The sequence below is a fragment of the Alkalihalobacillus trypoxylicola genome (assembly GCF_001590785.1).
Taxonomy (GTDB): Bacteria; Bacillota; Bacilli; order Bacillales; family Bacillaceae_D; genus Alkalihalobacillus; species Alkalihalobacillus trypoxylicola.
This window is the reverse complement of record NZ_LTAO01000013.1, coordinates 1-54,251: the sequence shown is the minus strand read 5'-3', so window position 1 is coordinate 54,251 and position 54,251 is coordinate 1. Positions and strand designations below refer to the sequence as shown.

The following is a 54,251-nucleotide window of genomic DNA, read 5'->3' as shown; positions in this document are numbered from 1 at the left end:
ATTCAGGGAATCAGAGGGATAACAGGAGCACGAGGTCCGACGGGAATTCAGGGAATCAGAGGGATAACAGGAGCACGAGGCCCGACGGGAATTCARGGAATACGAGGGATAACAGGAGCACGAGGTCCGACAGGAGCCAGGGGTCCAACTGGTCCTAATGTTGCATTAACGGGATTTTCTGCACAAAGAGGAGTTACGACAACAATTGCTAACACACAATTAGGTGGGTGGACGGTTACAAGTCCATTTTATACAGGTACAGGTTTTGATGCTACAACGGGTAGCTATACGATTCCGATTACAGGAAGGTATTCTATAAAAGCGGTCATTAGTTATACTACTACAGCAGCTATTTCTGTTCAGTTGGGTGCTGGAATTAATCCATCATTTGTAATACAAAGAACCTCGCCAACGGTTACTAATATAGTTAGTGGTTTATTTCCGGTATTGAATGTGAGTATCCTTTTATTGCTCACCTTAAGAACAATATTAGGAAGTGGGACTGTTACTTTAACAGCGGATGTGCAATTAAATGCGGGAGATGTTATCGGTATTTTTTATGTGTCTAATGGATTGAATGTTAATTTAAATTTAGGTGGAGCAGATCCGTCTGCAACAGTATGGTCTGTTCATCGTCTAACCTAAATAGAATGGCACCGCTCTATGAACGGTGCCATTTTTTTCATTCATTTGTTCGATAATTTTGAATGACTTCAATCACATAATCGAAAGGTACATCGTCATGACAGGGGAGGGTAATGGTGTGATTTTGTAAAAAGAGAGAGCTGGGCTGAGGGGATTGATATTTTTTTAGATAATATGAAGTTTGGCTTAATGAATACGTTCCGATGGTCGTTTCAATTTGATGGTCGTATAGATATTGGATAAGTGTGTTTCTATTAATGTTATTTGGAGTAGTAAATACAATAGATTGAACATTATGTTTAACAGGCTCTTTAACGGTTTGCAATGTGAAGCCTAAAGGTTCTAAGGCGCTTTGATATTTTTTTTTCAGCTCAAGACGTCTTTCAATAATTTGATCGAGTATTTTTAGTTGGTGTATTCCTAATACACAAGCTAAATCCGGTAATCGATAATTAAAGCCAGATGAGTTGAACTCTACCTGCTGATTACATACTGTAGCACCGTGATTCAATAAAATGTTTAATGCTTCATTCCATTTAGTTGAATTCGTTAAAATAGCTCCCCCCTCACCAGTTGTTAACAACTTTCTTGGGTGAAAGCTAAAGCATGTTAAATCAGCAATATTGCCAATTTTTTTATGGTTAATGGAGCTTCCAATCGAACATGCAGCATCCTCAATAAGTATAATATTGTGCTCTTCACATATTTTTTTAACCTCTAAAAGGTTAGATGGGTTTCCTAATGCATCGACAAAAATAACGGCTTTTGTTTGACGGTTTATTAGTGATTTTAGATGAGTAGGATCCATATTATAGGTGTCTATTTCTACATCTGCAAAAATGGGTTTCGCCCCAATATTTTCTACGACATTGGCAGTTGCTGGGAAGGAGAAATCTGAAATAATCACTTCATCGCCTTTTTTGATGTTTATTAGTTCTAAGCATGTGCTTAGAGCGGTTGTTGCAGAGCTCGTTAAGTGTACATATTTTGCTTGAGTATAGTCTGAAAGTGCTTCGGTAAATTTAGTTACAAATGGACCTTTGGTCAACTGTTTAGTTTTGAAAATCTCCTTGATGTCAGCTTCTACATCTTCATATTTAATATATGGCTTAATAATTCTAATCATGATCTTTAGCCTTATTTAGCCGTTTTTTAATGACTTTGCAAGGAATACCTACTGCTACACTATTGGATGGAATCGACCGATTCACTAAAGCGTGAGCTCCTATTTTAGAATTAGCTCCAATGGTTACTTCACCTATAATGGACGCCGAAAGACCAATGTTGCAATTCGTTTCTATCGTAATGGATGGGAATGTAAGTGGAGAAAATAAGATGAGCTCATTTGGATTTTCATTTTCTTGATGGGAAGAAGCTAAAATGGATACTGAGGGGCCAATGCCAACATATTCATGAATCGTTACTCCTCCGGCACCATGAATAAAGCATTTTTGACCAATCCAGCAATTCGATTCGATGATTAATTGATCTTTATAATATCCTTTTAAAATAGTATCGTGTCCAATATATACATTGTCACCTATATAAATGTTCTCTGGGTGGAAAATGCGAACACCATCTTCAATAATGACATTATCTCCACAGAAGCCTAATAAACTTTTATCTACTGTACCACTGCCTTCACTTTTCCATTTTTTCATGATGTTCCTCCTTAACAATTAAGGTTTTCAGCGGTTAATTGTATCCCTTGCTCTAATCCAAACTTGGCTTCAAAAGATAAAAGCCTTTTAGCTTTTTCGATATCAGGAATTCTTAATTGAATATCTGCTGTTGTTTGAGCCTTATGCTGAATGTTTGAGTTTGAATGTAATACGCGAATGATAGTATGAGCTAATTCATTTATCGTAGTTATTGCTTTTTCATTGCCAATATTAAAAGATTCACCGTTCGCCTTTTCGTTCGTTAAACTACAAACAACCGCTTCTACCATATCATCTACATAGCACCATGCTCTAATTTGTGTACCATTACCATAGATAGTAATCGGCTGGTCATTTAAAGCTTTTTCGATCATTAATTTAATGGCTCCTTCGCCAATTTGACCAGGTCCATAAATATTAAAAGGTCTTAAAATAACTGTTGGTAATTGCAATTGCTTATAATATGAATAAGCTAGGTGTTCACTGGCTAGTTTGCTTACTGCATATGTCCATCTTGCTTCACCAACTGCTCCTAAAATTGCTTCACTTTCCTCAGAAGAACGAAAGGCTCTTTGACCAAAAACTTCACTAGTACTAAAACAAATCACTTTTTTACAATTTTCAAGCTCACTAGCTGTTTTAAGAATATTTGCGGTGCCAAGCATATTGACTTCCATCGTTTTGATAGGGTTATGTGTAACGGTATCGATGCCGGCAATTCCAGCTGCGTGAACAATATAGGTCGAATCTGTTATTGCTTTTCTTAGTTCTTTTAGGTTAAGAATGTCACCATTAATAATGGTTAAGTTTGGATGAGTATAATAATCCTTATCTTTTAATGAATTTCGAAACATATTATCAAAAACCGTAACGCTATTATCTTGAATGAATCGCCCTACAAGTTTGGAACCGATAAAACCCGCACCACCAGTAATAAATATTTTTTCGTTTTTTAAAGGGGTTGACATGTTAGCTACCTTCCTTTTTACTAAAGATTATTTTTCAGATAAAACTTTCTGATAAATGTTTAATAATTTAAGACCGTTTTTAATATGGTCATGATACTTAATGGCATATTGTCTTGATTTTTTTGATATTTCCTTCCATTCATCTTGATTTTGAAGGAGCTTCTTTAATTTCATGTAAATCGTATCAGGGTTTGCTGAAATAATGGGTAAATCCTCTGGATAGTGCTCCAACATATAATCACTAATATGGCAAACGACAGGCTTTCCTAAAGCCATGCATTCAACAGCGAAAAGTCCATAACATCCTACATGTATTTGATCAACGATAATATCAGCCTGTTGATAAAGGCTTTTAGCTTCTTCATGAGACATTCCTGTAATTAACTTGAAATTAAAGTCAAATTCACTTTGTAATTTAGAAATGGCATTAATGATGGTTTGTGATCCTTTAATTTCGTAATTAGTTGGTGCATGCACAATTAGTGGTTTATGATTTTCATGCTCTAATACTTTATACATGTTTAAATCAACACTAGTAGGAATCATATAGACATTTTCATAATAATCTTTAACGTATCTTCGTAATTCATGATCGGCGACAATACAATGACGAATATTTTTTGAAAGATTTTTTAATGTTTCTTCAACGTAAGAGGGATCCGTTACTTTTGCTTTCGCGTGAGGGTTTATTTCCAATGCTTTTGATAAATCGCGTACATCACTTCCCCAATGATGCATAAATATAGGCTTATTAGTCTGATTAATTAATTCTAAATCTGAATGGTTCGGTAATAAACTTGTAGAAAAGTGAAAATGAAAAATATCAAAATGAGGAATTAACTCATTCTGAATATACGTTTTTAATACATCTAAATTTGAAAAGTCTTTCCATTTTCCGACTAATTCGTACTGTGATGAATAATTAAGATAAGTAGGATAGTAGTTGACGGTTGAAGGCTGAACATGTGTTTCTTGAAAACCTTTAGAAATGGTGTACATTTGATTTGCAATTTCTATCGTCCCTTGTAAAAGTTGAATAGGATTGTTTGAAGTTGTCTGTGTCAAATTTTGTGTATGAGTAATTGAATGGTTTTTCATATTTTTCCCACTTTCTATTTTTACACTAACAATTCTTCATATAAACTCTCGTGTCATTATATGTTAGGAAGTCAAAGAATGTTTATGTTTGTTGAGAGTCTTGTTACATGGTGTTCATAAGTAGCATATAAATAAGAATAATTTTTCGTAAAAAAATAAGAGGTGAGTGAAATGATTTCGTTAGTACATGTAGATAGACAATTTCAAAGCATGAAAAAAGAGATTTTAGAATGTGTAGAGAAGGTTCTGGACAGTGGTCAATATATTTTAGGTGAGCAAGGAGAGCTATTCGAAAAAGAAGCTAGTGACTATTTAAATAATTCGTTCACTGTAAACGTGGCTAATGGAACAGATGCTTTAGTATTAGCTTTGAGAGCTCTTGATATTGGGGTTGGAGATGAAATCATTACGACTCCATTTACTTTTTTTGCGACAGCCGAGGCGATTTCAAGGGTAAGGGCTACACCTGTTTTTGTAGACATTGATCCTATTACGTTTAATATCAATGAAAATGAAATTGAAAAGAAAGTAACCAATCGTACAAAAGCCATTATACCTGTACATCTTTTTGGTCAAGCATGCAACATGGATCAAATAAAGAAAATAGCAGATAATCATAACCTTTATATAGTGGAAGATGCCTGTCAGGCTTTTGGTGGTGAGTGGAAAGGAGCTAAATTGGGAACGATTGGTGATATTGGGTGCTTCTCCTTTTTTCCAACTAAGAATTTATCTACAATTGGAGATGGAGGACTGGTTGTAACTAAACACCATGATATAGCCGAAAGAATCAAGAAATTACGTCATCATGGAAGTCGAGTTAAATATATGCATGATGAGGTAGGCTACAATAGCCGATTAGATGAGTTACATGCTTCAATCCTAAGAGTATGTTTAACTAAAATAGATCGCTGGAATGAGGAAAGGTACCAAAAAGCGCTTATTTACAAAAAGCATTTAAGTGATTTATCTGCTTTTATTCTTCCACCCACTCCATCAAATAAAGAGCATGTTTATCATTTGTATTGTGTAGAACACCATGATAGAGACAAAATTGTACAATATTTATCGAATAAAAATATTGCCTCGGGTATTTATTATCCTGAACCACTGCATTTACAGAATGTTTATCAGCACTTAGGCTATTCTGTTGGAGATTTTCCAACTTCAGAAGAAAAATCTAAGTCTTTATTCGCTCTTCCTATGCACCCATTTCTTACTGAAGAAGAACAAATGAGGGTTATTGATGCATTAAAAGAATATGAACAAAGAAACATAGAATGATATAAGCCCAATTCGTTTGATTCGCATAGCGAAAATGCAAGACTTTTCATACATATAAACATATCGTGAGTTTATGTGTTTGGAAAGGGGCCTTATGTACGTATGAAAGGAAAAATAGCAGTAGTTGGCTTGGGCTATGTTGGGTTACCACTAGCTATCTTATGTCATAGCAAAAAATTTGACGTGGTTGGAATTGATATTGATCCAAGTAAAATTGATTCATTAAAAAGAGGAAAATCTTATCTGACCGATTTAGAGGATTCAGAAATTGAACAGTTATCTAAATCTAAGCATTTCGCTTATTCATCAAATTTTTCTACAGTTAAAGAGGTTGATACCATTGTTATTTGTGTGCCTACTCCATTAAACAATAAGGCAGAGCCTAACTTGGATTTTGTAAAGAAAGCTTTTGAAAACATGCTTCCTTATTTAAAGCCTCACCAATTAATTGTAGTGGAAAGCTCAACATATCCTGGTACAACGGAAGAGGTACTTAAACCAATGCTCGAAATTGAAGGATGGGAAATTGGTCAAAATTTATATTTAGGCTACTCACCGGAAAGAATTGACCCAGGTAATCAATTATTCTCACTAGCAAATATTCCTAAAATTATTAGTGGGTCTAGCCTTCAATGTTTACATGTATTACAAGACGTTTATAAGGAAATATTCAATGAATTAGTGCCTGTAAAGTCAACTAAAATCGCGGAAATGACGAAAATCGTTGAAAATACACAACGTTTTATTAATATTTCTTTTATGAATGAACTAAGTAAATTGAGTGAGAATTTAGACATTGATATATGGGAAGTGATTGAGGCTGCGAGTACAAAGCCTTATGGGTTTATGCCTTATTATCCAGGCCCAGGCATTGGCGGACATTGTATACCTGTTGATCCCTTATACTTAAAGTGGAAAGCTCAGGAGCTTGGCTTAAAAACAGATTTTATAGATTTAGCCAAAAAGATTAATGATGAGCAGCCTGCTTATATTATAGAGCGGATAAACCGTTTAGTAGAAACAGGGGGTAAATTGCTAGTTATAGGGTTAACGTACAAAAAAGACATTAATGATTTGAGAGAATCCTCATCTCTACCAATATTGGAGGGTTTAATTGATCAAGGTTATGAAGTCCAGTACCACGATCCATTTATCGCTCAGTTTACTTATCATGAAGTCGTCTATTATCATCAGGATATATCTTCTGAATCTCTTGCAGATTATGATTGTGTCATTTTGCTTACTGATCATAGTCAAATTAACTTTACTCTAATTGAACAAAAGTCAAAGAAGGTTTTTGACACAAGAAATTGTTTAGATACGACTCTTCCCCATGTTTATAAACTATAAAATAAACCCTCACCTCAGAAAATGACTCTAGGTGGGGGTTTATGATTGTTAAAAAATGATCAGAGCTATTTGCCTTGCCATTCTTGAAAAAATTGAGCTAGAAATGTTTCCATGTATTGATGTCTAATTTCTGCTTCTTTTTTTGCATGTTCCGTATTCATTAAATCTTTTAGCTTTAAAAGCTTCTCATAAAAATGATGGACAGCAGAAGATTGTCCATTTCTGTATTCTTCTAGCGTCATATTCTCTCTAATTTCAAGATTCGGGTCATACATCGCTTGTCCTTTATGACCTGAATAGGTGAATGTTCGGGCAATTCCTATTGCACCCATAGCATCTAATCTATCTGCATCTTGGACAATTTTAGCTTCAAGTGTTCGAAGCGGTGAGCCATTTCCACCTTTAAAAGAAATCGATTGAATAATATCAAAAATATGAGATTGTTCCTCTTGATTAATCTCTAGAGAATCTAACCAATCTTTAATAGAATCTAAGGCTTTTTGTTCATTTTCAATGAGTTTATCGTCAGCTATATCATGAAGAAGTGCTGCCATTGTAACGATGAAATAATCTGCATTCTCGAGTTTCGCTAGTTTACTAGCTTGATTGCTCACTCTTTTTACATGATACCAATCGTGACCACTTCTTTCATCTATTAACTGGTTCTTAACCCATGCTTCTGTTTTTCTTATTATTTCTTCTGCGTTCATTGTTACTTCTCTCCTAAAATGATTTGTCTATCTCGAGTTTTTGGATTGAAAAGCTTACGCTGAGCATCTTTTAAAAATCTTGATTTTTGTGTAGAAGCTTCTCTTCTATTCATGGGAACAGAAATAGTGAGGGATTCAATCGCTCTAGTCATCGCCACATACATTAATCGTCTTTCCTCTTCAATAGGTCCGTCATCGCCTTCTCTCCAGGCATCTAAAGCATAATCGTGTGGAATATTGCCTTCTACAGAGCCGAGAATATAAACATGTAAAAACTCCAAACCCTTCGCACGGTGAATCGTTGATAATTGAACAGCTTCTTTTATTATAGGTTGCTTTCTTTGTTCCTCATATTTAGCAATAATATGATCAACGTGTTCAATAAAATCAGAAGTACTTTGAAAGGATTTAGCTGCAATCTTCAAGTCTTTTACATCGTCTGAACCGCGTTCCATTTTATTTCCTTCATTTCCTTGCTTCTTTATGTAATCTTTTATTCCCATTTCCTTTTCAATAAACTGAATCGCTTGAACCGGAGCTAACGTTTTTAATGTTTTAAATTGGGCAGGTAAAGATTGTAACCTTTTCTTTTGGAAAGGCATTACGCTATCTAACCGTGAAAATGCCTCGATAATCGTACAATTTTCTGTAATACTCAAAGCTTTTATTTGTTGAATCAAATCTTGCTTTATAAAAAGAGCAGAGGCTAAATCAGAAGCTGATAGCATATCATCCTCATTAATGGCTAGCCTTAAAAAGGCCAATATTTTACGAACCATTTTCTTTTGATAAAAACTTTCATGACTTTGGTCTAATGAGAAAGGGATGTTTGAGTACAAAAATCGTTCAAATAATGCCCTTGCATGAGTATTCGTTCTATATAATACGGAAAAATCAGATGGTTTTCCACCATTTTGAATTTTATTTTTGATATCCTGGACAATCATCGTTGCTTCCTCTTCTTCATCGTAAGGAAAAAAGAGAAGGGGATAAGAATCTGAATTTCTTTGAGCGATAAGTTCCTTAGAAAATCTTTTTCGATTTTTGGCGATCACTTTGTTGGCTGTTGCAACAATCGGATGATGAGAGCGATAATTTTGATTTAAAATGACTTTATTTGCTGTAGGAAAGGTATGCTCAAATTCAAGGATGTAGTTTGGGTTACTTCCTCTAAAGCTGTAGATAGATTGGTCATCATCTCCAACTACACATAAATTTCCAGATTTTTGTGTCAGCATTGTCATTATATCTGCTTGAACTTTATTAATATCCTGATATTCATCTATAGAAACATAATGAAATCTTTGTTGATACCGTTTCAGTAGAGCCTCGTTATTTTTAAAGAGCTCATAACAGCCTAAGAGCATATCATCAAAGTCAAAAGCGTCTAATGACTTTCTTTTTTCCTCATAGCGTTCATATAAAAATTGAGTTTGTTCCTCCCATTGATCCTTCGGTTTAATTTGATGAGGAGACAAAAGGTGATTTTTCCACCAACTTATTTGGGTTAATGCCTGATCAAAGGCAAAATCCTTTTCATCTATATTCATTTCTCTACTAGCTTCTTTAATCATCTGCTCTCTTTGCCAATTTGCTTTTAATAGCTTACTTGAGTGCCACTTTTCAGGAGAGTGATGAGCTAAAATCTTATAAAATATACTGTGGAAAGTTCCAACCATTAATTGCTGTAACGAATGAGGGGATAACCCTGGATAAATCGTCATTCTTTCTTTCATTTCTTTTGCTGCTTTTGCCGTGAATGTAACAAGAATGATTTCCTTAGGGTCAATTCCTTTTTCAGCAATCATATAGGCCGTTCTTGCCGTTAGAACACGCGTTTTCCCACTGCCAGCACCTGCTAAAATAAGTTGATGTCCTTCGATATTTTTGACTGCAGACCACTGATTTTCATCAAACATAATTCCTTTTTGTTCTAAAGCAAAGCGATACCCCATATTAGATTGATTTTGCTCTTTTTCTATCTTTTGATAAGCATGAAGCTGATCAAGGATTTCTGGTTCCTTCCACAAACTTGATTCGGAATGATTTGTTTTGATTTCTTTTTTGGATGGGAGTCGGAAGCCCTGAATTGTTTTTTTCACTTCTAATGTTTTTGGTTGTTTTTGTTTTTGTAACATGTTTTTTTCATAAGCCTCTACTTCACTTTGGCATGGATCTAAAGTATTTGGGTGAATAAATTCAGGAAGCTTATAAATAGGTATTTCTAGCCTTAAAGGTATTCCACAATGTATACAGGTTATATGACCATGAAGACTTGCTTTATATAAAGATTGCCAAGTAGACCGGTCAATAAAAGGAAGGTGTATAATCTTTTGATGGAAATAGGCTGTTTGCATTTATAATCACTCCTACAAACTAGCAAAATATAATGGGTTAACAATAAAAAATAAAGAGAAGCTTCACTAATAAGCGAAGCTTCTCTTAATAACTGGGCTAGCTGGATTCGAACCAACGCATGACGGAATCAAAATCCGTTGCCTTACCGCTTGGCCATAGCCCACCGATAAAAGTTATTATAACCTACTATAATCTTTTTATGCAAGAAAAAAAGGAATCATATTGCCGCTGTCGAATTATTCAAAATACTTATTAAAGGAGGTGACGTTTTGTATGAAATTGAACGATTAAGCTTTTCGTTATTAAAAGATGCTATTGTTAATAATGCATCTGATATTCACCTTATTCCTAGTCCAAATGATTATTATATTCAATATCGTATCCATGGGAAAATTTTCAAGAAAAAGAATTTAAGCTCTAAATATGCCGAAAGATTAATTAGTCATTTGAAATATCAATCCGGTATGGATATTGGTGAAAGAAGAAAAGCTCAAAGCACCATGATGACCATAACAATCCAGAATCAACATTTCGACTTAAGATTATCAACTCTTCCCGCTATGTCTCAAGAGAGTCTGGCTATCCGTATTTCAAAAGCCTCATTTAATACTTCCCCTAAAAATCTACCTTTAATCCCTTCTAAAAGTCTATTCCTAGAAAAAATTCTTCTTTATTCTCATGGACTCGTCATTATTGCTGGTCCAACGGGATCAGGTAAAACGACAACCTTGTATAGTCTAATTCAAGAGCTTATTTTACAAAGAAATAAAATGGTGATCACAGTGGAGGATCCGATCGAAAGAACAATCGACCAAGCGATCCAAGTACAAGTGAATGAAAAGGCAGGAATATTCTTTGAGCAGGGGCTAAGGTCTATTTTAAGACATGACCCTGATATTATTATAATAGGCGAAATTAGAGACCGAAAAACAGCTAAAGTAGCGCTAGAAGCTGCCTTAACAGGGCATTTAGTGATTAGCACCTTGCACACTCATAATTGTTACTCTGCCATTTTAAGACTACTTGATTTTGGCTTATCGAGGGTAGAGCTAGCAGAAGCGGCTCGAATGTTTATTGCACAAAGGCTAGTAATGACTATTTGTCCTATTTGTCAATTTCAAAACATTCAGTGTCCTCATTTTTCTAACCGAACTAGAAAAGCTATCTATGAAAAAGTGGAAGGAGAGTTGTTAAGTTCACAAATTTTACAATTAAATCAAGTCTGCTATCGTTCTTTAAAAAGAGAGGTTGCTTTAGCCTGGGCACTTGGATATGTCGACCAAATAGAAGTAGAAAGGCTGATTGAAGAATGATTGAAAAAAAGCTTAAGAAATTGAAAGTGAATCATATGAAGCTATCGTTACAATTAACAAGGATTTCTCAGCTTATGGAACAAGGTTATCCGTTATCAATTGCGCTGTCCTTTATGAAACTCTATGCAGAACCATCACTTCAAGTTTTATATGAAAAGGTTGAAAAAGAGCTTATGAAAGGAATTCCGGTATATGAAGCATTTGAAACATTTGATTTGCCAAAGGATGTATTAGCATTTCTCTATTTTTATGATAAACAGGGGAATTTAGCTAAAGGATTTGAACAAGCTAGTATCATCTATCAAAAAAAAGAAAAAGTTAAAAAAGAGTTAAGTAAAGTTATGAAATATCCTATGTTATTAATTTGGTTATCGATTATTGTTTTAATTTTAATACAGCAATTCATTGTTCCACACCTCACTCAGCTTTTCTATACTATACAAAATTCACCTCCATTAATAACTTCATTTTTTTTCATGTTCATCGAACACATTCCTTTAATTTTTGTGGTTTTTGCTTCATGTCTCATTTTATTATTCTTATTTTATGTATTTAAAATAAGAAATTGGTCTTCGAAAAAAAAGATAACATGTCTTTTAGCAGTACCAGGTATGAAAAGGAAAGTGAAGCAAGTCATTACTTATTTTTTTTCATTACAGCTTGGGAGGCTGATTAAGGCAGGGATGAATGTCTCTATGGCTTTACACGTTTTTGAAAATCAAAATTATATCGTATTTTTTTCGGAAGAGGTTAAGGTAATGAAAAGTGAGTTTACTCAAGGCTATTCTTTTACGGAAATCATTATGAAAAAATCTTATTTCACATCAGAACTAGCATTAGTCATGGAAAATGGAGAAAGGACCGGATATTTAGGTGAAAACTTAGAGTCATACGGTCAATTGTTATTTGATGAAGTAGATAGCAGTTTAAATGCCATTATTACCATGGTTCAACCGATATTTTTTATTATGATTGGTTTATTTGTTTTATTTTTATTTTTAGCTGTTTTATTACCAATGTTTAATTTAATAGGCACTATACAGTAATTAGTTTTCAGTTTTTGTTTTTCACTTTAGGTAGAGGACTTCCCAAGGGCTTGTCTTCAGCTAACTCTGACTAGGAAGAGCGTCGTCAGAGTGGATCTTCAAACGGCGCTCTTCCTTTGGGAGTCACTACCTACCGTTTCAATCAATAAGTGATTTCGCAAGTTGATTCATAAGCATTCAGGACTTTTTTATAATAAATGCTCGGTTTCGTTCCCTTATAAAGCAATGATGAAATGAACTCTTAATTTAAAAGATAAAGAAATCTAATTTACTTCCTGAACTCCTTTATTCTTGAATCTTCTTAAGCAAAGTTATATGCTTAACTTCATAGAGAAATCTTTATAAATAGAGCTTGTGAAAAAAAATAAAATTAATAGTTGCATTTTAATTTTGGATCGTGGTATAGTAATAAGCGTCGCAAAAAGTTAATGTGTTGGGGCCTTAGCTCAGCTGGGAGAGCGCCTGCTTTGCACGCAGGAGGTCAGCGGTTCGATCCCGCTAGGCTCCACCAGAAGATATACATATTCGGAGGAATACCCAAGTCCGGCTGAAGGGATCGGTCTTGAAAACCGACAGGCGGGTTAAACCGCGCGGGGGTTCGAATCCCTCTTCCTCCGCCATTATTTCCATATTTAACATTGTAGTCATAAGCAACAGAAGAAAAAGATGTCTCTTCGTAGCAACAACATCTATTACTTTATAACGTCGCGGGGTGGAGCAGTCTGGTAGCTCGTCGGGCTCATAACCCGAAGGTCGGTGGTTCAAATCCGCCCCCCGCAATCTGGTCCGGTAGTTCAGTTGGTTAGAATGCCTGCCTGTCACGCAGGAGGTCGCGGGTTCGAGTCCCGTCCGGACCGCCAGTAATTTAATAAGTAAGAAGCTCCTATTTTGGAGGGGTAGCGAAGTGGCTAAACGCGGCGGACTGTAAATCCGCTCCCTCAGGGTTCGGCGGTTCGAATCCGTCCCCCTCCACCATTTTGTGGCGGCTGTGGTGAAGTGGTTAACACATCGGATTGTGATTCCGACATTGCGTGGGTTCGATTCCCATCAGCCGCCCCATTAAATTATAAATATTGGGCTATCGCCAAGTGGTAAGGCAACGGATTTTGATTCCGTCATTGCGTTGGTTCGAATCCAGCTAGCCCAGTCATATTGCGGAAGTAGTTCAGTGGTAGAACACCACCTTGCCAAGGTGGGGGTCGCGGGTTCGAATCCCGTCTTCCGCTTTAATGCTTCTGCGCCCTTAGCTCAGCTGGATAGAGTGTTTGACTTCGAATCAAAAAGTCGGGAGTTCGAATCTCTCAGGGCGCGCCATTTATCTTTAAGTTTTACTTTTAATGTGCGGTGTAGTTTAGTGGTAAAACCTCAGCCACGAGCGAAGCATCTAAGAAAAAGCACCGAGTTGTCTCGACACAAATATCTGCAAAGCAAGGCTAGCAGAGGAAGAGACATGAAAAATAAGTGAATAGTCATCATATTAATGTGCGGGTGTAGTTTAGTGGTAAAACCTCAGCCTTCCAAGCTGATGTCGTGAGTTCGATTCTCATCACCCGCTTTTTAACAATATGAGCCATTAGCTCAGTCGGTAGAGCATCTGACTTTTAATCAGAGGGTCGAAGGTTCAAGTCCTTCATGGCTCATCCTAAAAAGGGTGGAAAGATAAATCTTTCCACCCTTTTTTTCTGTTATGGAGAATTCTTTTTTTGTTTTTTTTCAGGAACTAAATCAATGCCGCCTTTATGGAATGGATGACATTTGCTAATTCTTTTAATCGTTAGCCAGCCTCCTTTAAAAATCCCAAAACGTTCAATTGCTTGTAAACCATAATGAGAACAGGATGGATAAAATCGACAGGTTGGAGGGGTGAGTGGAGAAATATAATTTTGATAAAATTTTATTAAGCCTAAGAATATCTTTTTCATGATTGAATTCCTTTCAAAATCAAGCAGGAATTTTAAACTCTTTGTCTAATTATATCAGTATCCAAAGAAAGGAGGAAGTCCAGAATACCCCAACCTTTACCTCCCATACACGATCAATTCCTCTAATCACGCCATAAAAAAATCCCAAAATATAAACGATTTTTTGAGGTGGTATCAAAAATGAAGCCTATCAAAGGTGAAGAAGGTTTTACACTAATTGAAATGTTAGTTGTTTTATTAGTGATTTCAGCGTTATTACTCATTTTAGTTCCTAATATGACTAAAAATACTGATTCTGCCCACGCAAAAAGCTGTGAGGCAACGGTGAAAATAGTCCAATCGCAAGTATATGCTTATCAAATTGATTTTAATGAATTGCCAGAGTCCATTGATTCTTTAAGTGAATACCTCAATCTTCCAGAGGGATCAACGGATCTGCAATGCTCAAATGGCTCTCCTCTACAATTAGATTCTAATGGAATTGTTCGAGTTAACCCGTAAAATGAATAAAGGTTTTACACTAGTCGAGACGTTAATGGTTCTCGTTATAATGACCATCCTCTTATTAATCCCTTCTATCTTATTTAAGTCATTTAACCCTACACCCTCTGCAGATGAAGTCGCTTCTCACTTTAAAGAGGTTATTCTCCTAACTCAACATGTGGCTATGACACATGGACATCACAATCATCTTTTTATTGATAATCGAACAAAGAAGTTTATGATTCGTTTTTCTTTTTATGATCTTTATTTAGAAATTCCCTTTCCGAGAGAAGACATGGCTTTTAGTTTTGGTTCGCTAGGAAATCAATCTATTGGATTTACAAGAACAGGAAATCCCAGAAATTCAGGAACGTTACGATTGCTCATCGATAACCAAGTTTATTATTTTACGGTTCATCTAGGTAAAGGAAGAGTTAGCTATGAAAAGTACTAAAGGATTTACATTAATAGAAGTACTTCTTTCCTTTTTTATTTTTACTATGGTGGGAGCCCTCCTAATTCCGATGATTATCCATTTACAGCATGAGCGATTAATGCTCCTTCATAAAGAAGAAGCTCTTTATAAAGCAGAAAAAGTAATCCTTCATCACTCGTTAGACCTTCCTTTTACACCAGTTTTTAGCGATTCAATATTTACTGAAAGATGGATCAATAATCATTACTACCAAACCTATTGTGTTAGCTGGGAGGTTTCTAATCAAAAGGATGAAGTATGCTTGCCAACAAAATAATGAAAAGGGAATGACTTTACTTGAATTATTGTTAGCTTTAACGTTAACAAGTCTTTTACTCCTATTAAGTCCTTTTATATTAAATGTCTTTCAAAATACACTTACTTATGATGTTTATAGTATGAAAATGGAGGAGACGATATTTTTTAATCAAATATCTCAAGAGATGAAAGGGGCGATAATGTTTAGAAACATTAATCAAGGATTCGAATTAAGGAGAGCTGATGGTGATACTGTGTCATTTACCCTGACTAATCTAGGACATATTATCTATAGGAAAAATTACAGTGGGAATGTAAGGATGTTGAGTAATGTTGATACATTTACTTGTAAAGAGGATGATTCATTGATTATTTGTCACATTAATCATGAAGGTCGTGAGTTGGAAAGACATTTTATGCTACAGCCATATCGCTTTAATGAAGTTCCTAGCCCAACATGAAAAACGAGCGTGGAATCGTTTTACCTATCGTTTTGTTATTTGTTACTGCCATGTCTGTTATGGTATTTATTCAAGCGGATTATTACTTAAAAGAAAAGCGTTTTATAGAAGAACAAGAAGATCTAATCGTTTTGAATTCCCTTTTACAATTAGCTCTTCATGATTATTTATTCTTAGCTGAAAAAAATCTTGAGAACACAGTCTTTCAATATGAACAAGGTAGCGTTACACTAAAAAGTGAGATATTAAGCGAAGTGAGCTATCGACTTTCGTTTACAGCAGAGCTAATCAATGGAAAGAAAAGGTTTGCTTTTGCTGTCTATAATGAGGAATGGAATTATTTAGAGGAATATTGGGAGGTAAAGTAGTGAAAGCTCAGATCATCTATTTAACAGGGTTTATGGGGTCAGGAAAAACGACAATTGGAGAGGGCTTAGGGAAAGCTCTTGGTGTGACAGTTGTCGATACGGATAAATGGATTGAAGAGAAAGAAGGGAAGGCGATTCGTGAGCTTTTTTCTGAAAAGGGAGAAGGTTTTTTCCGAGATTTGGAAACGGAAGCTCTTCAAAGTATTTCGCAAACTCCACAAATCATTACAACGGGTGGAGGTATCATCCTTAGAGAAGATAATGTAAGCATTATGAAAGAAAAAGGAATCGTTATTAACTTGAAATGTGAAGTTGAAGAGATTTTTCAAAGGCTAGCAGGGGATCAATCACGTCCTCTGCTTCAAAATAAAAATAAAAAGGAAATCGAGACGATGTATTTAGAAAGAAAAAAGCATTATGAACAGTCTGCTGATATCATTTTTGATACATCAGGAAAATCAATTAGAAAAATTATTCAAGAACTAAAAGAATATTTGCTTAAAAATTAAAGAAAAGGACACCCTAATAAGGAAAGGGGTGAGCTTTATGTCATTTAATGATTATGTAAAATTCATCACAGAACAGGTTGTTTTAAAATTAGATCAGCCAAGGCATAAAGAAGAGAAGAAGGATGAATTACAAAAAGCCCCATTTATGAACAGGGCATTTGGAATGATTCCCTTCGGCATATCAATGTTTGTACAAAAGAAAAAAAACGATAAATAGAGCGTTAATTAATGAAAATGCTGTGAATAATGTTCAATTCTTTTTTATAGAGTGACTGTTAAAGCATTTACAAGTAATTAGACACTCGTATATAATAAAAAAGTATTCGTTTTTATTTATTGATAAAATGGAAATGTTTATTGAATGTAAGGGAGTGACATTATGGATCGCATGTTTCGAGTCCTAGCTTTTTGGACAGGGATTTTTGCAGTCTTATTTTTTGCAGGTAATATGGCTGAGATGGCCTTTTTATTCTTTGCACAAACAGCTGCATTATTGGCATTAAGCTATTTAAAACTGTCTGAACGTGTCTACATCTATATTTTTGGTGCTTACTGTACGATTTTCTTTGTTGGGTTTACTTTTTATACCCATTTCTTGCTTGTTCCAAGCTTTGGACATTAAAAGGTACATAGGCATAAAAAAGCTAAAACCGCTTCCTATAAAAGGGAGCGGTTTTGCTCGTTAAAAGCCAGATAAAAATGGATTAGAGTCCATTTCCATACCGATTGTTGTCATTTGGCCATGACCACATGCAACATATGTTTGTTCAGGTAAATCTAGCAGCTTTGTATGAATGCTCTTAAGGAGTAACTCGTGATTTCCTCCTGGCAAGTCGGTTCGGCCGATGGATTGGGAAAATAAAACATCTCCTGAAAAGAGTACATTTTCTTTTTTGTAATAGTAGCTTAAGCTACCTGGTGAATGACCAGGAGTGTGAAAAATATGAAAAGCAAAGGAACCTACTTTAAAAGATCCTTCTTCTGTAATAAGATGATCAGCAGCGTCTATTACTACCGGATCTCCTAAAAATCGTCCAGAGCCATTTTTAGATGGTTTGGCTAACCAATCTTCTTCGTGTTTAGATACATAGACAGGGATTGAATATTCTTTTCTTATGTCATCAACCGCTCCGATATGGTCGAAATGGGCGTGTGTTAATAGGATAGCAATCGGCTTAAGGTTTTCTTCCTTTAGCCGTCTAATAAGCTTATCGGATTCACTACCTGGGTCGAAAATAATCGCCTCACTTTTTTCATTAGATAAGACATATGCATTTGTTTGTAGAGGACCAAGAGGTAATTGTAAATAAGGCATAGGGCATTCTCCTTTAATCGGTTATTCTATCATTAGTTTACCTTATTTTAATAAGAAAATAAAAAGTGATGATTTTCGTGTGGACTTTATGCAAACTCCACTCTCGACATTCTATTTGAAAAAGAGTAAAATAATAAAGAGTTGTGCATGTTATATAAGTAAGGGAGATTAGTCAATATAATTAGTCATTAATTTGACAGAATTTCTTGTAACTAACAAGACAATCTGTGGTAAAATGTTCTATATATAATGTTAATCTTACTGGAAATCTTTTAGCACTTTTATTTGGAAATATATATATTTCCCAAACTGAGGAATGTAATTGATACATAAGGAGGAAAACAAACGTGTTTTTGGCTATTACGTTATTATTAGTTTCTATTATTTGTTTAATTGCCGTCTTCCGCGAAATTCGACGTAAAAATTTCTTCGCAGTTGGTTTTGCTTTAATTTCATGTGCCGTATTTGGCTGGTTTTCTGTTCGTACCATTTTAGCTATTATTATTACTAATTCTGGTGCGCCTGGAATAGGTTCATAATGAAAAAAGGTGGTCCCTTCTATAAGGAGAGCCACCTTTTTTATTTACGATTGATATTGATTCTGTTTTAAATAAAACATTCCCCCATTAATAATTTCTATATGGATAGAAGGGGAATATAATTCTTTTAACGCTTGCTTTTCAACAAAGTAGCTTTCTGGCTTTTCTTCTAAATCCTCGTAAAAGCTTTCTAATAGAGCGAGCTCCTCCTGCCAACGCGCTTGAGCTTCCTCTGCCCAGCTAGTGTCCTCGTTCTCCACAAAGGTTTCTACAATCTTGTTAAGGCGTTTTATCCCGCTAGATAGTGTGATAATAGGTGTCATCGTAAAACACATATCAGGTAGCTTAGGCGTTAATGTTAGAGTATGAAGCTTTTCCATAAATTGAGGAACAATTTGACCATTAATAAGGTTCAACCCTAGAGATAACAAGATTTCCTTTTTTCTATCACTACAAAAACTTACTTTTATATTTAATCCTAACCACGGCTGGAGTGGATGAAGGTTTTGGCTAGTCACTTGTAGCTGTTCATAAATACGAATATAGCCTCCTAATTCTCTTGTTGTTCGAAACAATTGGTGCAAACGTGGAGCTCCGAAATGAATAATCTCTCCTTTAAAATCCTCGGAAATCTGATTGTGATTAGTAATAAAGGTAATACTCATTGGATTAGGTACACCACCTGTTTTTTCAAGGTAATGCCAGTAAAAAGGCCGATTCATAATAAGCTTATCCATTTCAGGAGTCAATTGTATTGTGACGTGTGCATGGCTTTGCTCCAACACCTGACAATCATTAGCATTAAAATAATTGACAATAAAATTATGAAGAAGAGGCTGCTTCATTATAAGGTTCTCCTCCTTTTTTTTCTTCGATAGCAGAATTCATAATTTCTGCTAAATGTTCAAATTTAATTTGCATCTCTTTTTCAGAATCAGATTCTTTAATGACTTCTTGGATATAATCTTCTATTTTTGGCAGTTCTATTTTAGTTAAAATATCATCTAATTCACCAACGACACTTTCAAATAAATGTATTTTTTCATAAAGAAGCTTTAATATATTTTGTTCTATAGTATCTTCTACTGCAAAATTATAAATATGAACATCTCTTTGCTGTCCTAATCGATGAATACGGCCAATTCTTTGTTCAATTCTCATTGGGTTCCAAGGTAAATCATAATTAATAATATGGTTACAAAATTGTAGATTAATCCCTTCTCCTCCGGCTTCTGTAGCAATTAACACCTGAGCTTTCTGCTGAAATAACTGACGCATCCAGTCTTTTTTTCCTCTTTTGAAACCGCCGCGGAACGGAACGGAAGTAATGCCATTTTGCTGAAGAAACCATTGTAAATATAATTGAGTAGCTCGATATTCAGTAAAAATAATGACCTTGTCATCGATGTCTTTAATAAGTTCAAGTGCCTTTTCAGCTTTCGCATGGTAGTCAATATTTGAAACTTCATGTAATAATTCTTGAAGTAGGGGAGAGGGTATTCCATCTTCCTCTCGTTCTTTGACCATTTTGTTTAACGTCATGTATACGGCTTCTCTGCTTGAACAAAGCTCTCTTTGTAAAGTTAATAAAGAGAAGTGGTTTGCTGTACCCTTTAACTCTGAAATTCGATTGTAAAAATTTCGCTCAGAGTTGCTGAAGGTAATAGGAATGGTTTGGACAATTCTTTTTGTCCATTCTATTCCTGTATCTTCTCGGCGGTTTCTGACCATAACCTTGTTAACCAGTTCTTTCAATTTCTCTTCATTTTTAGGAGAACGATGATTGGAACGATATTCTTTTTCAAAGCTTGTTATATCTCCTAAATGGCCCGGCTTTAATAGTGAAACAAGATTGAAGATTTCCTCTAGCTTATTTTGAACAGGTGTAGCTGTTAGCAATAAGCAAAATTTCTTTTTTAGATGTTTAATAAATTCATAATTTTTAGTATGGGGATTTTTAAGTTTATGGGCTTCATCAATAATAACTAAATCATAGTTTTGATTCATGACAATCTCTCTATGTGGAGCTCGTTTTGCTGTGTCGATGGAAGCGACGACAACATCATATTGCTCCCAAACATACGATTTACGTTGAGCAGCTGCAGGTATATAAAATTTGTTATTTAATTCGATCGTCCATTGAGAGACTAAAGAAGCTGGAACAAGAATTAACGCTTTTTTGACTAAGCCACGAATCATATATTCTTTTAAAATTAAACCTGCTTCAATCGTTTTCCCTAGTCCCACTTCATCAGCTAAAATCGCTTTTCCGTTCATTTTTTCAATGACCGTGTTTACAACTTCAATTTGATGGGGATAGGGTGATAGGTCAGGTAAATACTTAGGAGCTAATAGTCCATGAAACTCAGGTATAATCTGATATTTTTGTGCCTGATAGGCAAGCTGGAATTGTTGAATATTTGACCATGGACCATCTTGCTCAATTTTATTTAAAAATTCATTTTGCCACGTATTTTCATAATGTACTTCAATTTTCATGAAGATTCACTCCTTTTAAAAATAAAACTTGCGTAAATAAAGCGGTATTGATAGGATATATGTATAAAATTTATAAAAAAACAGTTTAAATACGAACATTAAATTCGTTTTCGAACATGATTGTACAGGAAGAACAATTAGATCTGTTACTCATTTAGTATGTACATTTTTCAAATTTTCATCACAAATTATATAAAAATGATTCGTTTTCGTTTTATAGTGTTATTTGATAATTAAATAGTTTAGCGGATGAAGGTAAAGGGAGAGACTGCTTAAATGCAGCGCCGAAGGAGCAAACAGAAATGTGAATCTCTCAGGCAAAGAGACTTTTATTTGACGCAACTCTGGAGAGCGTTCGATATAATCGACCACCCACGAAGACAATTTTTTCAATATTAAATGTTTATTGAGAAAATGAAACTTTCTGGTTCAAGGACAGGGACTTACACTTTTTTATGTGTATTTCTCTGTCTTTTTTTATCTCTCGTGAAGGTACATTATGTCATTCAATTAATAGAACTACGATTAGTAATTGGGTAATAACGAGGATTTTAAAAACGAAAAGGAGGAGTAAAATGACTGATTTATTAAAGACTCCATTATTTGACGAGTATAGCAAGCTAGGTGCAAAAACGATTGATTTTGGAGGGTGGGCATTACCTGTACAATTTTCATCGATTAAAGATGAGCATGAGGCAGTTCGAACAAAGGCTGGTTTATTTGATGTTTCTCACATGGGAGAAGTTTTAGTAAAGGGTCCACAAGCTTTGGCTTTTATTCAATCTATCGTAACAAATGATGTATCGACTTTAGAAGAGGGCCAAGCACAATATAGTGCTATGTGTTATGAAAATGGTGGCACAGTTGATGATTTGCTCGTTTACAAATTAAATGATGTCGAATATATGCTCGTTTTAAACGCATCAAACATTCATAAAGATATTGAATGGATGAATGAACACCTAATTGAAGGTGCGGAAATTTTTAATATATCTAATGAAACCGCCTTATTAGCTATACAAGGCCCACTTGCAGAAGGTATTTTACAAAAAATCGCTGATCAAGATTTAACCCATTTAAAAACCTTTCATTTTTACGAGGAGGTTACTCTAAAATCGGCAAAAGCTCTTGTATCTAGAACAGGCTATACTGGTGAAGATGGATTTGAAATATATTGCGATGAAAGAGTGGCTTCTTCTATTTGGAATACTTTACTTGAAGTCGGTAAATCAGAGGGATTAGTTCCTTGTGGACTTGGTGCCCGAGACACCCTTCGCTTTGAGGCTAGGTTAGCCCTATACGGACAAGAATTAACGAAAGACATTACTCCTTTAGAAGCGGGAATTGGTTTTGCTGTTAAGCTACAAAAGCAAGCTGATTTTATAGGGAAATCAGCATTATTGCAACAAAAAGAAGAGGGTTTGCAAAGAAAGTTAGTAGGGATAGAAATGTTAGAAAAAGGAATTCCAAGAACCGACTATCCTGTTTTTATAGGTGAGAAAGAAATTGGAAAGGTGACAACTGGTACTCAATCACCAACACTGAAAAAAAATATCGGGCTTGCTCTTTTAGATATAGACTTCACCACATTAGGAACTGAGGTAGAGGTACAAGTTCGTAAAAAGCGTTTAAAAGCTAAAGTGATTAAAACGCCATTTTATAAAAAGAATTCTTAGAGGGAGAAGTGAGTCATGAGAAACCATCGATATTTACCAATGACGAATCAGGACCAGAAAGAAATGCTAGAAGCGATAGGAGTTCATTCGATCGAGGAATTATTTTCTGATATACCTGAGTCGATTCGTTTTAAAGGCCAATTAAATATTCAAGATGCTTTAAAAGAAACTGAGCTAGTCCATTATTTCCAAGGATTGGCTGCGAAAAATGTTTCACTTTCTGATACGCCTTCTTTTTTAGGTGCAGGGGTTTACCAGCATTATATCCCATCCATTGTTGATCATGTTATTTCTCGTTCTGAATTCTATACGGCTTATACGCCTTATCAGCCAGAAATTTCTCAAGGTGAATTACAGGCAATCTTTGAATATCAAACGATGATTTGCGAACTAACAGGTATGGACATTGCTAATTCCTCGATGTATGACGGACCAACTGCTTTAGCAGAAGCTGCTATGATGAGCGCGGGCCATACAAAAAATAAAACGATTTTAGTATCAAAAGCCGTTCATCCTGAGGCAAGAGCTGTCATCCAAACGAATGCAAAAGGTCAAAATCTAAACGTCATTGAAATCGATTTAAAAGATGGCGTGACTGATTTAGACCAACTTAAAGAACAGTATTCAGATGATACGGCTTGTGTAGTTGTTCAATATCCTAACTTTTTTGGACATATTGAGCCTTTAGCAGAAATTGAAGAATTGGCTCATGAGAAAAAATCTTTAATGGTAGTCTCGAGTAATCCTTTGGCTTTAGGCTTACTAAAGCCACCAGGTCATTTTGGAGCAGATATTGTGGTTGGGGATGCACAGCCATTCGGAATTGCCACACAGTTTGGTGGGCCACATTGCGGTTATTTTGCAGTAACTAAAAAATTAATGCGCAAAGTACCAGGTCGCTTAGTTGGACAAACAACAGATGACCAAGGTAAAAGAGGTTTTGTTTTAACGCTTCAAGCACGTGAACAGCATATTCGTCGTGAAAAAGCGACATCGAATATTTGTTCCAATCAAGCCCTAAATGCACTTGCTGCTTCAGTTGCAATGACAGCAATTGGGAAAAAAGGCGTAAAAGAGATGGCCTATCAAAACATTCAAAAAGCGACTTATGCTAAGAATTTATTTAAACAAAAAGGGATAGATGTTGTCTCTGAACAACCGATTTTTAATGAATTTATCATCCGGTTAAATGATTCAGTAGCAGAAACAAATCAAAAATTATTGAAAAAGGGTTTTATCGGTGGATACGATTTAAGTCAATACTACCCTGAATTAGAAAATTGTATGCTAGTTGCGGTGACAGAAATTCGTTCAAAAGAAGAAATTGACCAATTTGTTGAAGAAGTGGGGGCGTTACAATGAGTTATGTAAAGGATCAAGCGCTCATTTTTGAACTTAGTAAAGAGGAACGTGTAGGACACAGCTTGCCTAACTTAGATATAGAAGAGGTTTCCTTAGAGGAGCTTCTACCAGCTGATTTTATCCGTCAAGAAGATGCAGAGCTTCCTGAAGTATCTGAGCTTCAAATTATGAGGCATTATACAGCATTATCTAAAAGAAACCATGGAGTAGATAGTGGTTTTTATCCTTTGGGCTCTTGTACGATGAAATATAACCCTAAAATAAATGAAGATGTTGCGCGTATTGATGGCTTAGCAAATGTTCACCCTTATCAGCCAATTGAACAGGTTCAAGGCTCATTGGAGTTATTATTTGAACTTCAAACGTCATTGGCTGAAATTACGGGGATGGATGAAGTAACTTTACAGCCCGCAGCTGGAGCTCATGGAGAGTGGACTGGTTTAATGCTAATTCGAGCTTTTCATGAGAAAAGCGGTGATTTCAAACGTACAAAGGTAATTGTACCGGACTCAGCTCACGGTACAAACCCTGCATCAGCGACTGTGGCTGGATTTGAATCCGTTACCGTTCAGACCGACGAGAACGGGTTAGTCGATTTAGAACATCTACGTTCTGTAGTTGGCGAGGATACGGCTGCACTTATGTTAACGAACCCTAATACTCTTGGTCTATTTGAATCTTATATTATTGAAATGGCTGAAATCGTTCATGGAGCAGGCGGAAAGCTTTATTATGACGGTGCCAATTCTAATGCGATTTTAGGAATTTCTCGACCTGGTGATATGGGCTTTGATGTCGTTCATTTAAATTTACACAAAACATTTACAGGTCCTCACGGTGGAGGTGGACCAGGCTCTGGCCCTGTTGGTGTAAAGAAGGATTTAATTCCATTTCTACCAACACCTATTATCGTAAAAACAGATAATGGGTATGATTTAGATTATAATCGACCTGAAACGATTGGGCGAGTAAAGCCTTATTACGGAAATTACGGTATAAATGTTCGTGCTTATACGTATATTCGTACGATGGGACCAGAGGGACTGAAACAAGTATCTGAATATGCCGTTCTAAACGCCAATTATATGATGCGTCGCCTTGAACCGTATTTTGATTTACCATATGATCAACATTGTAAACATGAATTTGTATTATCAGGGCGCCGTCAAAAGAAATTAGGCGTGAGAACTCTAGATATTGCAAAAAGACTACTTGATTTTGGTTATCATCCACCAACCATTTATTTCCCTCTAAATGTTGAGGAGTGTATGATGATCGAACCAACTGAAACGGAATCAAAAGAAACGTTAGATGAATTTATTGACGCAATGATTCAGATTGCAAAGGAAGCAGAGGAAAATCCTGAGATTGTCCAAGAGGCTCCTCATCATACGGTGATTGGTCGACTAGATGAAACAACGGCTGCCCGTAAGCCGATTTTACGTTACCAAAAAGCATAATGGAGAGAGCTTAGCAACCAATATGAGGTTGTTAAGCTTTTTCTGCTATACTGACTAAAGGATTGAAAACTCGCTCGAAGATCATTGAATAAGTGAAAGGTAAAAGTGGAGAGCATCGATCAAATAAGGCTTGATGAGGTTAATCTAAAAGGAAAAAACTGAGCAACTACCCTTTCTTTCAGGCTAGTTGCTCAGTCATAATAGTCATGCTTATTTCTTTTTGATTTTACCTTCCCATTTTTTAAAGCCGCCTTTTAAATGATGTAGATTTTCTGCACCACGTTTTTTCTTAATCACACGCGCAGCTTGTCTGCTTCTTGCCCCTGATTGACAATATAGATAAACGGGTTGGTCAGTTCTTATTTCATTTAAACGCTGACGCATTTGAGATAAAGGAATATTTCTCGAGCCAAGAATATGACCACCTTCATATTCTCTTTGCTCACGAACATCAATTAATTGGGCCTTTCGATAGCCTTTTTTAAAATCTTCTTGTGATAACGTTTTTAAATATCTAGGTGTGTAAAAACGTCTAAATAAGAAATAAATAATTAAAGCAATAAGTAAAGCAATTAAAATATAATCTGCCAAAATACGTACACTCCTTTAGTTGCAACAAAAAAATATCTCTTATAAATTATAAATCTCAATTGGAAATTAAGCAATTAGTGTAATCGAAAAAGTTATTAATTTTTGATGCACTTCTTTGCTACTTCGAAAACATATTTGGTAAACTAGTAATGAATTCGATAGAGAAAGAAGAGATTCTATGGTAGAAAAATGGCGTTTTATAAATTCAGGAAAATGTTCACCCTCTTATAATATGGCATTAGATGAGGCATTACTCAACTGGCATAGTGAGGGAATGATTCCACCGACTGTTCGTTTTTATGGTTGGAATCCTGCAACTTTATCTATTGGTTATTTTCAAAAGGTAGAAAAAGAGATTGATATCGAACAAGTGAATGAATATGGTTTAGGTTTCGTCCGTAGACCTACTGGGGGACGCGGTGTACTTCATGACCAAGAGCTAACCTATAGTGTAATTGTGTCAGAAAATCACGAAAAAATGCCAGCATCTGTAACAGAGGCTTATCGAGTGATCTCTGAAGGCATACTTGAAGGCTTTAGACAAGTAGGATTAGATGCTTATTTTGCTATTCCTCGCTCGGATGAAGAAAAAAATGCTCTTAAAAATCCACGTTCAGCAGTATGCTTTGATGCTCCTTCTTGGTACGAGCTCGTGGTCGAAGGACGTAAAGTTGCGGGAAGTGCACAGACGAGGCAAAAAGGAGTTATTTTGCAGCATGGTTCTATTATTCTCGATATGGATGAAGAGAGGTTATTTAACTTGTTCCGATATTCAAATAATCGAGTAAAAGAAAGAATGCGTCGAAATTTTAAAACAAAAGCAGTGTCTATCAACTCTTTAAGGGAAAGTCCTTTATCATTAAATGAAGCGGTGGATGCCTTTAGGCTCGGTTTCGAAAAAGGATTAAATATACAACTTGAAGAATATCAGCTAAGTGATGAGGAAGAAAAACAAATACTAATTTTGGCTCAAAAATATGAAAGTGATGATTGGAACTATAGAAAGTAATTTTATGTACTTGTGATTGTTAGTAGCGTTAAAACAGAGATAGAAAAAATTAATTTGATGAAGAAAACATCTTTACTATACTAGTTTGTTGCTTATAGTTGAAAACGAGTCCGCAGTTTAAAGCGAACTCGTTTTATTATTTTAAGACTGATTAGGTTTAGTAGATAGTCCATCATTTTTATAATGTTGAAAGGCATCTTGAAGCTTTTCTGTAATAGGCCCAATTTTTAACGAGGTTTTTACTCCGCCCTTAAATTCAATAATCGGCATCACTTCCATGGTTGTGCTCGTTATAAATGCTTCATCCGCATGTTCAATAACATCTTTAGGAAAGGCTTCTTCGACCATTTCGAATTGTAGAGATTTCGCTAATTTCAGGACAATTTGCCTTGTAATTCCGTTTAAAATAAGGTTTGTTGCCGGATGTGTGTATAAGGTTTGGTCTTTAACTAAAAATAAATTAGAGGAAGAGCCTTCTGTTATCATCCCATCACGATGTAAAATTGCTTCTTGACAATGATGGTCGGCTGCTTCTCTTTTGGCTATCACGTTTCCAAGTAAATTAATCGATTTTATGTCACAGCGAAGCCATCTAATATCATCCGTTACCCAAGCAGAAATTCCTTGTTTTTGTTTGGTTTGATTTTCTTGAGTAGATAATTTTTGAGTAAAGCCTGATAAAATAGGATTTTCTGTCCGATGATAAAGATGATTCCGTGGGCTTACACCTCTGGTCATTTGAATATATACCATTCCATCTGTTAATTCATTTTTCTCAACCAGTTTATTAATAAGATTCTCTAATGTTTCTTTCGTTATTTGGAGGTTCAAATCTAATTTATTCGCACTCTCTATCAAACGATTAAGATGCTCATCCATGGTGAAGGGTTTGCTGTTGTAAATACGAATCACTTCATAAATCCCATCACCAAAGTGATATCCGCGATCATTCATTTCAACCTTGGCATCATCAGCTGAAATTATGTGTTCGTTGTGTAAAACATATTTCATATTAACTACCTCCAGCATTATTTATCTAAAATAATAATAACATCACTCTTGACTGTACAATATGAGTCTACTCTATTATAAAACAAAGTCATATAAAAATTCATTATGAACTATCAAAATCAAATATTTAAAAAGCAAATGATTAACATAAATCATTCAGTTAAACATTGGTCACGTTACATATTTTGTAGTAAAATAAAGAAGATGCACATTTTAATGTATTATAATGAAACATGGTTAATAGACGATGTTTGTTTTTAATTATTGGAGGGGACTCTATGCCAACACCTAGTATGGAAGATTATTTAGAAAGAATATATTTATTGATTGAGGAGAAAGGATATGCTCGAGTATCCGATATCGCTGAGGCATTGGAGGTTCATCCTTCATCTGTTACAAAAATGGTTCAAAAGCTTGATAAAAGTGATTACTTAGTTTATGAGCGGTACCGTGGGTTAGTTCTAACGGCTAAAGGTAAAAAGATCGGAAAACGTTTGGTTTATCGACATGACCTCTTAGAAGATTTTATGAAGTTAATCGGTGTAAATAATGAGTATATTTACCAAGATGTGGAAGGTATCGAGCATCATCTTAGCTGGGATGCTATAGACCGTATTGGTGATTTGGTTCAATTCTTCCAAGAGGATGAAGGAAGAGTTAAACAGTTGCGTGAAATACAAAAAAAGAATGAAGAAGAATAATCCGTAGATTGTTTTTGTTAAACATATAAAATTCTAAGAGCAGAAGTTGCTTTTAGAATTTTTTTATTTACTTTAAAGGTATGCAGAACATTCATCATCTCTCCTTACTTTTTTAACTAATCAAACGAGACCTCTACCTCATATATTATAAAAAGGAGGTCTCCGTTACATGAACATTGATGCTGTATTTGCTGGAGGTGGAGTGAAGGCTTTTGCATTTGTTGGAGCTTTGCAAGTGATGGAAGAGAAAGGAATGAGCTATTCCAGATTAGCTGGGACAAGTGCAGGTGCAATTGTGGCTGCTCTAATTAAAGCTGGATATTCAAGTAATGAATTATATGAGCTTTTAGATTCTTTAGATATTGAGGATTTTAAAGATGAACGGTTGTCTTGGCTACCATTCAACCTTACCAAATGGTTTCATTTTTATTTTAAGATGGGACTTTACAAAGGAGATAAGCTAGAAAAGTGGCTAAGGGAGGCTTTAAACAAAAAGGGAATATCCACTTTTGCTGATTTACCCAAAGGTTCTCTAAAAATTATTGCATCCGACTTATCAAGAGGCAGAATATTAGTATTACCAGATGATTTAGAGCAATTTGGAATTCTTCCAGAGCGCTATTCAGTTGCGAGGGCCGTTAGGATGAGCTGCAGTATACCTTTTTTCTTTGAGCCTGTTAAGCTATTTAATCGTAGAAAAAGAGGCCAATCCTCATACATTGTAGACGGAGGAGTACTTAGCAATTTTCCTCTGTGGATTTTTGTTGATAAAAGGACAAAAACAAGAACGAGGCCAGTTATTGGATTTCAACTATCCCCAGATATTAATCATGTACCTCCGCACCCAATAATCAATGCTTTCTCTTTATTTAAGGCATTGTTTGAAACGATGATTTCCGCACATGATACAAGGTATATTGAAGATGAAGATGCGAAGGATATCGTCTTTATACCTATCAATGAAAATGTGAAGGCAACCAATTTTTCGATAACGGAAGAGGAAAAGCGGGAGTTAGTTTTATTAGGTAGAAAAAAAACCGAGGACTTTTTGAAAGCGTGGCATTGAAAAAATCGAGCCTGTTACTAGGCTCGATTTTTTCTTTTATGTTTATTTTTATTTCCTTCGATTACAGTAAAATTATGTTCTCTTTTTTTAGTAGGCGTTGTACTTTTTCTTAAAGGTACGGGTCCTTTTTTGACCGTATTTGTTCCCTTACTCACAAAACGGCGTGGAGGTTGAGAAGGTTTAACGGTACTAGTACGCTTTGCCTTTTTTAATTGCTTTCTTGTTGGGCCTTGACTCTTGGGAATAATAGGTACTCCGTATTGTTTTGAAACATACAAACGATAAAGAAAGAAAATGACCGCTGCAATAATAACGATCAATAAAATAGATTGAATGAAGGACCAAGTATTAAAAATGAGTTGATAACTTAAGCCGATAATGGCAAGTATGATAATAACCGGAATTAAATACTTCATAGCTTGGCTCATGACTTATGCACCTCCATTAAAATGATTGACCGTTTTTGATTAGATGTATGTCTACCTTCAGATTACCCATTAAATGTACATTATAAACGATTATATTCTTTATAATAACTGGTGATATAGTAAAGTTTTTTAAAATAAAATTCAGTTCATACTAATCAATATTCTAGAAAGGTAAGTTCAATTCCTTTAATCCTTCTTAAAAAACGATCTTTTTTGCATGGAACAAAATCAAATCGGGACATACTATTCTCGAGGTGAGAGTATATGAAACAACAAAAATTAGAACAACAAGAACGTGAACAGCAAATGACTTATAAAATGAAAGTCTTTTTAATTGGCTTTTTCGGAGGACTGATTTGGTCCTCTATTGGTTATTTTACTTTTTTCTTTCATTTTATTAGAATTGGACCAGCTTTTGTTTTAATGCCATGGATTTTAGGAGATTGGAAAGATACTAACATAGGACAGTTAGTAGGAATTTTAGTTATTTCTATTGTATCAATCGCGATTGCTTTTGTATATATGCTAACCCTCCAAAAAGTCAAATCTATGTGGGTAGGAGTTGGCTTTGGTTTGTTTTTGTGGGTGCTTATTTTTTATATTTTGAATCCATTTTTTCCAGGTCTCAAAACGGTCCCTCATTTAGATTCAAATACGATTGTAACCTCATTATGTCTATTTGCACTATATGGATTGTTTATAGGTTATTCCATTTCTTACGAATATGCTGAGCAAGATTTTCATAAAAACCATGAGAATTCAAATGACGATCCAATAGAAGAACTATTAGAGTAGCGGTAATTAAGGTGAAATCTATAATTTAAGCCTTTTTTTATGATACAATAGAGAAGATTGTACATAGCAAAAAGGCGGTGAGAAATTGAAAACAATTCTTGTTCTAAATGGTCCAAATTTAAACCGCTTAGGACTTAGGGAACCTAATGTATATGGTCACCAAACTTTAGCAGATTTAGAGAGTCAATTATCTCAGCTTGCAGACAAGCTTTCGTGTAAGGTGATGTTCAAACAATCGAATCATGAAGGTGAAATCATTGATTGGATTCATGAATTTGCAGACCAGATTGATGGACTAATCATTAATCCAGGTGCTTTTACGCACTATAGCTATGCGGTTAGAGATGCGATTGCATCTATTACTTACCCTGTAATTGAAGTTCATATTTCAAACATCCATGCCAGGGAAGATTTTAGGCATAAATCGGTAACCGCACCATTAACAAAAGGACAAATAGTAGGATTAGGTTTTAAAGGCTATCATTACGCCTTACTTAATCTAGTTGAAGGAGAGGGTATGAATGAATAGAATAAACAAATTAAGAGAAAAACTAGCTGAGAAACAATTAGATGGCCTAATTATCTCAAGCTCGATTAACCGTCGCTACATTTCGGGGTTTACAGGTTCGGCAGGAATGGTCTTGATTACACAAGAAAGTGCTTTATTTATTACTGATTTTAGATACGTAGAACAAGCTAAAGAACAAGCAGCAGATTTTGATATTATTCAACATAAAGGTCCAATTATAGAAGAATTAGCTACTCAGATTAAACAGTTGGGACTTGCAAAAGTAGGTTTTGAAAAAGACCATGTTGTTTATACAATGTTTGAATCTTTTCAAAAGCAAATTGAAAACAGCACTTTAATTCCAGTCACTGGAATGATTGAAGCGCTTAGAATGTATAAAGAGCCGGCTGAAGTAGAATTGATGAAGCAAGCAGGAAAGATAGCGGATGCCGCATTTGAGCATATTCTTACATACATAAAACCAGGTGTTAAAGAAATTGATGTTTCCAATGAATTAGAATTCTTTATGAGAAAGCAAGGGGCAATCAGTTCCTCGTTTGATATTATTGTAGCATCAGGCCATCGTTCAGCTCTTCCTCATGGAGTTGCATCGGATAAGGAAATTCAAACAGGAGAGCTTGTAACCTTAGATTTTGGTGCTTACTATAAAGGGTATTGCTCTGATATTACTCGAACAGTAGCTGTTGGTGAAGTAAGTGAACAATTAAAGGAAATTTATGAAACGGTCTATCAAGCTCAGCAATTAGGAGTTAAAAATATTGTTGCTGGGTTAACCGGAAAAGAAGCGGACGCAATAACAAGAGATTACATCACCGAAAAAGGATTTGGTGAGTACTTTGGACACTCGACTGGACATGGATTAGGAATGGAAGTCCATGAAGGTCCAGGTTTATCGGTAAAATCTGATATTGTATTGAAGCCAGGTATGGTTGTAACGGTTGAGCCGGGTATTTATATCCCATCGATTGGGGGAACCAGAATAGAAGATGATATTCTTATTACGGAAGAGGGAAATGAATCTTTTAACTTCTCTAATAAAGAGCTTATTATCTTGTAGAATTTTTATCTTGAAAAATGTACAGAGCTTTTAAAAAGTGGATTTTATTTTCTAGGTCTGATCTGCATTAGAAAATAGAGGAAAGTTCAAAGAAGCTATGATATAGTAAAAAATGACTTTGTTTTATCAATGTCAGTTGGAAAGATGGAGGATAATAAAATGATTTCAGTAAATGATTTTAAAACAGGATTGACGATTGAAGTAGATAATGGCATTTGGCAAGTAATGGAATTCCAACATGTAAAGCCAGGAAAAGGAGCGGCTTTTGTACGCTCTAAGCTTCGTAACCTACGTAACGGCTCAGTACAAGAAAAGACTTTCCGTGCCGGAGAGAAAGTTTCAAAAGCACATATTGATAACCGTAGAATGCAATACCTATATGCAAGCGCTGATACTCATACGTTTATGGACAATGAATCTTATGAGCAATTAGAATTACAAACAGCTCAGATAGAGCATGAACTCCAATTCTTAAAAGAAAACATGGAAGTACAAATCATGAGCTACCAAGGCGAAACATTAGGTGTTGATGTACCCAATACTGTTGAATTAGAAGTAATCGAAACGGAGCCTGGTATTAAGGGTGATACAGCATCTGGTGGAACGAAACCTGCTACACTTCAAACAGGATTAATTGTTCAAGTTCCATTTTTCATTAATCAAGGTGATGTTTTAATTATCGATACACGAAACTCTAATTATGTGTCACGTGCATAATGAATAACTATAAAAAAACTGGCCCCAAACGATTTGAAAAGGATCGTTCAGGGGTCAGTTTTTTTCTGATAAGAAATGACTCTGTACGGATGAAACTACTTTATTTTTTTCCTTCCCTTTCCTTTCCTTTCCTTCCTTCTTGAGATACGCTCCCTTTTTTACTCCTTTCAATGAAAAATTCTCTCATTATTGATTTTAGGGAAATCTCCCAGAATTAGAGCTACTATCATTAGGAGTACCAGGTTTTAAATTCCTCATGAAATCTATGAAAATTTGTTCTGAACTCGTCCTCTTCTTCATAACGTGGTATAAAGCAAGTTTGTCTTATTTATAACATTCTTGGGAAATACGAAGGTGACAGTAATGAAATCATGGTTTTTTTCAATTGAATTAGCATTAATCATAATGGTTTTACTTCGACTTTTATCAGGCTTTATAGAAATTAGTGCTGCAATGGTCATGCTTAAGCTGAACAGTGTAGAAAAGGCAATGGGCGTTAATGCCATATTAGCTATTATTGGTCCAACCATATTTATTGCTTCCATTTTAATAGGACTAGTTAGTATTTCTGACAAGCTTTCTCCTTCTAAGTTTATTTTTATCGGAATCGGTGTCCTATTTATTTTGGTAGGAATTCGAAAATAGGAGGCGATTAAATGAATAACGAAATTTATGCGGTCTTACCTAAACCAATATCTGAAATTTTGGAGAAGCTTCCTGAAGAGCTAAGATTGCAAGTTGAAGAAATTAGAATAAGAATTTCAAGACCACTTGAAGTCATTGCACGAGGAACTCCTTTTTATCCAGAAAAAAATCAGCAACTTTATATGGTAACCCCAGAAGATGGACAGTACGTCTTGAATCAGTTAAGTCACTACTCCTTTTACGCTTTTGAAGAAGAATTAAAAAGAGGCTATATCACCATAAGAGGAGGACATCGTGTAGGGCTAAGTGGGAAGGTTATTTTAGAGAACGGACAAGTTAAGTCTTTAAAAGAGATCAGCTCTTTTAACATTAGAATTGCTAGACAGACTATTGGTGTGGCGGAGAGGCTAGTTTCACAACTTTACGATAAGGAGTGGAAAAACACGCTAATTATTGGAGCTCCCCAAACAGGAAAAACCACTCTATTACGAGATTTAGCAAGAGTACTCAGTGAAGGAATTCCCTTAAAGAAAATTCCTCCTTTGAAAGTCGGTATTGTGGATGAACGTTCTGAAATTGCTGCATCTGTAAAGGGAGTTCCACAGCACCAGCTTGGTCATCGAGTAGATGTATTAGATGGTTGTCCTAAGGTAGAAGGCATGATGATGTTAATAAGGACGATGAGCCCTGATGTCTTAATTGTAGATGAAATAGGGAAAGAGGAAGACCGGATTGCTATTGAAGAGGCTATGCATTCTGGTGTGAAGGTTATGACAACAGCACATGGACATTCTTTGGAGGATGTAAAGAGAAGACCTGCTTTAAAAGGCTTGATTGAATTAGGAGTTTTTGAACGTTTTATTGAACTATCAAAAAGTAATCAGCCTGGTCTCATAAAAAAAGTATACCGATATCAACCTACATTTGGGAGGGAGATATGAATGAAGCTTCTGGGGGCTATTTGTATATTAATAACGGCTACACTCATTGGTTTTGAGTATGCAAGGAAATTGAGTGAAAGACCTAAACAATTAAGATTATTAATGTCGGCAATGCAATCCTTTGAGGCAGAAATGTTATTTGGATTAACCCCACTTGCTGAAGCAAGTCAGAAAATCGCAAAGCAAATTCCTAAACCTTTATCCCATTTTTTTGAAGCTTTTTCCTCTCAACTTTATGACAAACAAGATACGGCATACAAGGCATGGGAGAGAAGTTTAGAAGAAACATGGGGTGAAACCGCTCTATTAGAAACTGAAAAAGAAATAATGAGACAGTTTGGTAGCACATTAGGTCAGCAAGACCATGAACAACAAACAAAACAAATGAAATTAACGTTAATGCATCTAGAAAGAGAAGAGCTTGAAGCGAGAGATAAGCAAAGGAAATATGAAAAAATGTTCAAAAGCTTAGGCTTTTTAAGTGGATTATTAATGGTTGTCATCCTAATCTAGTCATTTTAGAAGAGAGAGACTGCTTTTTATAAAGGAGAGGTTGCTGGTGTATGACGTAAACACCATATTCCAAATTGCTGGCATAGGTATTGTAGTTGCGATGATTCATACGGTATTAAAACAAATGGGTAAGGAAGATTGGGCTCATTGGGTCACGTTAATCGGCTTTGTCGTTGTCCTATATATGGTTGCTTCTATTGTAGATGATTTATTTCAGAAAATTAGAGGAGTATTTCTTTTTCAAGGTTAGGGGGAGAGAGCGATTGATATTATTCAAATTGTCGGGCTAGGATTAATCGCTACTTTTCTAGCCCTTGTAGTGAAGGAGCAAAAGCCGCAATTTGCCTTTTTGCTAACCGTATTTGTTGGCGTTTTTATTTTTTTATTTTTAATCGATGAAATAGTGAAGGTTATTTATATGCTTCAAAATGTTGCTGAGCAGGCTAATATGAACATGATTTATTTACAAACCATTCTAAAAATTATTGGAGTAGCCTATATCGCTGAATTTGGAGCTCAAATAGCTAATGATGCAGGACAAGCTGCAATCGCTTCAAAAATTGAGCTTGCTGGAAAGATATTAATTTTGGTCATGGCAATACCGATTTTGACAGCAGTTATTGAAATGGTGCTTTCGTTTTTACCAACCTAAAATGAGCGATGGAAAGGAGGGGAGAAGTTGAAGGTGCGTTGTAGTCTGTTCCTCATACTTACCTTGTTTGTCCTACAAATGATAGAGACACCTATTGTTTTTGCAGAAGGTGAATCAATAGAGCAAGAAACGGAGAGCTTTGATGAAAAAGGATTCATAGATCAGCAACTTGAAAGACTAAAAATCGATGAAATACAAGAATTTTGGAATCAGATATCGAACGAATATGGAGGCTATTTACCTGAGAGTCAAAAAGGTTCTTTAATGGATTTTTTAAAAGGAGAGAAGGAATTTTCTTTAAAAGAATGGGGTTTAAGTCTTGTTCGTTATTTTTTTCATGAAATTTTAGTTAGTGGAAAGCTACTTGGTAGTTTAATATTACTTACTATTTTTTGCTTAATTTTACAGTCTCTCCAAAACGCATTTGAAAAGCATACGATTAGTAAAGTGGCTTACTCTATTACGTATTTAGTTTTGATGATTATTGCCTTAAATGGATTTCGGTTAGCTATTACTTATGCAGAAGAAGCTGTACAAAGTATGACTAGTTTTATGGTAGCGATGCTTCCTTTATTACTTGCATTGATGGCATCGATAGGAAACGTCACCTCAGCTGCTCTTTTTCATCCTTTAATCGTTTTTTTAGTCCATACGAGTGGATTATTGATTCAGTTTGTTGTGTTTCCGCTCTTATTTTTATCAACCATTTTATATATCGTAAGTACGCTGACAGAGCAGTATAAGGTAACGAAGCTAGCCCAATTTCTAAGAACCATTGCCATTGGAGTATTAGGTGTTTTTTTAACGGTATTTCTAGGTGTTATATCTGTTCAAGGAGCTTCCTCAGCTATTACAGATGGTATTACCGTTAGAACAGCAAAATTTATTGCCGGTAATTTTGTTCCAGTGGTAGGAAGAATGTTTACAGATGCTGCTGATACCGTTTTAAGTGCTTCCTTACTTTTAAAGAATACAGTCGGAGTTGCCGGTCTAGCAATTTTATTGATACTATGTGCATTCCCTGCTTTGAAAGTGTTAGGACTAGCCTTTATTTTTAATTTTACCTCAGCTATTTTACAACCATTAGGTGGTGGACCGATTATTGAATGCTTAGCAATAATTGGTAAAGCCATTATTTATGTTTTTGCTGCTTTAGCAATCGTTTGCTTAATGTTTTTTTTGGCGGTAACCATTATGATTTCAGCAAGTAATGTATCCTTTATGGTTCGTTAGGAAGAAAGGTGATTCGACGTGAGTCTTTTAACTGATTGGTTAACGAATATTATTATATTCATTTTGTTTGCAACTGTTTTAGACATGCTGTTACCTAATAATTCCTTACAAAAATATGCCAAAATGGTTATTGGTCTTTTATTACTTATTATTTTGTTACAGCCATTGCTATCTATTTTCACAAATGATTTTGATAAATGGCTATTTACAATATCAAATCAATCAATAGAAGAAGAAATTTCTATGAAAGAATCAATAAATTTGCAAAAAAAAGAAATAGAGTTAGGACAACTTGCATATATTTCAGAACAGACGGCTGTCCTTTTAGAAGAACAAGTGAAAGAAACAATGCAGCAAACCTATTCCGTAGAGTTAAAGGTGAAAGATGTCAAGTTTCATGAGGAGCTTCAAGAGGACCCTTTTACAAAAGAATGGACCAAGGAGGATATCGCTTTTATCGAAATTGAACTATTAGAATCGAACTTGGAAGAGAGTCAATCAGTAGGTGAAATAGAAGTCGTGAGTCAAATTGAGATTAATACGAGTGAACAGCCTTTACCTAATGAGGAACAAGATTTTTCTGATTCTAAAACTACTAGAATAAAAGCGTATTTATCCGAAGCTTGGCAAATTCCTGAGGATGTACTTTCAGTCGTGAAGAAGGGAGGGAAGACGTAGAGTGGGGGATAAAGAAAAAAAGGACAATCAATGGTTAAAAAAGCTATTTCAAGGCAGTGCTTCAAAGGATAAAACGAAGAAAAAAATCTTACCTATCCATTACATGCTACTTGTAGGTTGTGGCGGTCTGCTACTAATGGTTGTATCAGATATGTTTACAGCAGAAGATAGTGGGACACCTCCATCTCAATCCGTCTACAATGAGTATGAGGAAAAGACTGGTGATGAGGCGGAGGAAACGTTTGGTAGTAAAACAATAGAGCCAAACTCCATGGAAGATTATGAAATTCGATATGAGAATCAGGTGACCGAAGCTTTAAATGAAATTGTTGGAGTCAATGATGCAAGTGTGGTCATCAATTTAGCAGAAACAGAAAAAAACATATATGAAAAAAATGTGAGTACAAAGCAACAATTTACAGATGAAACAGATAGAGAAGGGGGAACAAGGAAAGTTGAGGATATATCAAAAGATGAACAGCTAGTCTTAATTCGAAACGGTGATGTAGAAGAGCCTGTTCTAATAAAAACAGAGAAACCGAGCATTCGAGGAGTTCTTGTCGTAGCAAATGGTGTGGAGAACGCACTAGTGAAAAGCTATGTTGTAGAAGCCGTTAGTCGAGTACTTGATGTTCCATCACATAGAGTGTCTGTAATGCCTAAAAAATCTAAGGAGGAATAGTAATGATTCTAAAAAAACAAACCGTATGGTTATTAACAATGCTAAGTCTGATCGTCGTGTTATCCGCTTATTTTTTCCTACCACAAAATGGAACAGAGCAATTAGCCTTTTTGGACAATGACGAAACTAATAATCAGGCTGTAGAAGAAGGGGAAGATGAGGGTAAAGAAGGAGCTGAAGAAGAGCCTGAAGAGGGAAGTGAAGAAGGAAGTAAGGAAGAAGAAGGTTCTGAAGAAGCACCTTTAGATGGTGAGGAAAGTAATGACCAACAGGATATGGTCGTCAATATTAAAGAAGAATTAGAAGAACTAGAAGAAGTCGGGCAAGTAGAAGAAATAGGACAATCAACGAGTGAAGTGTTTGCATCGATTCGAATGAATGAACAGGAAAACCGCGATCGACAAGAAGAGGAGAACAATACGGTTGCAGCTTCTCCTGAATCTTCACCAACACAGGTTGTAGAAGCATTAGATAAAAATAAAGAAATTAGAGAAATGGCTCAACAAGAAACAGAATTAGAAAAGTTTATAATGGCAGAGGGTGGATATGAGGATGTTCTAGTTATGTCTGTCGATAATGAAGTGAGAATTTATGTAAATGCTGAGGAGCTTTCTAGAGAGCAAACCGTAGAAATTATTCAATTAGCGACTGAAAAGCTTGGAACTGAAAAACAAGTGGCGGTAGGGTTCCAATAAATCACAAACAGTAAAATGTTAAATCGTTCATGTAGCGAAATATGGACTGCTGTGTAATGGATGCATACACAAATACAAATAGGACCTTTCTTCTTATCCAAAGAAGGAGGTCCTATTGAGTTTGTAGGTTCTCTAAGAAAGTTTGCGGACACAGGGCACGAAGACTTCAGTTGAAGGAAGTGGCCATGCCGAAATCCACTAAAAAGTTAGTTCGGCAGTACCCCACCGGACACAGAGTGTATTGTGTGAGTGAAAAGCCTAGCATGTAATATGTCTCAGCCCTGTCGAATTTGTAATATGCAAAGTATCTAAATCTCTTGAATTTTTTATTCATAGGTATGATCCCAGCTCTATTATGAAAGTAGACAAATGCTATAAAATATTTACAACCCTGAAGAGGCAAAAAACTTTTAAATAAAATAGAAAAACCCCTTTAAATCAGTTACTAGCTAGCATTTTAACTTACTTATCAAAAAGTAGTGTGCATTGAATATTAGGACGTGGTATAATACGAAAATGTACTTTAAGTAGTAAGAAGGAGCGATTATGATGGAATGGACGGATTTAACAGAAGGCGCAAAAGCGGTTCTAGAGCAAACAAGAAATTTAAAAAATGACCATATTCAAATCGTGGAATTTGAAATTGGGTTTGAGCAAACATTCGATAGTAACGATGGTGATTCATATGTTGTGTCAATCCAAGAAGAAGACTATCAAAACTTAAAGCGCTATACACAAGAAAATACATACGAAGAGCGTTATCATATGGCACGAAATAAAGACATTGTAAAAATTATATTATTAGAGGATGGAAAGATTCCTGATAATTTATCTGAGTTTCCGGTTTTTCGCCAATACAAAAAAGAGGCTTTATTAAAAGCGGAAGCGGATTCTACCTTACAAGATACTGAGGAATAATTGGAAGATAGAATCAAAAAGTAAAAAAATCTTCTCCATTGTTATAAAAATGGAGGTTTTTTTGCTGAAAAAAACGAATACAAATAGAACATTCTTTTTATATGATTGAGCAATAAAATACGACGATATTAGTCTTATGGTATAATATCTTTATGTCATTTTAAATCAATCATTCATTATAAAGAAGATACGGAATTTAAAGGAGCGTACATAAATGTTAACTGTAAAAGAAATTAAAGAATTAATTAGTACAGTAAATGATTCAAATTTAGCGGAGTTTACTTATGAACAAGAAGATATGAAACTTCATTTGAAAAAAACAACGAATGAAACGACTATTCAAGTGCCGACTATTCCAGTTGAACAGGTAAGAAATGTATCTCAAGAGCAAGTCCAAGCAAAGCCTGAAGTTCAAGTGAATGACAATCAGCCAAAAGTTGAAGCAAAGGAAGAAAATACTCAATTACACACGATTGAATCACCAATGGTAGGAACTTTCTATACATCACCTTCTCCTGATGCTTCTCAATATGTTGAAATTGGTCAGCAAGTATCTGAGAATTCAGTAGTTTGTATTGTTGAAGCAATGAAGCTTATGAATGAAATTGAAGCAGAGGTCAATGGTAAAATTGTAGAAATATTGGCTGAAAATGGAGAGCTTGTTGAGTATGGACAACCTCTATTCGTTGTAGAACGAAGATAATAGTAGGAGAGGGTATTAAGATGATAAAAAAATTATTAGTTGCCAACAGAGGGGAAATTGCTGTTCGAATTATTCGTGCTTGTCAAGAACTTAATATTGAAACGGTAGCTGTCTATTCAGAGGCTGATAAAGAAGCTCTACATGTAAAGTTAGCGGATGAGGCTTATTGTATTGGACCAACCCCTGCTACTCAAAGCTATTTAAACTTTACTAATATAATGAGTGTAGCTACATTAACAGAATCAGACGCGATTCATCCAGGATATGGATTCCTATCGGAGAATGCTGATTTCGCAGAGATCTGTGGAGCATGTAATATTAAATTTGTAGGACCAAGTCCACAGGCAATAAGCCGAATGGGTGCTAAAGATGTAGCAAGAGAAACGATGGCAGAGGCAGGCGTTCCGATTGTACCTGGCTCAGATGGAATTGTTGCAGATATTGCAGAAGGATTGAAGGTTGCAGATAAAATCGGTTATCCTGTTATTATAAAAGCAACAGCTGGGGGCGGAGGGAAAGGAATTCGAGTAGCTCGTACCCCTGAGGAGTTAGAAAAAGGTATTTCGATTACGCAAAAAGAAGCTCAAGCAAACTTTGGTAATCCTGGTGTCTACATGGAAAAATATATTGAGGATTTTCGCCATGTAGAAATTCAAATTATCGCCGATGATTTCGGTAACACGGTTCACTTAGGTGAACGAGATTGTAGTATACAACGTCGTTTGCAAAAGTTAATCGAAGAAACTCCATCACCTGCTATTACACCAGAAAAAAGACAAGAGATGGGTGCGGCAGCGATAAAAGCAGCAGAAGCTGTCGATTATACAGGTGCTGGAACGATCGAGTTTATTTATGACCATCGTACAGGTGAATTTTATTTCATGGAAATGAATACTCGTATTCAAGTAGAGCATCCTGTAACAGAGATGGTAACGGGTATTGACTTAATTAAAGAACAAATTAATGTTGCAAATGGGCATAAATTATCATTTAGCCAAGAGGATGTTACATTTAATGGATGGTCAATAGAGTGTCGAATTAATGCTGAAAATGCCGCGAAAAACTTTATGCCATCACCAGGAAAAGTACAAAATTACTATTCGTCAGGTGGTTTAGGAGTTCGAGTGGATTCAGCTGTTTATTCAGGCTATACCATTTCTCCGTTTTATGATTCTATGGTAGCTAAGGTCATTACACATGGAGCAACTAGAGAAGAAGCGATTGCGAAAATGAAGCGTGCTCTTTCTGAATTCGAAATAGAGGGTGTAGATACGACGATCCCATTCCATCTTCGCTTATTAAATAATGAAACCTTTATTTCAGGTGATTTCAATACGAAATTCTTAGAAGAAAATCAAATTATGAACGACCATTAAAATAAGAATGGAGGTATTTTAAATGGAAAATCACATGCTAGAATTAGATGAACAAAAGAATGAACTTGGTAAGGTTGAAATTTCTCCAGAGGTAATTGAGGTAATTGCAGGTATTGCGGCAGCAGAAGTGGAAGGTGTTGCTACAATGCGTGGAAATTTTGCGTCAGGTGTAGCTGAAAAGCTTGGTCGCAAAAACCATGGTAAGGGAGTTCGTGTTCAATTAAATGAAGACGGAATTAAGGTAGATGTTTCAGTTGTGATTACTTATGGTGTTTCGGTTCCAGAGGTAGCCAAACTTATTCAATCAAATATCCAACAAGCACTTCAAACCATGACAGCTATTGAATTAAAGGAAATTAATGTACATGTAGTTGGAATTCAATTTGAACAAGCTGAATCAATAGAAGAAGCATAGTTTCTAATGCTTGTCTAATTATAAGCAGTCAAGATTTATAGATCTTGGCTGTTTTCCTATGTGGACATCGTGAAAAAAAGTATGAAGTATCATAAGACTTGTATAAAATAATAGGGTAGTACATTTCCTAACCTTTTAAATGTGAAACATAGTATGGTATGATCAGAAAATGAATTAGTTCAAAGGAGTAATAATAATGAATCGAAGAGTAGCAAGACTAAGAGCTGCACAGGCTCTCTATCAAATGGATCTGGCGCATACAGAACCTGAGAGTGCTTTAGAAAGTGTATTAGATGATGGAGAGGTAGCAAGTGATTTTCTTAACGAGCTTATTTATGGAACATTAAAAAATAAAGAACAAATTGATCAGTTAATAACAGAAAATTTAACCGGCTGGAAAATCGAACGAATGGGTCATGTTGATCGCGCGATTACGAGAATGGCATTATATGAGATGCTTTATATAGAGGATATTCCTGTAAACGTAACTTTTAATGAGGCAATTGAGTTAGCAAAGGCATTTGGCGGTGATGAATCGGGGAAATTTATTAATGGATTATTGTCTAAGTCCATTGAGAAAATGAATCAATAAAAAAAGAGGTACAATAAAATGTCTCATTCAAACATTCAAACAGTTACTGAAATTACTCGTTATATTAAAGAAATAATGGAGAATGATCATATTCTACAAAGTGTTTGGATAAAAGGTGAAATTTCAAATTTTAAACGCCATAGTCGTGGCCATATGTATTTTACCATAAAAGATCAAAATTCAAGGCTACAGGCAGTTATGTTTGCTGGACATAATCGTTTTCTCACATTCAAACCTGAAAATGGGATGAGCATCATCGTTCGGGGTGAGTTAACGGTGTATGAGCCATATGGCTCTTATCAAATGTATGTAAAAGAGATGCAGCCAGATGGTATCGGAAGTTTGTATTTAGCTTATGAGCAACTGAAAACCAAACTGCAGCAAGAAGGTCTCTTTGACCATGCGTATAAGAAGGCTTTACCAACCTTTCCTAATAAGGTTGCCATTATTACTTCACCAACAGGTGCTGCTGTAAAGGATATGATTTCTACCTTAAAAAGACGATATCCTATTGTAGAATTAGCGTTATTCCCAGTGTTAGTACAAGGGGAGCATGCACCAGCATCTATTCTTCGAGCTATCGAGCAAGTAAATATTCTCGGCCATTTTGATTTGATTTTACTTGGGCGTGGCGGAGGCTCCATCGAAGAATTGTGGGCTTTTAATGAAGAAGTAGTGGCAAGAGCTATTTTTGAATCAAATACACCAATTATATCAGCTGTCGGGCATGAAACTGATTTTACAATTAGTGATTTAGTGGCTGATTTAAGAGCACCTACTCCTACTGGAGCAGCAGAGTTGGCTGTGCCTGATAAAAAAGAGCTCCTACATAGAATAGAGCAATTACAAAATCGTATGATGAGAAAAGTCAACGAACAACTATTTAGTCAAAAACGAGCTTTAGAAAGAATTGAACGCTCGTATGCTTTTAAATATCCAGCCCAACTCATTCAACAAAAAGAACAAGAGCTAGATACATTGTTAGAACGCTTAAATCGTGCGATGTCGCAACAATTGAACGATAAAAATAATAAAATAACGCAGCTTTATCAATTATTAATCAGAAATCACCCGAAAGATAAAATTGATGAACTGAAAAAAGACCTTATTAGACAAGAAGAACGTTTATTATCAAAAATTAATGAGACGTTTACTTGGAAAAGAAGCCAATTTCAATCACTACTCACTCAGTTAAACTTGGTAAGCCCTTTGAAGGTGATGGAACGGGGTTATAGTCTTGTCTATGATGAGCAGAAGTCGTTGATTAAAAAAACATCACAGGTCCAAAGTGGTGATTCTATACAAATACACGTTACAGATGGACAATTAAAATGTGATGTGGTGGAAGTTGTAAAGAAATAGGAGGGGTTTGCTATGGTTGAAAAATTAAAGGAAGAATTATCGTTTGAAGATGCGATGAGTCAATTAGAGGAAGTGGTTGAGAGGTTAGAGCAAGGCGATGTTCCTCTTGATGAAGCTATTGCTATGTTTCAAAAGGGAATGGAATTATCGAAAAACTGCCACTTGAAATTAGAACAGGTTGAGAAAAAAATGGATAAAATTCTCCATCCAGATGGGGAGATTGAAGAAGTCCAATTGATGGAGGAAACAGAGTGAACAAGGAGATGGAGCAATTTTTAGATGAGATTAAACCGATAATGGAGGAGCAGTTAGTTCAATCGATAAATGATTTGAACTTTCCAGCATCATTAAAGGATAGCATGATATACTCTCTAGAAGCTGGGGGGAAAAGAATTCGACCTATGCTATTATTAGCTACATTACGTGGTTTTAATCAACCATTAGAGCTTGGGTATGATATTGCCTCAGCCATTGAAATGATCCATACTTACTCACTTATACATGATGATTTACCAGCCATGGACGATGATGATCTAAGAAGAGGCAAGCCTACCAATCATAAGGTATTTGGCGAGGCGACAGCAATTTTAGCTGGTGACGCTCTGCTTACCCATAGTTTTGAAAGAATAGCTAACGCGACTTTATCACCTGTGCAAATCGTTCGATTAATTAAAGAACTAGCTATTGCATCAGGTCCCGAAGGAATGATTGGTGGACAAGTTGCCGATATGGAAGGTGAAAATAAGAAATTATCTTTAGAAGAATTAACGTATATTCATCAACATAAAACAGGTGATTTATTAACCTATGCAGTAGTTGCAGGTGGGATTATAGCGGGAGCATCAGAGGAAGAGATTTTTCATTTAAAAGAATTTGCCCAGGAGCTAGGATTAGTATTTCAAATAAAGGATGACTTATTAGATATCGAAGGTGATATTGAGTTAATCGGTAAACCTGTAGGTAGTGATGAAGAAAATAATAAAAGTACATACCCAAGCTTACTTGGAATTGAAAACACGAGAGAAAAATTAGAAGAGCATACAGAATTGGCTTTAGCACATTTAAATAAGGTGGACATGAATAGCCAATTATTAAAGGCTATTACAGATTATGTGAAAAATCGGAATCATTAACAAGGGCTCTTTTTAAAGAAGCCCTTTTAATCTGACTTCGTATAACTAAAAACAATCACCTTTGATGTTAGACTTATCTAGTCTTCTTACATTTTTATCACTAGAGATAGGTGGTTATTGTTTGAGGTAAGATTAGCCCCATGGTATAATACATTAAATCTTTGTAGACTTTTGGAGAGCGTTTACTTTCTATAAGTACTAATCTACATAGAAATCTAATTTCTAGAATGGATATTGAGATTTCCTGTTATTATCTAAAAATAATAATAGTAGTGATCTTTCTTGTATTTTTGATACAATGTAAGAAATTATGACGTTACAGCTTGACTTGACATAAAGAAAGATAAACTGACTCGAAAGTGAGTGTTTGTTACATGAATCTAATTGATCTGAAAGATCCTAAAATGATAAAAGATTTGAATAAACAAGAATTAGAAGAACTTGCAAAAGATATTAGACATTTTCTCATTGAAAAGCTTTCTGTCACCGGAGGACACCTTGGTCCAAATTTAGGCGTTGTAGAATTAACATTAGTTCTTCATCAACTATTTGACAGCCCAAAGGATAAATTTATATGGGATGTTGGTCACCAAGCTTATGTCCATAAAATCCTTACAGGAAGAGCAGACCAATTTGATAAGTTAAGACAATATAAAGGGCTTTGTGGTTTTCCGAAAAGAAATGAAAGTGAGCATGATGTTTGGGAAACAGGTCATAGCTCAACGTCTTTATCAGCAGCTATGGGGATGGCGACTGCGCGAGATATTAAAGGGGAAGATAATAGTGTCATTGCTATTATTGGTGATGGTGCTTTAACGGGTGGAATGGCTCTGGAAGCGCTCAATCATATAGGGCATGAACAAAAAGACTTAATTGTCATCTTAAATGATAATGAAATGTCGATAGCTCCAAATGTTGGGGCACTTCATAATGTTTTAGGACGCTTAAGAACGGCTGGTAAGTATAAAAAGGCAAAAGAAGAGTTAGAAATGCTCATCAAAAAAATTCCTGCATTTGGTGGTAAATTAGCTTCAACTGCGGAACGAGTAAAGGACAGTCTTAAGTATTTATTAGTTTCAGGAATTTTCTTTGAAGAAATGGGATTTACTTATTTAGGGCCTGTAGATGGACATGATTTAAATGATTTACAAGAAAATATGAAATATGCGAAAAAAACGTCTGGTCCTGTTTTAATTCATGTTTTAACGAAAAAAGGCAAGGGTTACGAGCCAGCAGAAAAAGATGAGCTTGGTACTTGGCATGGTCTTGGACCTTATAAAATGGAATCAGGTGAAGTGGTCAAAAAGCCTGGGCCTCCTAGTTATAGTGGAGTATTTGCGGAAACGTTAAAGAAAATAGCTCGAGAAGATGAGCGTGTTGTTGCGATTACAGCTGCAATGCCAGGAGGCACAAAATTAGATGTATTTGCGCAGGAATTTCCAAATCGAATGTTCGATGTTGGTATTGCGGAACAGCATGCTACAACGATGGCAGGTGGCTTAGCAACGCAAGGTTTAAAGCCGGTTTTTGCCGTATATTCTACTTTTTTACAAAGAGGCTATGATCAAATCGTTCATGATATTTGTCGTCAAAATTTAAATGTTCTATTTGCTATTGACCGAGCAGGTCTAGTCGGCGCAGATGGAGAAACGCATCAAGGTGTATACGATATAGCTTACCTTAGACATTTACCTAATATGAAGATTTTAATGCCAAAAGATGAAAATGAATTACAGCATATGATATACACAGCTATTCAATATGATGATGGTCCCATTGCTGTCAGATATCCAAGAGGGAATGGTTACGGGATAAAAATGGACCAGCAATTAAAAGCAGTGGAAATAGGTAAATGGGAAGTTATAACTGAAGGTAATGATGCCTGTATTCTGAGTTTTGGAACGATGCTACCAGTAGCTGAGGAGGCTATTGAGCATTTGAAAACGCTAGGAATCAATGTTGGGTTAATCAATGCTAATTCGGCCAAACCTTTAGATGAAAAACTTCTTCTCGAGCTTGCGAAAGCAAATATCCCAATGCTAACACTGGAAGAAGCTGCTTTACAAGGTGGTTTTGGGAGTGCGGTTCTCGAGTTTTTTAATGAAGAAGGCTATCAAGATTTAACGATAAAACGTATGGGAATCCCTGATAAATTTGTAGAGCATGGAAGTGTCAATCAATTACTTGAAGAAATAGATCTAACGGCAAATCAAGTGAGTGAACGTATTTTAACGATGATACCAAGACAACAACAACAAAGGGCGTAACAATAGAATGACAAAAAAAGAAAGAGTAGATATTTTGCTTGTAGAGCAAGGGCTTTTTGATACACGAGAAAAAGCAAAACGGGCAATTATGGCTGGTATTGTCTATAAGGAAACAGAAAGAATGGATAAACCAGGGATTAAAATTGACCGAGAAAGCCTGTTAACCATCAAAGGGAATGTGTTACCTTATGTGAGTCGCGGAGGTCTTAAATTAGAAAAAGCGATTAAGCAATTTGAATTAAACTTAACGGATAAAACCGTTCTAGACATAGGGGCTTCAACGGGCGGATTTACAGATTGCTCTCTTCAGAACGGAGCTCGTTTAGTTTATGCATTGGATGTTGGTTATAATCAACTGGCATGGAAATTAAGGCAGGATGAGCAAGTGGTTGTAATGGAAAGGACGAACTTCCGTTATGTCAAAAAGGAAGATTTAACAAAAGGAACACCGAATTTTTCAACGATAGATGTTTCTTTTATCTCTTTAAAGCTTATCCTACCGGTTTTAAAAAATATATTAGATGACGACGGTGAAGTGATTGCTTTAATCAAACCCCAATTTGAAGCTGGGCGTGAACAGGTTGGTAAAAAAGGAATTGTGAGAGATAGTAAGGTTCACGAACAAGTGATTGTTAATATGTGCGAATTTGCTACACAACAAGGATATGATATAAAAGGCTTAAGTTTTTCACCGATTACGGGCGGTGAAGGCAACATCGAATTTTTACTTTATTTATCGATTTCAGATCAAAATGAAAAAAATAGCTCTATAACAAATGAAGAAATTTCAGAAGTCGTTAAAACAGCTCATCAAAATTTTAGAAATTCATAAAAGAGAGGAATTCCTTCTCTTTTTTTTTATGAAAAATAAAACATGTATAATTATGCATGTTTTGTTAGCGAAAAACCTGAAAAGGTTGTCATTTCCTTCTGAAAAAGAGATAATACTATTAATACTATTTAGAAAGAAATTAGGTGACTGTTTTGAATAAGGGACAACGTCATATAAAAATAAGAGATCTCATTACAAATAATGAAATAGAGACACAGGATGATTTAGTTGAAAGGCTAAAATCGGAGGGCTATAATGTTACGCAAGCTACGGTCTCTCGTGATATAAAAGAATTGCACTTAGTAAAGGTGCCTATGATCGATGGACGCTACAAATATAGCCTTCCGGCAGACCAGCGATTTAATCCGCTTCAGAAACTAAAAAGAGCATTAGTGGACAGTTTTGTTTCTGTTGATTTAACCGATAATTTAATTGTTATGAAAACTTTACCCGGTAATGCGAATGCAGTGGGTGCGTTAATTGATAATTTAGATTGGAATGAAGTATTGGGTACAATTTGTGGGGATGATACACTTTTAATTATTTGTAAAGATAAAGAAGATGGTCCAGAAATTTCTAAACGATTTTTAGATATGCTTTGAGGTGATTAATCATGCTTGAAGAATTGACGATAAAGAATTTTGCCATTATAGATGAACTAACGATATCTTTTGAAAAAGGCTTGACGGTCTTAACTGGAGAAACAGGAGCTGGTAAATCGATCATAATCGATGCAATTGGATTATTATTAGGTGGCAGAGGTTCAGCTGATTTTGTTCGTTATGGTGAGAAAAGAGCAGAAATTGAAGGTTTGTTTATTGTAGAAAAAAATCATCAAGTGTTACATAAGGCATTAGAGCTAGGTATTGAAGTGGAAGAGGAAATGCTGGTACTTAGAAGAGATTTAACTCAAAACGGTAAAAGTATATGCCGCATTAATGGAAAGCTTGTTACTTTAGGAATTTTAAGGGAAATAGGACAAACATTAGTCGATATTTTTGGTCAGCATGAACATCAGGCCCTTATGCAAACAGAAGAGCATTTATTAATGGTGGACCAATATGCACAAAAGCAGCTTTCAAAAACCAAAAGTGAATATGAAGGGTTATATGAGCAAGCAGCGGTTTTAAGAAAAAGAATAAAGCAGCTGACGGAGAATGAGCAAGAAATGGCTCAAAAAATAGACTTGTATCAATATCAATTACAAGAAATTGAAAATGCTAAATTAACGCCTAAAGAAGACGAGCTTTTAGAAGAAGAAAGGTATCTCTTAACAAATAGTGAAAAGTTGTTTAACTTGTTACAAAATAGCTATCAAAATTTATATGGTGAAGCGAAAGGACTTGATTTCCTTTCAAATGCAGTCTCTGAATTAGAGGAAGCTGCAACCATTGATAAAGACCTAAAAAATATCCATGAGCAAATTACGAATAGCTTTTATTTATTAGAGGAAGCAACCTTTTCATTAAGAGACCGTGTAGAACGAGTCGATTTTGATCCGGAACGATTAAGCCATATCGAATCGCGACTAAATGAAATACAGCAATTAAAAAGGAAATATGGAACTACGGTAGAGGAAATTTTGGAATATGCTTCAAAAATCGAGGAGGAGCTTGAAACATTTTTACACAAGGATGATCAAGTAGAAACCTTCAAAAATCAATTAGATGCTGTGTGGTTGGACTTAAAAGTTGAAGCAAAAGCCATTACTGATATAAGAAAGCAGGCAGCAAAGCAATTGATTTCTTTCATTCATGATCAATTAAAATTACTCCATATGGAAAAAGCCCAATTTGAGATCCGAATTGAAGACCGAGTAGGACTTCAGGAACATCAGCGCTATCATAGAAATGGAAAAGATACGATTGAATTTTTTATCTCTACGAATACGGGAGAACCATTAAAGCAACTCGTTAAAGTTGCTTCTGGTGGGGAAATTTCAAGGATTATGTTAGCGATTAAAACAATTTTCTCTTCTCATCAAGGATTAACGTCTGTCATTTTTGATGAAGTGGATACAGGTGTAAGTGGTCGAGTTGCACAAGCAATAGCGGAAAAAATACATGAAGTTTCTATAGGCTCTCAGGTACTTTGTATTTCTCATTTACCACAAGTTGCGGCTATGGCTGACACCCATCTTTATATTACAAAGGATGAAAGTGAATCACGAGTAAGAACACAGGTTAAAACATTATCAAATGAAGAGAAAACAAATGAAATTGCCCGAATGATTTCTGGCGTAGAAGTAACGGAGCTTACGAAAAAGCATGCCCAAGAATTAAGGCAACTTGCAAAAAAACATAAAAATTTTATTTGAAAAGCTAACCAAATTAGGTTAGCTTTTTTCTGTCGATTCTAGTTATAAATGTTCGCTGACAAGGCAACATTAGTAATACAGCCATCATGGAGGTGTGGGCTAAGGAGCTAGGAGAGTGAAGTGTGTGAGAGGCGAAAAATTGAGGAAAATGGTGGGGGTTGTCCTTTTGATGTTCCTAGTTAGCCTAACTTTTTCTGGAACCGTGAAGGATATCTTATCGATTCCAAACGAAATAACGGTTTTTGAAGGGATAAAAACGGAACTATTTCAAACAACTCAAAATCAAGATTTAAAGGTAAACCATAATAGTATTTCTTATTCTACATTACAAGACAAAAAAGCAGAAACAACCTTTATTACGGCCGAAGAAATGGGTGAGCAGGAAATGACTGTAACTAAGAATGGTTTTCCTGTAAAACATGTTAATGTTAATGTACTTCCCAGAATGGAAGTTATACCTGGTGGTCAATCAATAGGTGTTAAATTAAATACAGAGGGTGTATTAGTTGTTGGGCATCATTTAATCTCAACAACCATTGGCAATGAGTCTCCTGGTGAAAAAGCAGGAATTGAAGTTGGCGATATGATCGTTAAAATCAATAATGAACCTATTCAACATATTACAGAAGTAGCTAATATTGTACAAAAAGCTGGTGAGGGAAACCAGCCGTTGAGTGTTGAAATTAAGCGAAATCATGAGACTTATAATAAACAATTAGTACCTTTAAAAGCCAAAAATGAACATTCTTATCGATTAGGTCTTTATATACGGGATTCAGCTGCTGGTGTTGGAACATTAACCTTTCATGATCCAGTTAGTCAAAAATATGGAGCTCTAGGTCATGTCATATCTGACGTTGATACCCAAAAGCCAATTATTGTTCATGATGGTCAAATCATTCGTTCTTCTGTAACCTCCATTGAAAAAGGGAGTAATGGAGACCCAGGAGAAAAGCTCGCAAGTTTTAAAAAGCCAAGAGATATTATAGGGAATATCGAAAAAAATAGTGCATACGGAATATTTGGTACTTTAAATAAAGTAGAATTAAGGAATAATCATTATGATCAAAAAATGCCGATAACGATGGCCCATGAAGTAAAGGAAGGACCAGCGAAAATTTTAACAGTTGTTAATGGGGAAGATATTGAAGAATTTGACATAGAAGTCGTAAGTTCTGTTCCGCAGAAGCATGCTGCCACAAAAGGGATGGTCATACGCGTGACGGATCCGAGGCTTTTAGAGGCAACAGGTGGAATTGTTCAGGGGATGAGCGGCAGTCCTATCATTCAGGACGGTAAATTAATTGGTGCAGTAACTCATGTATTCGTCAATGACCCAACTTCTGGATATGGGTGTCATATAAGTTGGATGTTAGAAGAGGCGGGAATTTTTACTCCGTACTCAGGAGCCAAAGCGAGTTAATCTCGTTTGGCTTTTTTTAATGTTACCGTATCTCAACCTAATTCAATATGGTAAAATGTAGATAACAAAAATATAATTCGACAAAAACGCATCTTAACACGATTGAAATCGAAATAGCTCGAAAAACATAGGATTAGAGAGTATTCGTGAGAAAAAATGATAAAATTAATAATTTTCTAATAAATATAAAGGAATTGAAGAATACTTGTCGAATTCGTTTAGAGACAAATTAACAGTTTAATGAGGAGGACATTTCGTGCAAAAGATAAAAGTAGCTATTTCAGATGATAATCGAGAGTTAGTAAATTTACTCAATGAATACATATCGGCTCAAGAGGATATGGAAGTAATTGGGGTGGCTTATAATGGACAAGATTGTTTAAATTTAATTGAAAGTAAGCAACCCGATGTCTTAATATTAGATATTATCATGCCTCATCTTGATGGGCTTGCTGTATTAGAACGATTACATCAAATGAATTTAGTACGAAAGCCTAATATAATTATGCTAACCGCATTTGGACAAGAGGACGTAACCAAAAAGGCTGTCGATTTAGGAGCTTCCTATTATGTTTTAAAGCCTTTTGATATAGAGGTTCTAGTATCAAATATTAGAGAAATCGGAAGCACCAAACAGTCATTTATTCAAAAGTCTAATTCGAATTCTACATCTACATTGACATCTTCTCATTCCTCACAAAGAAACGATAATAGACATAGCTTTAATTTAGATGCCAGTATAACAAGTATTATTCATGAGATTGGAGTACCAGCTCATATAAAAGGATATATGTATTTAAGGGAAGCGATTACAATGGTCTATAATGATATCGAATTATTGGGCTCTATTACCAAGGTTCTTTATCCTGATATTGCCAAAAAATTCAATACAACAGCTAGTCGAGTAGAAAGAGCAATTCGACATGCGATAGAGGTAGCTTGGAGTAGAGGAAATATTGATTCTATCTCTAGTTTATTTGGATATACCGTTAGTCATACTAAAGCAAAGCCAACCAATTCAGAGTTTATTGCCATGGTTGCAGATAAACTTAGGATTGAACATAAAGTGAGTTAATGGACAAAGTAAGGTTTAAAAAGTGGACACTTTTTAAACCTTTTTTAGTGGTTTAGAAAACCCCTGGCTATGCCGGGGGTTCAAAAGAGCTTCTAGCGTGGTATTAAAAAAACCTCACTTCATGGTAGGATAAAG

General features: G+C 35.4%; 60 protein-coding genes, 12 tRNA genes and 1 riboswitch. Of the genes, 58 read left to right on the top strand and 14 right to left on the bottom strand.

Going from position 1 to position 54,251, the window contains the following annotated elements; translation table 11 throughout:
- Positions 1–645: collagen-like triple helix repeat-containing protein (locus AZF04_RS21215; RefSeq protein WP_161485260.1), on the top strand; the 645-nt coding region annotated here is incomplete at its 5' end.
- A 37-nt stretch (positions 646–682) separates the two neighbouring features.
- Here the strand turns inward: AZF04_RS21215 and AZF04_RS11180 are convergent.
- Genes AZF04_RS11180 through AZF04_RS11165 form a run of 4 tightly spaced genes read right to left on the bottom strand, consistent with a single transcriptional unit; the run spans position 683 to position 4,372 of the window.
- Positions 683–1,771, bottom strand: coding sequence for a DegT/DnrJ/EryC1/StrS family aminotransferase (locus AZF04_RS11180; RefSeq protein ID WP_061948784.1), 1,089 nt, complete (start codon positions 1,769–1,771; stop codon positions 683–685).
- Positions 1,764–2,306 carry an acyltransferase gene (locus tag AZF04_RS11175; protein WP_061948783.1) on the bottom strand — a complete coding sequence of 181 codons (543 nt, stop codon included), beginning with the start codon at positions 2,304–2,306 and terminating at the stop codon, positions 1,764–1,766. The genes AZF04_RS11180 and AZF04_RS11175 overlap by 8 nt, the downstream gene beginning before the upstream one ends.
- Positions 2,307–2,317: 11 nt before the next feature.
- Positions 2,318–3,274 carry an NAD-dependent epimerase/dehydratase family protein gene (locus tag AZF04_RS11170; protein WP_061948782.1) on the bottom strand — a complete coding sequence of 319 codons (957 nt, stop codon included), beginning with the start codon at positions 3,272–3,274 and terminating at the stop codon, positions 2,318–2,320.
- Between the two features lie 27 nt (positions 3,275–3,301).
- Positions 3,302–4,372 (bottom strand): glycosyltransferase, encoded by a 1,071-nt coding sequence (locus AZF04_RS11165; RefSeq protein WP_061948781.1) that lies wholly within the window; start codon positions 4,370–4,372, stop codon positions 3,302–3,304.
- A gap of 171 nt (positions 4,373–4,543) precedes the next feature.
- Here AZF04_RS11165 and AZF04_RS11160 point away from each other — a divergent pair, with 171 nt between their 5' ends.
- Together AZF04_RS11160 and AZF04_RS11155 are read left to right on the top strand one after the other, a co-directional pair.
- A complete protein-coding gene (locus AZF04_RS11160; protein WP_061948780.1) occupies positions 4,544–5,656 on the top strand; it encodes a DegT/DnrJ/EryC1/StrS family aminotransferase in 1,113 nt (370 codons plus the stop codon).
- Between the two features lie 102 nt (positions 5,657–5,758).
- Entirely contained in the window at positions 5,759–7,006 is a 1,248-nt protein-coding gene (locus tag AZF04_RS11155) for a nucleotide sugar dehydrogenase (RefSeq protein ID WP_061948779.1), read from the top strand.
- A gap of 65 nt (positions 7,007–7,071) precedes the next feature.
- Here AZF04_RS11155 and AZF04_RS11150 read toward each other — a convergent pair whose 3' ends face one another.
- The 3 genes from AZF04_RS11150 to AZF04_RS11140 all read right to left on the bottom strand — a co-directional run bounded on the left by AZF04_RS11150 (position 7,072) and on the right by AZF04_RS11140 (position 10,237).
- Positions 7,072–7,716 carry an HD domain-containing protein gene (locus AZF04_RS11150; RefSeq protein ID WP_061948778.1) on the bottom strand — a complete coding sequence of 215 codons (645 nt, stop codon included), beginning with the start codon at positions 7,714–7,716 and terminating at the stop codon, positions 7,072–7,074.
- A 2-nt stretch (positions 7,717–7,718) separates the two neighbouring features.
- Positions 7,719–10,073: an ATP-dependent helicase gene (locus AZF04_RS11145; protein WP_061948777.1), complete on the bottom strand. Its 2,355-nt coding sequence runs from the start codon at positions 10,071–10,073 to the stop codon at positions 7,719–7,721.
- Between the two features lie 92 nt (positions 10,074–10,165).
- A tRNA-Gln gene (locus tag AZF04_RS11140) sits at positions 10,166–10,237 on the bottom strand.
- A gap of 106 nt (positions 10,238–10,343) precedes the next feature.
- Here AZF04_RS11140 and comGA point away from each other — a divergent pair.
- From comGA to AZF04_RS11075, 13 genes are all read left to right on the top strand, one after another.
- Positions 10,344–11,387, top strand: coding sequence for a competence type IV pilus ATPase ComGA (comGA, locus tag AZF04_RS11135; protein ID WP_061948776.1), 1,044 nt, complete (start codon positions 10,344–10,346; stop codon positions 11,385–11,387).
- The gene (gene comGB / locus AZF04_RS11130; protein ID WP_061948775.1) at positions 11,384–12,433 is read left to right on the top strand and encodes a competence type IV pilus assembly protein ComGB; all 1,050 of its coding nucleotides are present in this window, start codon (positions 11,384–11,386) and stop codon (positions 12,431–12,433) included. The genes comGA and comGB overlap by 4 nt, the downstream gene beginning before the upstream one ends.
- Positions 12,434–12,868: 435 nt before the next feature.
- A tRNA-Ala gene (locus AZF04_RS11125) sits at positions 12,869–12,944 on the top strand.
- A gap of 16 nt (positions 12,945–12,960) precedes the next feature.
- Positions 12,961–13,053 (top strand) — tRNA-Ser (locus AZF04_RS11120).
- 86 nt (positions 13,054–13,139) lie between these two features.
- A tRNA-Met gene (locus tag AZF04_RS11115) sits at positions 13,140–13,213 on the top strand.
- 3 nt (positions 13,214–13,216) lie between these two features.
- A tRNA-Asp gene (locus tag AZF04_RS11110) sits at positions 13,217–13,293 on the top strand.
- A 30-nt stretch (positions 13,294–13,323) separates the two neighbouring features.
- Positions 13,324–13,408, top strand: a tRNA-Tyr gene (locus tag AZF04_RS11105).
- 7 nt (positions 13,409–13,415) lie between these two features.
- Positions 13,416–13,492, top strand: a tRNA-His gene (locus tag AZF04_RS11100).
- A gap of 15 nt (positions 13,493–13,507) precedes the next feature.
- A tRNA-Gln gene (locus AZF04_RS11095) sits at positions 13,508–13,580 on the top strand.
- A gap of 7 nt (positions 13,581–13,587) precedes the next feature.
- A tRNA-Gly gene (locus tag AZF04_RS11090) sits at positions 13,588–13,659 on the top strand.
- Between the two features lie 11 nt (positions 13,660–13,670).
- Positions 13,671–13,747: transfer RNA gene (locus AZF04_RS11085), tRNA-Arg, on the top strand.
- 170 nt (positions 13,748–13,917) lie between these two features.
- Positions 13,918–13,988, top strand: a tRNA-Gly gene (locus tag AZF04_RS11080).
- Between the two features lie 12 nt (positions 13,989–14,000).
- Positions 14,001–14,073: transfer RNA gene (locus AZF04_RS11075), tRNA-Lys, on the top strand.
- A gap of 45 nt (positions 14,074–14,118) precedes the next feature.
- On the opposite strand, the gene yidD is transcribed toward AZF04_RS11075, so the two are convergent.
- A complete protein-coding gene (yidD, locus tag AZF04_RS11070; RefSeq protein ID WP_061948774.1) occupies positions 14,119–14,355 on the bottom strand; it encodes a membrane protein insertion efficiency factor YidD in 237 nt (78 codons plus the stop codon).
- Positions 14,356–14,535: 180 nt separating this feature from the next.
- Between yidD and comGC the strand changes: the two genes are divergently transcribed.
- The 8 genes from comGC (at position 14,536) to AZF04_RS11030 (ending at position 17,531) form a co-directional block, all read left to right on the top strand.
- Entirely contained in the window at positions 14,536–14,856 is a 321-nt protein-coding gene (gene comGC / locus AZF04_RS11065; RefSeq protein ID WP_061948773.1) for a competence type IV pilus major pilin ComGC, read from the top strand.
- Position 14,857: 1 nt separating this feature from the next.
- Positions 14,858–15,292, top strand: coding sequence for a competence type IV pilus minor pilin ComGD (gene comGD / locus AZF04_RS11060; RefSeq protein WP_061948772.1), 435 nt, complete (start codon positions 14,858–14,860; stop codon positions 15,290–15,292).
- Entirely contained in the window at positions 15,279–15,590 is a 312-nt protein-coding gene (locus AZF04_RS11055; protein ID WP_061948771.1) for a prepilin-type N-terminal cleavage/methylation domain-containing protein, read from the top strand. The genes comGD and AZF04_RS11055 overlap by 14 nt, the downstream gene beginning before the upstream one ends.
- Positions 15,565–16,032, top strand: a complete 468-nt coding sequence (locus AZF04_RS11050; RefSeq protein ID WP_061948770.1) for a ComGF family competence protein — start codon at positions 15,565–15,567, stop codon at positions 16,030–16,032. Before AZF04_RS11055 ends, AZF04_RS11050 begins: the two co-directional genes overlap by 26 nt.
- Positions 16,029–16,400: a competence type IV pilus minor pilin ComGG gene (comGG, locus tag AZF04_RS11045; RefSeq protein ID WP_061948769.1), complete on the top strand. Its 372-nt coding sequence runs from the start codon at positions 16,029–16,031 to the stop codon at positions 16,398–16,400. Before AZF04_RS11050 ends, comGG begins: the two co-directional genes overlap by 4 nt.
- Positions 16,400–16,909: a shikimate kinase gene (locus tag AZF04_RS11040; RefSeq protein ID WP_235599972.1), complete on the top strand. Its 510-nt coding sequence runs from the start codon at positions 16,400–16,402 to the stop codon at positions 16,907–16,909. The genes comGG and AZF04_RS11040 overlap by 1 nt, the downstream gene beginning before the upstream one ends.
- Positions 16,910–16,946: 37 nt before the next feature.
- The gene (locus AZF04_RS11035; protein WP_061948767.1) at positions 16,947–17,126 is read left to right on the top strand and encodes a YqzE family protein; all 180 of its coding nucleotides are present in this window, start codon (positions 16,947–16,949) and stop codon (positions 17,124–17,126) included.
- 162 nt (positions 17,127–17,288) lie between these two features.
- Positions 17,289–17,531 (top strand): DUF2626 domain-containing protein, encoded by a 243-nt coding sequence (locus AZF04_RS11030; protein WP_045479702.1) that lies wholly within the window; start codon positions 17,289–17,291, stop codon positions 17,529–17,531.
- Between the two features lie 60 nt (positions 17,532–17,591).
- Here AZF04_RS11030 and AZF04_RS11025 read toward each other — a convergent pair whose 3' ends face one another.
- Positions 17,592–18,224 carry an MBL fold metallo-hydrolase gene (locus tag AZF04_RS11025; protein WP_061948766.1) on the bottom strand — a complete coding sequence of 211 codons (633 nt, stop codon included), beginning with the start codon at positions 18,222–18,224 and terminating at the stop codon, positions 17,592–17,594.
- Between the two features lie 347 nt (positions 18,225–18,571).
- On the opposite strand from AZF04_RS11025, the gene AZF04_RS11020 reads away from it, so the two are divergent.
- The gene (locus AZF04_RS11020) at positions 18,572–18,763 is read left to right on the top strand and encodes a DUF2759 domain-containing protein (protein ID WP_061948765.1); all 192 of its coding nucleotides are present in this window, start codon (positions 18,572–18,574) and stop codon (positions 18,761–18,763) included.
- 44 nt (positions 18,764–18,807) lie between these two features.
- On the opposite strand, the gene AZF04_RS11015 is transcribed toward AZF04_RS11020, so the two are convergent.
- Entirely contained in the window at positions 18,808–19,608 is an 801-nt protein-coding gene (locus AZF04_RS11015; RefSeq protein WP_061948764.1) for a YqhG family protein, read from the bottom strand.
- On the bottom strand, positions 19,586–21,262 hold the full coding sequence (locus tag AZF04_RS11010; RefSeq protein ID WP_061948763.1) for a DEAD/DEAH box helicase: 1,677 nt from the start codon (positions 21,260–21,262) through the stop codon (positions 19,586–19,588). Before AZF04_RS11010 ends, AZF04_RS11015 begins: the two co-directional genes overlap by 23 nt.
- 249 nt (positions 21,263–21,511) lie before the next feature.
- Positions 21,512–21,601, top strand: a riboswitch (glycine riboswitch).
- Positions 21,602–21,837: 236 nt separating this feature from the next.
- Here AZF04_RS11010 and gcvT point away from each other — a divergent pair.
- Genes gcvT through gcvPB form a run of 3 tightly spaced genes read left to right on the top strand, consistent with a single transcriptional unit; the run spans position 21,838 to position 25,760 of the window.
- On the top strand, positions 21,838–22,938 hold the full coding sequence (gene gcvT, locus AZF04_RS11005; RefSeq protein WP_061948762.1) for a glycine cleavage system aminomethyltransferase GcvT: 1,101 nt from the start codon (positions 21,838–21,840) through the stop codon (positions 22,936–22,938).
- A 15-nt stretch (positions 22,939–22,953) separates the two neighbouring features.
- On the top strand, positions 22,954–24,300 hold the full coding sequence (gcvPA, locus tag AZF04_RS11000; protein WP_061948761.1) for an aminomethyl-transferring glycine dehydrogenase subunit GcvPA: 1,347 nt from the start codon (positions 22,954–22,956) through the stop codon (positions 24,298–24,300).
- Complete coding sequence (gene gcvPB, locus AZF04_RS10995) at positions 24,297–25,760, top strand: aminomethyl-transferring glycine dehydrogenase subunit GcvPB (RefSeq protein ID WP_061948760.1); 1,464 nt, start codon at positions 24,297–24,299, stop codon at positions 25,758–25,760. The genes gcvPA and gcvPB overlap by 4 nt, the downstream gene beginning before the upstream one ends.
- A 210-nt stretch (positions 25,761–25,970) precedes the next feature.
- Here the strand turns inward: gcvPB and AZF04_RS10990 are convergent, their stop codons facing one another.
- On the bottom strand, positions 25,971–26,351 hold the full coding sequence (locus AZF04_RS10990) for a rhodanese-like domain-containing protein (RefSeq protein ID WP_082795323.1): 381 nt from the start codon (positions 26,349–26,351) through the stop codon (positions 25,971–25,973).
- A 178-nt stretch (positions 26,352–26,529) separates the two neighbouring features.
- On the opposite strand from AZF04_RS10990, the gene AZF04_RS10985 reads away from it, so the two are divergent.
- On the top strand, positions 26,530–27,360 hold the full coding sequence (locus AZF04_RS10985) for a lipoate--protein ligase family protein (protein ID WP_061948758.1): 831 nt from the start codon (positions 26,530–26,532) through the stop codon (positions 27,358–27,360).
- Between the two features lie 141 nt (positions 27,361–27,501).
- Here AZF04_RS10985 and dat read toward each other — a convergent pair whose 3' ends face one another.
- The gene (gene dat / locus AZF04_RS10980; protein ID WP_061948757.1) at positions 27,502–28,371 is read right to left on the bottom strand and encodes a D-amino-acid transaminase; all 870 of its coding nucleotides are present in this window, start codon (positions 28,369–28,371) and stop codon (positions 27,502–27,504) included.
- 278 nt (positions 28,372–28,649) lie between these two features.
- Here dat and mntR point away from each other — a divergent pair, with 278 nt between their 5' ends.
- Both mntR and AZF04_RS10970 read left to right on the top strand, forming a co-directional pair.
- Positions 28,650–29,072, top strand: a complete 423-nt coding sequence (gene mntR / locus AZF04_RS10975) for a transcriptional regulator MntR (protein WP_061948756.1) — start codon at positions 28,650–28,652, stop codon at positions 29,070–29,072.
- A gap of 169 nt (positions 29,073–29,241) precedes the next feature.
- Entirely contained in the window at positions 29,242–30,138 is an 897-nt protein-coding gene (locus AZF04_RS10970) for a patatin-like phospholipase family protein (protein ID WP_061948755.1), read from the top strand.
- A gap of 17 nt (positions 30,139–30,155) precedes the next feature.
- Here the strand turns inward: AZF04_RS10970 and AZF04_RS10965 are convergent, their stop codons facing one another.
- Positions 30,156–30,566 (bottom strand): SA1362 family protein, encoded by a 411-nt coding sequence (locus AZF04_RS10965; protein WP_061948754.1) that lies wholly within the window; start codon positions 30,564–30,566, stop codon positions 30,156–30,158.
- Positions 30,567–30,830: 264 nt separating this feature from the next.
- Between AZF04_RS10965 and AZF04_RS10960 the strand changes: the two genes are divergently transcribed.
- The 27 genes from AZF04_RS10960 (at position 30,831) to spo0A (ending at position 54,116) form a co-directional block, all read left to right on the top strand.
- Positions 30,831–31,361 carry a YqhR family membrane protein gene (locus tag AZF04_RS10960; RefSeq protein WP_061948753.1) on the top strand — a complete coding sequence of 177 codons (531 nt, stop codon included), beginning with the start codon at positions 30,831–30,833 and terminating at the stop codon, positions 31,359–31,361.
- An 85-nt stretch (positions 31,362–31,446) separates the two neighbouring features.
- Entirely contained in the window at positions 31,447–31,890 is a 444-nt protein-coding gene (gene aroQ / locus AZF04_RS10955; RefSeq protein WP_045479751.1) for a type II 3-dehydroquinate dehydratase, read from the top strand.
- Positions 31,883–32,947 (top strand): M24 family metallopeptidase, encoded by a 1,065-nt coding sequence (locus AZF04_RS10950; protein WP_061948752.1) that lies wholly within the window; start codon positions 31,883–31,885, stop codon positions 32,945–32,947. Before aroQ ends, AZF04_RS10950 begins: the two co-directional genes overlap by 8 nt.
- Positions 32,948–33,106: 159 nt before the next feature.
- Positions 33,107–33,664: an elongation factor P gene (gene efp / locus AZF04_RS10945; protein WP_061948751.1), complete on the top strand. Its 558-nt coding sequence runs from the start codon at positions 33,107–33,109 to the stop codon at positions 33,662–33,664.
- A 363-nt stretch (positions 33,665–34,027) separates the two neighbouring features.
- Positions 34,028–34,309, top strand: coding sequence for a YqhV family protein (locus AZF04_RS10940; protein WP_045479760.1), 282 nt, complete (start codon positions 34,028–34,030; stop codon positions 34,307–34,309).
- Positions 34,310–34,320: 11 nt separating this feature from the next.
- Positions 34,321–35,250, top strand: coding sequence for a stage III sporulation protein AA (gene spoIIIAA, locus AZF04_RS10935; RefSeq protein ID WP_061948750.1), 930 nt, complete (start codon positions 34,321–34,323; stop codon positions 35,248–35,250).
- Positions 35,251–35,763, top strand: coding sequence for a stage III sporulation protein SpoIIIAB (gene spoIIIAB / locus AZF04_RS10930; RefSeq protein WP_061948749.1), 513 nt, complete (start codon positions 35,251–35,253; stop codon positions 35,761–35,763).
- Positions 35,764–35,806: 43 nt separating this feature from the next.
- Positions 35,807–36,013 (top strand): stage III sporulation protein AC, encoded by a 207-nt coding sequence (gene spoIIIAC / locus AZF04_RS10925; protein WP_081766555.1) that lies wholly within the window; start codon positions 35,807–35,809, stop codon positions 36,011–36,013.
- Between the two features lie 12 nt (positions 36,014–36,025).
- The gene (spoIIIAD, locus tag AZF04_RS10920) at positions 36,026–36,415 is read left to right on the top strand and encodes a stage III sporulation protein AD (protein ID WP_061948748.1); all 390 of its coding nucleotides are present in this window, start codon (positions 36,026–36,028) and stop codon (positions 36,413–36,415) included.
- A 27-nt stretch (positions 36,416–36,442) separates the two neighbouring features.
- Positions 36,443–37,648, top strand: coding sequence for a stage III sporulation protein AE (gene spoIIIAE / locus AZF04_RS10915; RefSeq protein WP_052340024.1), 1,206 nt, complete (start codon positions 36,443–36,445; stop codon positions 37,646–37,648).
- A gap of 18 nt (positions 37,649–37,666) precedes the next feature.
- Complete coding sequence (gene spoIIIAF, locus AZF04_RS10910) at positions 37,667–38,326, top strand: stage III sporulation protein AF (protein ID WP_061948747.1); 660 nt, start codon at positions 37,667–37,669, stop codon at positions 38,324–38,326.
- Between the two features lies 1 nt (position 38,327).
- Complete coding sequence (gene spoIIIAG / locus AZF04_RS10905; protein WP_061948746.1) at positions 38,328–39,008, top strand: stage III sporulation protein AG; 681 nt, start codon at positions 38,328–38,330, stop codon at positions 39,006–39,008.
- Between the two features lie 2 nt (positions 39,009–39,010).
- Positions 39,011–39,703, top strand: coding sequence for a SpoIIIAH-like family protein (locus tag AZF04_RS10900; protein WP_061948745.1), 693 nt, complete (start codon positions 39,011–39,013; stop codon positions 39,701–39,703).
- Between the two features lie 549 nt (positions 39,704–40,252).
- Positions 40,253–40,621, top strand: a complete 369-nt coding sequence (locus AZF04_RS10895) for a hypothetical protein (RefSeq protein ID WP_045479782.1) — start codon at positions 40,253–40,255, stop codon at positions 40,619–40,621.
- 214 nt (positions 40,622–40,835) lie between these two features.
- Entirely contained in the window at positions 40,836–41,324 is a 489-nt protein-coding gene (accB, locus tag AZF04_RS10890) for an acetyl-CoA carboxylase biotin carboxyl carrier protein (protein WP_061948744.1), read from the top strand.
- 20 nt (positions 41,325–41,344) lie between these two features.
- Entirely contained in the window at positions 41,345–42,700 is a 1,356-nt protein-coding gene (gene accC / locus AZF04_RS10885) for an acetyl-CoA carboxylase biotin carboxylase subunit (RefSeq protein ID WP_045479787.1), read from the top strand.
- A gap of 22 nt (positions 42,701–42,722) precedes the next feature.
- Positions 42,723–43,115: an Asp23/Gls24 family envelope stress response protein gene (locus tag AZF04_RS10880; protein WP_061948743.1), complete on the top strand. Its 393-nt coding sequence runs from the start codon at positions 42,723–42,725 to the stop codon at positions 43,113–43,115.
- A 196-nt stretch (positions 43,116–43,311) separates the two neighbouring features.
- A complete protein-coding gene (gene nusB, locus AZF04_RS10875) occupies positions 43,312–43,707 on the top strand; it encodes a transcription antitermination factor NusB (protein WP_061948742.1) in 396 nt (131 codons plus the stop codon).
- 18 nt (positions 43,708–43,725) lie between these two features.
- Complete coding sequence (gene xseA / locus AZF04_RS10870) at positions 43,726–45,069, top strand: exodeoxyribonuclease VII large subunit (RefSeq protein WP_061948741.1); 1,344 nt, start codon at positions 43,726–43,728, stop codon at positions 45,067–45,069.
- Between the two features lie 12 nt (positions 45,070–45,081).
- Positions 45,082–45,324, top strand: coding sequence for an exodeoxyribonuclease VII small subunit (gene xseB / locus AZF04_RS10865; protein ID WP_061948740.1), 243 nt, complete (start codon positions 45,082–45,084; stop codon positions 45,322–45,324).
- Complete coding sequence (locus AZF04_RS10860; RefSeq protein ID WP_082795324.1) at positions 45,321–46,202, top strand: polyprenyl synthetase family protein; 882 nt, start codon at positions 45,321–45,323, stop codon at positions 46,200–46,202. Before xseB ends, AZF04_RS10860 begins: the two co-directional genes overlap by 4 nt.
- Positions 46,203–46,576: 374 nt before the next feature.
- Complete coding sequence (gene dxs, locus AZF04_RS10855) at positions 46,577–48,469, top strand: 1-deoxy-D-xylulose-5-phosphate synthase (protein WP_061948739.1); 1,893 nt, start codon at positions 46,577–46,579, stop codon at positions 48,467–48,469.
- 7 nt (positions 48,470–48,476) lie between these two features.
- A complete protein-coding gene (locus AZF04_RS10850; RefSeq protein WP_061948738.1) occupies positions 48,477–49,301 on the top strand; it encodes a TlyA family RNA methyltransferase in 825 nt (274 codons plus the stop codon).
- A gap of 152 nt (positions 49,302–49,453) precedes the next feature.
- The gene (gene ahrC, locus AZF04_RS10845; protein ID WP_061948737.1) at positions 49,454–49,903 is read left to right on the top strand and encodes a transcriptional regulator AhrC/ArgR; all 450 of its coding nucleotides are present in this window, start codon (positions 49,454–49,456) and stop codon (positions 49,901–49,903) included.
- A gap of 11 nt (positions 49,904–49,914) precedes the next feature.
- Positions 49,915–51,618: a DNA repair protein RecN gene (gene recN, locus AZF04_RS10840; RefSeq protein ID WP_061948736.1), complete on the top strand. Its 1,704-nt coding sequence runs from the start codon at positions 49,915–49,917 to the stop codon at positions 51,616–51,618.
- 124 nt (positions 51,619–51,742) lie between these two features.
- Entirely contained in the window at positions 51,743–53,041 is a 1,299-nt protein-coding gene (gene spoIVB, locus AZF04_RS10835; RefSeq protein WP_061948735.1) for a SpoIVB peptidase, read from the top strand.
- Between the two features lie 256 nt (positions 53,042–53,297).
- Positions 53,298–54,116: a sporulation transcription factor Spo0A gene (spo0A, locus tag AZF04_RS10830; RefSeq protein WP_061948734.1), complete on the top strand. Its 819-nt coding sequence runs from the start codon at positions 53,298–53,300 to the stop codon at positions 54,114–54,116.
- Positions 54,117–54,251 lie beyond the last annotated feature (135 nt).

Bases quoted from the DNA above. Each gene is read 5' to 3' on its own strand.
- AZF04_RS11180 (WP_061948784.1), bottom strand. From the start codon at position 1,771: ATGATTAGAATTATTAAGCCATATATTAAATATGAAGATGTAGAAGCT.
- AZF04_RS11175 (WP_061948783.1), bottom strand. From the start codon at position 2,306: ATGAAAAAATGGAAAAGTGAAGGCAGTGGTACAGTAGATAAAAGTTTA.
- AZF04_RS11170 (WP_061948782.1), bottom strand. From the start codon at position 3,274: ATGTCAACCCCTTTAAAAAACGAAAAAATATTTATTACTGGTGGTGCG.
- AZF04_RS11165 (WP_061948781.1), bottom strand. From the start codon at position 4,372: ATGAAAAACCATTCAATTACTCATACACAAAATTTGACACAGACAACT.
- AZF04_RS11160 (WP_061948780.1), top strand. From the start codon at position 4,544: ATGATTTCGTTAGTACATGTAGATAGACAATTTCAAAGCATGAAAAAA.
- AZF04_RS11155 (WP_061948779.1), top strand. From the start codon at position 5,759: ATGAAAGGAAAAATAGCAGTAGTTGGCTTGGGCTATGTTGGGTTACCA.
- AZF04_RS11150 (WP_061948778.1), bottom strand. From the start codon at position 7,716: ATGAACGCAGAAGAAATAATAAGAAAAACAGAAGCATGGGTTAAGAAC.
- AZF04_RS11145 (WP_061948777.1), bottom strand. From the start codon at position 10,073: ATGCAAACAGCCTATTTCCATCAAAAGATTATACACCTTCCTTTTATT.
- comGB (WP_061948775.1), top strand. From the start codon at position 11,384: ATGATTGAAAAAAAGCTTAAGAAATTGAAAGTGAATCATATGAAGCTA.
- yidD (WP_061948774.1), bottom strand. From the start codon at position 14,355: ATGAAAAAGATATTCTTAGGCTTAATAAAATTTTATCAAAATTATATT.
- comGC (WP_061948773.1), top strand. From the start codon at position 14,536: ATGAAGCCTATCAAAGGTGAAGAAGGTTTTACACTAATTGAAATGTTA.
- comGD (WP_061948772.1), top strand. From the start codon at position 14,858: ATGAATAAAGGTTTTACACTAGTCGAGACGTTAATGGTTCTCGTTATA.
- AZF04_RS11055 (WP_061948771.1), top strand. From the start codon at position 15,279: ATGAAAAGTACTAAAGGATTTACATTAATAGAAGTACTTCTTTCCTTT.
- AZF04_RS11050 (WP_061948770.1), top strand. From the start codon at position 15,565: ATGAAGTATGCTTGCCAACAAAATAATGAAAAGGGAATGACTTTACTT.
- comGG (WP_061948769.1), top strand. From the start codon at position 16,029: ATGAAAAACGAGCGTGGAATCGTTTTACCTATCGTTTTGTTATTTGTT.
- AZF04_RS11035 (WP_061948767.1), top strand. From the start codon at position 16,947: ATGTCATTTAATGATTATGTAAAATTCATCACAGAACAGGTTGTTTTA.
- AZF04_RS11030 (WP_045479702.1), top strand. From the start codon at position 17,289: ATGGATCGCATGTTTCGAGTCCTAGCTTTTTGGACAGGGATTTTTGCA.
- AZF04_RS11025 (WP_061948766.1), bottom strand. From the start codon at position 18,224: ATGCCTTATTTACAATTACCTCTTGGTCCTCTACAAACAAATGCATAT.
- AZF04_RS11015 (WP_061948764.1), bottom strand. From the start codon at position 19,608: ATGAAGCAGCCTCTTCTTCATAATTTTATTGTCAATTATTTTAATGCT.
- AZF04_RS11010 (WP_061948763.1), bottom strand. From the start codon at position 21,262: ATGAAAATTGAAGTACATTATGAAAATACGTGGCAAAATGAATTTTTA.
- gcvT (WP_061948762.1), top strand. From the start codon at position 21,838: ATGACTGATTTATTAAAGACTCCATTATTTGACGAGTATAGCAAGCTA.
- gcvPA (WP_061948761.1), top strand. From the start codon at position 22,954: ATGAGAAACCATCGATATTTACCAATGACGAATCAGGACCAGAAAGAA.
- gcvPB (WP_061948760.1), top strand. From the start codon at position 24,297: ATGAGTTATGTAAAGGATCAAGCGCTCATTTTTGAACTTAGTAAAGAG.
- AZF04_RS10985 (WP_061948758.1), top strand. From the start codon at position 26,530: ATGGTAGAAAAATGGCGTTTTATAAATTCAGGAAAATGTTCACCCTCT.
- dat (WP_061948757.1), bottom strand. From the start codon at position 28,371: ATGAAATATGTTTTACACAACGAACACATAATTTCAGCTGATGATGCC.
- mntR (WP_061948756.1), top strand. From the start codon at position 28,650: ATGCCAACACCTAGTATGGAAGATTATTTAGAAAGAATATATTTATTG.
- AZF04_RS10970 (WP_061948755.1), top strand. From the start codon at position 29,242: ATGAACATTGATGCTGTATTTGCTGGAGGTGGAGTGAAGGCTTTTGCA.
- AZF04_RS10965 (WP_061948754.1), bottom strand. From the start codon at position 30,566: ATGAGCCAAGCTATGAAGTATTTAATTCCGGTTATTATCATACTTGCC.
- AZF04_RS10960 (WP_061948753.1), top strand. From the start codon at position 30,831: ATGAAACAACAAAAATTAGAACAACAAGAACGTGAACAGCAAATGACT.
- AZF04_RS10950 (WP_061948752.1), top strand. From the start codon at position 31,883: ATGAATAGAATAAACAAATTAAGAGAAAAACTAGCTGAGAAACAATTA.
- efp (WP_061948751.1), top strand. From the start codon at position 33,107: ATGATTTCAGTAAATGATTTTAAAACAGGATTGACGATTGAAGTAGAT.
- AZF04_RS10940 (WP_045479760.1), top strand. From the start codon at position 34,028: ATGAAATCATGGTTTTTTTCAATTGAATTAGCATTAATCATAATGGTT.
- spoIIIAA (WP_061948750.1), top strand. From the start codon at position 34,321: ATGAATAACGAAATTTATGCGGTCTTACCTAAACCAATATCTGAAATT.
- spoIIIAB (WP_061948749.1), top strand. From the start codon at position 35,251: ATGAAGCTTCTGGGGGCTATTTGTATATTAATAACGGCTACACTCATT.
- AZF04_RS10900 (WP_061948745.1), top strand. From the start codon at position 39,011: ATGATTCTAAAAAAACAAACCGTATGGTTATTAACAATGCTAAGTCTG.
- AZF04_RS10895 (WP_045479782.1), top strand. From the start codon at position 40,253: ATGGAATGGACGGATTTAACAGAAGGCGCAAAAGCGGTTCTAGAGCAA.
- accB (WP_061948744.1), top strand. From the start codon at position 40,836: ATGTTAACTGTAAAAGAAATTAAAGAATTAATTAGTACAGTAAATGAT.
- accC (WP_045479787.1), top strand. From the start codon at position 41,345: ATGATAAAAAAATTATTAGTTGCCAACAGAGGGGAAATTGCTGTTCGA.
- AZF04_RS10880 (WP_061948743.1), top strand. From the start codon at position 42,723: ATGGAAAATCACATGCTAGAATTAGATGAACAAAAGAATGAACTTGGT.
- nusB (WP_061948742.1), top strand. From the start codon at position 43,312: ATGAATCGAAGAGTAGCAAGACTAAGAGCTGCACAGGCTCTCTATCAA.
- xseA (WP_061948741.1), top strand. From the start codon at position 43,726: ATGTCTCATTCAAACATTCAAACAGTTACTGAAATTACTCGTTATATT.
- xseB (WP_061948740.1), top strand. From the start codon at position 45,082: ATGGTTGAAAAATTAAAGGAAGAATTATCGTTTGAAGATGCGATGAGT.
- dxs (WP_061948739.1), top strand. From the start codon at position 46,577: ATGAATCTAATTGATCTGAAAGATCCTAAAATGATAAAAGATTTGAAT.
- AZF04_RS10850 (WP_061948738.1), top strand. From the start codon at position 48,477: ATGACAAAAAAAGAAAGAGTAGATATTTTGCTTGTAGAGCAAGGGCTT.
- recN (WP_061948736.1), top strand. From the start codon at position 49,915: ATGCTTGAAGAATTGACGATAAAGAATTTTGCCATTATAGATGAACTA.